A 57,671-nucleotide genomic window follows, 5' to 3' on the forward strand; every position below is an offset into this window, starting at 1 on the left:
CTATTTAGTATCTATTTAGTATAATAGTATAGGATCATTTCAAATCTATTTATCATAAATCAATCAATATCATTTATTTATAAATTATAAAGGGGGAGTTATTGAAATTATATGTTTTAGTTATTATTCGGCTTTTTATCGTCATTGATATTTAGATATAGAAGCTAAATAAGCTTCTTTATTATCCTATAAAATATCATGACTGTAGGGGTATGAGGATTTTGCGTATGAAATGATTTGGAGGGAGTGTGCGATGAAATGAAAAGCAAGGTTTATAGAGTTTTTTGAAGTAAGTCGCATGCACAATCGGCGGGTGGAATCGGTGCGAAAAGAATTCGGATTATTGATAGGCCAAATAGGGTAGAAATCTTTGTTTTTGAGAACGGAAAGGAAGTAAACCAATGAATTGGTAAAGCCATTCACATAAGTGGGGTGAGCCAATGGTGCTCTCTGAGAGAAATTGATCTATCAACAAGAAGGATGAATTTTGTCTTGTTAAGAGAAGGAGGGCAACAAAATTATAATTCACAAAGGGATATGAAGTAGAACATATTTTCGCTTTAGGTTGTTTGGGGAACGCTAGATGTATTTTAGCATTTAAAGATTAATTGTTTCAGTACAGGCGATCTCGTTTTGGGGGGTGATAATGCTATAACGTTGCAATTGACAGTGCCATTGATTTTGTAAGAGTTCAATGGCAAATAAGTTAAAGCCTGCGGGTGGCTTTTTATCACCAAAAGCTTGTGAGGCGGAAGGAACACCAATCGTAGGAATTTTTTTAATGGGTCCTTCAATCCACTTCAATGTGGGCAAATGCGTATGTCCGTGAAGAATAAGTTCGCAACCGTGATGTTTGATAACATCTAGAAAACGTTTTGTATCCCGTAGTTTTTTATGCCAAGATGTTGCCTTGGGAAAAGGGGGATGATGGATCATAACAACACGAAAAAGGTTGCGTTGTGCTGCTTCATTTAAAAGGTGGGGTAACGTTTGCGCTTGCATTTTACCAAAATAACCAGAAGCTTGAAAAGGGAGGGTCGCAATGGCTGAAGAAGCAGCTATGATGGCAACATCTTCGCGAATGCGCATATAAGGAAAAGGAAAGGCGCCTTTTTGAGGCACATCACCTGTAATCCAAGGTTTAAAGAGAGTACATGCTTTTTGGAAGGCTCCGCGAACATAGGCATCATGATTTCCAAATGTCAAAGAAATATCTTGAGGTTGTCCCAAGTTAAGGAGCCAACGGTGGGCTTGTTCAAATTCCTTATCGAGAGCAAGGTTCACGAGATCACCAGAGATCACAAGATGATCTGGCTTTTTTTTGTTTAAGGCATCGATTAAAATTTCGAGAACATTTGTTGCCATTTGACTCTTACGTTTTTTTTGCCAATTTAAGTAACCGGTAAGACGCTTTCCAGAAAGTTCAAAAAGGGAAGGTTTTGGGAGAGGGGAAAGATGTACATCCGATATATGGGCAAGATAAAACATAAAAGCTCATAGAGTATTAAAAACGATTAAAAAATAAACATAAGATAAGTTGGTGCTGAAAGGCAAGAAGGATTATAAAATGAAAAAGCGCTTGTTGAAAGTATGAGAAAATTGGGGGAAGAATTGATGCTGTATTGTATTTTTTATGAAAAAAGGACAGCATAATACAACAGGTCATTCCTAGCAATTGATATGTTTCTTCTGTATGGTGGGATCAGCTTTACAATAATGATCATAAAATTTAAAGGTGTTTAAACAGCTTTTATACGATCACCTATTATCATAAAAAAATCTAATCGCTCAGTATAAAATGTATTGTATTTATCAGGAATTTTTACAGTTTTACGCTGCCATATATCACTTCTAATGTGAGATGTTTTTTACAAAAAAACAGTACGCTTTAAGATGAATATCACAAATAAAATATCCCCCAATAAAATATTATTGTGTTATACATTCACATATTTTTTTGAAGAAATATTTCCTTATGCACTTGATTCTATATCACAAAAATTCTCAATGCTATGAAAAGTCTCGCTTATAAAGCTTATTATGCACGGCCATCTTTAGACTTATACAAAGTGCTAACCAAAGCCGTCATACGATCCCATCAAAACTTTATAAAAATTCTTGCTTTAAGAGGATTCATAAGAAACATTTTTTTCTTTTTCAATAGTTTTTATCCATACGACACTTCTTCTCATGATGTGCAAGAGAATGATTTTAGTTGATTCAATATGGGAAGGATTACAAATAAAGAAAATCCTCTTGGGAATAATAACGCAATATGAAAAAATGGTAAGTTACTCATTATAAGTCATTTTGTCTAAGTGTAAAAAAAACAAGTAAACACATAAAAAGATAAGCTTAAAACGACTCTTCGAAATCTTAAGATTTTTTAACGACCTTCACGATACCACATGCTGCACAACAGTAAAAGGCAAACAAGCAGTGCAACAAAACCAGAAAATATCGAAAAATAAAAAGTATTGATTAAACGAGTTTCTGTCGCTTCTTTCAAAATAATTGAATGTGCTGGGGAAGGGAACAGGCTTTTTTTTGATTGAACCAGTTTGAATGGAGGAAGATAAAAAATTTCTTTTCCCTCAGGGTATAAACGTCCAATGTATCCACCAGTATGCTTAATGATGGGGGCTAATTTTTCTTGTGTTGAAATTAAGTCAAACAATTCAAGATTATCGAGCATTCCTACAGAAGACAGTATTGTTAGATCGCCATTTTTGATAGTAAAAATCCCAGTTTCATCAGTGGCTACAGCTGCGGTGAAGAGACCTTCTTTCTCTTTAGTAAGGATGATCTTTTGTTTTTTTCCAGAAGGAAAAGTTATTTCAGCGGGTTCTGGATGATCTTTTAGAGTTTGACGGCGAATTGTTAAATGATGATGGCTGCTGGTCGCGTTTAATTTTTCTTCCTCAAGTTCTGGTTCTTTCATGAGCCAATGGGCAATTCGGCGATAAAGAGCTGCATAAGGACCACCACCTTCAAAACCTCGTGCCCAAAGCCAACTTTCATCGGAAAGTAACATGCCTACACGCCCTTTATCAACATGGGAAAGAAGTAAAAGTGGTTGTTCATCGGCGCCTTTCATGAGAGCAATTCCGTTGTTTATATTTTGAATAGCAATTTGTCGCAGCCAACGCCCCCATTGAGAAGCTGGAAGGTTAAGCGTTGCAAGATCCCTCGTGACAGGATGGCGCTCACCCTCTCTGGTTAATGCAGGACGAAAAGGTTTTTCAATAATAGCGCCATTAGGCAATGCTGGTAGAATACTTATTAAAGGTGTTTTCGCAAGTGAGTTTTTTTGGGTAAATTCAGGTCCTGTTACCATCAGCAATGCACCACCCTTTTGTACATATTGGGCGATATAATCATAATAGATTAAAGGTAAAACAGTAGAGTGCTGGTAACCATCAAGGATGATGAGATCAAAGTTATTAATCTCTTCAACAAAGAGTTTTCTTGTGGGAAAGACCACCAAGGATAATTGGCTTAAAGGCGTGTTATCTGCTTTGGTGGGGGGACGCAAAATCGTAAAGTGAACAAGGTCAATATTGGAGTCACCTTTTAAAAGATCACGCCATGTCCGTTCTCCATTATAAGGGGCACCTGAAATAAGAAGAACGCGTAAATTTTCTCTAATGCCTTCAATAGTTGTTATGGCGCGGTTGTTTTCAAAGCTTAGTTCACCTTTGTAAGGCTCAGTTGTTGCTTGGATAATATTTTTTTCAGCATGGGGAAGGGTAATTTCAGTTTGAAAAATAATCCCAGGCGTTACAGAATAATGGCCAACTTCTTGTCCATTAACGCTGAGTGTAATATCGGCTTTCTGGGGTATTTTTTCTTGGGGGGCTCCTTGATCTTTTACCAAAATGGAGAGCCTTTGTGGTTTATTGACAAGGGCAAAGCGTGGAGGAGAAATAAACTTGATTTGACGATCAAATTCATCTGAACGTCCTGTGATCAAAGCATTAAGAGGTGCCTCATGATGAAGATCTGATAGGTTAGGAATGTCATGCACTTGTCCATCAGTGATAAAAATGGTTCCTGCATAACGAGAGGGCGGTACATCAGAAAGTGCTTGTGTTAAAGCATCAAACAAATTTGTTGAGGGGGTATATTGATTATCAGCCAGTTTTCCAGCTTCAATAAAACGTGGTTCAAATTGTGGGTAATGTGCCAATGTTTTGATTAATTGCGCGCGCGCTTCATCACTGTCTTTTATTCGTGTTCCAAAAGTTTGGCTTTTGCTGCGGTCAATGACAATACCTACAGTGCTTTTTAGGGGTTCGCGTTGTTCTTTGATAAACATTGGATTGAGCAAAGCAAGAATGAGAGTGCTCAATGCCATCAGACGAAATAAAGATCCTTGACGCCGTGTAACAAGACCAACAATGACAAAAAGGATGGATATTCCGCTTAACAGCAGAATCCAAAAGAGGGGTAAAAAAGGCTGAAAAGTGAAAAATGGTATCATTGCCTTCTTTCTCTTTTAAAGCGTTCCAAGAGTGCTGGAACATGAACTTGGTCCGCTTTATAGTTTCCAGTAAGCACATAAAGGACAATATTGAGTCCTGCACGAAATGCCCATAGACGTTGCATGGGATCATTGGGAACAAGGGGATATTTCCATGTTCCTTTTTCATCAAGTGCCCATGCTCCAGCAAAGTTATTTGCAGTGATGAGCAGGGAACTTACATTATCGCCGCTGGCAAGGGAATTTTTATTTTTTTTGTTCGTTGATGAGGATTCAACCCATAAAGGTGAACCACGGTAGAGACCAGGAAAATCCGGCATAATATAAAAAGAACGCGCAACAACATGATCTGTTGATGCGGGCTCAATGGAGGGAATGTTCAATCCTTTTAAGATGGTTCGTAATCTTTGCGTTTCTGGAGTGGCATCTCCTTCAAGATTAAGATTGCTTTTTATCTGATCGCGCGTGTCAAATAAAATGGTTCCTCCATGCTTCATAAAGTTATTTATTTTTTCAAGACTTTTTGGAGTTAGTGTAGGGCTATTCACATCAATGGGCCAGTAAATAAGAGGATAAAAGGAGAGTTCATCTTTATCGAGATCAAGTGCTGTAACAGAGCCGGGGGTAAGCATTGTGCGTTCTGCGATAAATTGGCTTAAGGCTTCTAGACCACTTTTACTCGTTGTATCAATTTCATGATTGTTGGTTATAACGTAGGCAAGATGCGTTGCACCAGCGGCTTGTACACTATCATGATGATTTTCTGTTGTTTGTGCATGAAGCTTTGGATTATATGAAAACAGGGCAATCAAAATGATGAGAGGGAGGAAAAACATATTACGCCGTTTATTGAAAGAAAAAATACCTCCCATCCATAAAATGAGAAAATTATCAAAGGCAAATAATAAGAGAGCTAATCCTAAAAGAGGACCGATAAGATTTTGTTCTTTTGTATCGTAAGATAAAGGGCTCTTATTAAGAGAAGTTGGTAATGATGATTGTTTCATCAAGCGCGATGAATCCGTTAAGAGATTGAGTGCATAAAAATCGTTTTTAACACCATAAAGTCCTGGGGGCGTATGATAGGAAGGACGGGGTGGATGTTGAGCGTCAAGGATCAGTGGAATAACAGCAGAGGGTGGTACTTGTAATTGTCCGTCAATGGCTATGGTTCGCCAAGGGTTTTGTACCATTATTCTTTTTTCTCTATGTGTTAGGTTTGTGTTTTCATAAGATCCTAATGTGATTAGTTTTTGCAACATTTGTGCAAAAAAGCCAGAAAGAGGAAGATTAGACCATGTAGGGTCAGGGGCAATATGAATGAGAATGAGGGTTCCTTTACCACGTTTTGCGGCGGTAATAAGAGGGGTTCCATCCGAAAGGCTAAGCCATGTTTTTTCAAAAAGATCTGGGGTTGGTTCTGCCAAGATTTGGCGCGAGACAGTGATATCTTCTGGAAAAGGAAGATCAAAGAAAAAGCTATTTTTTGCAAAAGGGGCAAGCTTTTGTGGTTTCGTCCAAGACATAATACTTCCAAGGGAACGTTGCCCCTGACGAAGCGGTACCGGAAGGAGACTATCGTCATGTTCTGTACTACTGAGCTTTTCTCCTGCAAAGCGGATGAGTGTTCCCCCTTTATTCACAAAATCAGAAAGCTTTTTTTCTGCTTTTTCAGGAATATTAACCATGTCTCCCATAATGAAAACAGATGGATTTTGTTTCAGCAAATGATCAATATCTGTTGAAAGTTCTCTTCCAGTGGAAGTTATAAACTGTGTATGATCTCGTAATGCTTTGATAATATAATAAAATGGAGAAAGTAAAGGCTGTGCCATTTCATTGGTATCGGGGGAGAGAAGAGCAACACGGTTTACTTTGTTATGGCTGTCTACTAAAAAAGTTGCAGCAGCATGGTTTTGGTTATTGATTTTTATCCAAGCGATATCGTTGCGTAGTTCAAGGGGGACATCAAAAGGAACAAGTGCTGTTGTTTCACCTTCAGAGAATTTTTTTGTAAATTGACCAAGAAGTTGATTGTTTAAATCATAAAGGCTGAGTGTAGCAGGCGTTGTACCGTGTGTTGTTGAGCGAATAATACGCGCAACCATATTTCCATCGTTATTTTCTATGGATGTTATGCCAGTTAAATCGGAAATATCAGCCAAATACCATAAGAAATTTTTAGGCTTTAATTCTTCAAGCAGAGCAAAAGTTTGCTTATCTTCATTTGTTTGTAATCCATCACTTAAATAAGCAATATCAAGCGGTTTTCCTTTGGTTATTTCGCTGAGTTTTTTAAAGCTATGTATACGGTTGACAGGCCAAGGGCGCGGTTGCAAATGCATTAAATGCTTCTTTATAATCTTTGCTGGTTGGGGTTCCTCATTGAAGAGGTCACTTTCAGCCGTTGCAACAAGATAAATATTTTTTTGCTGTTTTTCTGCTTGTGCAAGGAGTTTTTCAGCAATAGAGATGCGTTTTTTCCATTCTTTTACAGATGCCCAACCATTATCAATAATGAGTGCAAGGGGGTGAGATCCAGGAAAGCTTATTGGTTTTTGATTCAAAGTGGGGCGGGCTAGAGCTATGATAACAAGTGCAGCGATGGTTAAACGCAACAAGAGCAGCCACCAAGGGGTCTGTTTTGCTTCTTTCTTCTGATGAGTTGGCTTGGGTAAGAAACGAAAAGGCGGAAAGAGCTCTTTACGCGGAGACGGAGGGGTTATCCGCAACAGCCACCAAATGATCGGTAGAAACAAGAGTCCTAATAACAGAAAGGGAGCAGCAAAACTCAAAGTGCCCTCCTTTTTTGCAATGAAGAGTCACTCATCGTATTTGCAAGATGTAAAATGGTTTCTGTTAAAGGTTTATCCGTTGTACTCACGTGATAAGACCAGCCTTGGCGTGCGCAAAAATTTACCAATTCTTGTCGCCGTGCTTGATATAGCTTACAATAGCTCTTACGAAGATTTTCTGCTTTTCCCAAAATGTGTTTTTCTTTCGTTTCAGGATCATAAAATTCTGTATGTCCTGTGTAGGGAAAGCTTTCTTCTGCGGGATCAGCGATTTCAATTAAATGAGCTGTCACCTGTTTTGTCGATAAAACGTTTAAATGTTGGATGATTTTTTCAGGATGGTCGAGAAAATCACTCATTATAATGGCATGTGAAAAGCGTGTAATCGTTGAAAAATCCGGAAATGGATTTTCATTTAAATGATTTTCTAAAGCGAAAGCTATTCGTTCTACGACATTGGAAGTTATTGTGGGGGGAATTAAGTTGGGGATAGCAATATGTTCGCCACTTTGTACCAGAAGTGATGCCAAGGCAAGGGTCAAAATGATAGCATGATTGCCTTTAGAGATTTTAGAAAAGCGCGAACAGTAATGCATCGATGCACTCTGATCAGGCCAAAGCCAAACGGTTTGTGTCATTTGCCATTCGTGCTCGCGTAGATACATATTTTCATCACGTGCTGAGCGACGCCAATCAATGCGGTTAATGGATTCTCCTTCCATATAGGGACGAAATTGCCAAAAATTTTCTCCATTACCGCGTTTGCGCTGCCCATGCCATCCGGTTATTAGTGTATTGGCAATATGACGTGCTTGTAAAAGGAGATGTGGCATTTTGCCAGTCTCCTTATACAACTCTTTTGCCAGCGACAATGGAGATTTTTGTAAAACTTTTTTGCCAAGTGCCATTTTAAAGAGCATCTTTCATAAGTTTATTGATAATATCTTTTACGGTTATATCTTCAGCACGAGCAGAAAAATTAAGAGCCATGCGGTGTTGTAATACAGGATAGGCCAATGCTTCAACATCATCAAGTGAGGGGGCTAAACGCCCATAGTAAAGAGCACGGGCGCGAACACAAAGTGAAAGAGCTTGTGATGCACGCGGACCAGGGCCCCAAGAAACATAAGTATTGGCGAGGTTATTGTCTTTATCAGGGCGGGCTGAGCGGACAATTTTTAAAATAGCTTCGATCACATTTTCTGAAAGAGGCATTTTGCGAACGATATTTTGAATTTTTTGCAACTTTTTGGCGGATAAAATTGCTTTTGCATTTGATTTTTTTTCTTTTGTTGTTTCTAAAATAATCCGCCGCTCTGTTGTAAGGTCAGGATAATCAATATCAATTTGCATCAAAAAGCGATCAAGTTGAGCTTCAGGAAGTGGATAAGTTCCTTCTTGTTCGAGGGGATTTTGTGTTGCAAGAACATGAAAAGGTTGTGGCAAATCATAACGAGTTCCTGCAACGGTTACATGATATTCCTGCATAGCTTGTAAAAGAGCTGACTGCGTGCGTGGAGAGGCACGGTTGATTTCATCGGCCATGAGAAGTTGTGTAAAAATGGGACCTTGAACGTAGCGAAAAGAACGTTTTCCCTCTTTATCGGAATCCATAATTTCAGAACCGATAATGTCTGATGGCATTAAGTCTGGGGTAAATTGGATACGTTTTTCATCAAGCCCTAAAACAGTTCCCAATGTTTCCACAAGACGTGTTTTTGCAAGCCCTGGAGCGCTGACAAGAAGAGCATGACCACCAGCAAAAATAGCCGTTAAAACATATTCAATGATATGACTTTGCCCAAAAATAACTTTGTCAATTTCTTGTTGTATAATATCTAATTCTTTATGTGCCGTATCAATATCCTCAATAATGACTTGGGCTTCATGTTTGGTATTAACCTTTTTCACAGAATTAGATGCTGGATCACGGTGACTCATATTTTTTCCTTAAGGCTTTTATCGCAAAATAGTAATTTTCTCTGCATGATAATGGACATCTTATTGTTTGTAACAGAAAATGAAATGAAAAGAAATGAAGCATCATAAGCCGTTTTTTTATATTCGTATAGATGAAGAGAAAAGTTTCTTTGAAAGAAAAAGGCGTATTTTTAAGGGATGTTTTAAAAACTTTGTTTTATGAAGAGAATTCTTTAAAGCAATAAAGACAACTTTTTTGAAAGGTTAAAGGGTGAACATAAGGAAGAACTTCAAACAGGTTGCATGGTTACAACAAAGTGATATCCAGACACTTCTTCATGTTTTATCTTTAAAGGGGGAAGAGGCGCGTATCGTGGGGGGAGCAGTGCGCAATCAACTATTAGGGCAGCCTATTAGTGATATTGATATTGCGACAACCTGCTTACCGCAACAGATTATTACGCGAGTAGAAGAAGCAGGATTTAAAGCTATTCCTACAGGGATTGCGTTTGGTACCATAACAGTGATTGCGCATTCATGTGCTTATGAGGTCACAACCCTTCGCAGCGATATTGAAACAGATGGTCGTCATGCAAAAGTGGCTTTTGGTCGTGATTGGAAAAAAGATGCTGAACGGCGTGATTTTACGATAAATGCTCTTTATTGTGATGCTGCTGGCAACCTTTATGATGATGTAGGAGGGTTGAGCGATATTGAGAGCCAAACAGTTCGTTTTATCGGTGTTGCAGAAAATCGTATTAGCGAAGATTATTTGCGTATTTTACGGTTTTTTCGCTTTTTTGCATGGTATGGAGCGGGGCGACCGGATGGGCAAGGATTGAAGGCATGTGTTCGTTTAAAACACGGTTTAAAAAAACTTTCTTCTGAGCGTATATGGGCAGAAATGAAAAAGCTTCTTTTAGCTTCTGATCCAACACGTGCTCTTTTATGGATGCGACAAAGTAGAATTTTGTCACTCATTTTTCCTGAAACAGAAAAATGGGGCATTGATGCAATTCACGCATTGGTGAAAACAGAGCAGACGCTTGGTTGGAAAGTTGACCCATTGTTACGGCTAGAAAGCCTTCTTCCTCCTGATCCTATACGTCTTCATAAAATGGCACAGCGCTTGCGTTTTTCCCATAAGGAAACAATACGGTTAAAGGAATGGGCAGAGTTAGAAATAATAACCCAAAACTGTTCTGATCATTTTGTGCAAAAACTGATTTATTTTCATGGGCGACAGCCGGTTTTAGATCAATTATCTTTGTCTGTCGCTGCATCACATGCCGATACTCTAGAAAAAGAGGATGCTTTGCAAAAAACAGAAGATTATCTCAAACTTTATCAGCTTGTTCAAAAATGGCAGATTCCAACTTTTCCCATTAATGGTAACGACTTAATAAAAAAAGGTTTCTCAAAAGGTATCCTTTTAGGAAAAAAGCTTAAAGAACTAGAAATGATATGGGTTGAAAGCGGATTTTTAATGGATCGTCACGCATTATTAGAAAAAATTGATTTATAACATAGGGGTATAAAAGCACAGTTGTTTTTACTTTTTAAATTAAAATAATAATCTATCGTTATTCATATGAAATAAGAGTGCTGAATATTGTAATGTTACCTTATACGTCACAAGCAAGGAAAATCATGTGAGGAAAAATGATGATAGGGAGAAAATTTTTTTGAACGGATAAAGAGAATAATAAGAATAGTTTGCATTTTGTATGAACATAAAAAGGGAGATGCTCAATGGACTTTATACGCGCATAAGAGGGGTGTTTATATCATTCACAGGTGATGGTATGCGGTGGATGTAACGAGCACGAGGAAATATTATATCAAGTGTATGAATGAGTAACACAATGGCATTTTGCGTTTTGTGAGAAAGTGATTTTAATTAAAGAGTTCTTCTTATTTTTGAGTAATATTATTTTATAGCTGTTTATTTTATCAGAATTTGATTATTGGGAAATGGCAGGTGTTATACGCTTTAATTGTTATTTATTTTCTAGCTTATGAGCTTTTAGAGGCTTTATTCAAAAATATCGTTACAAAATATGTGCTTTAAAGATTCATAAAATTCCTGAAAGATGAGCTTTTTCTACTTGTTTGAAAACCAGATTTATACACTTTGATCATTCTATTCAAGCTTTGATAAAATTGTCATGTTTTTATAGATTACAGTTTCCTTCATGATAACCAATTTGGCGTAGTGCTTCTCCTGTTGTGATGGCTACACTCATGGCGAGATTGAGAGAGCGTGCCTGTGGTTGCATGGGAATTTTCAATGTGTAATCAGCTGCTTCATGTACGTAATCGGGAACCCCAGCTGATTCACGACCAAAAAGTAAAACATCATTTTTTTGATAGCATATCTGTGTATAGCATGTTTTTGCTTTTGTACTTAAAAGCAACAGACGGCGATTAAAGTGTTTCATGGAGCTTATAAAATGTTGCCAATCAACGTGTCGTTCTAAGGAAGCATATTCGAGATAATCCAATCCTGCACGTTTGAGATTACGATCCGACAGATTAAAGCCTGCGGGTTCAATAATATGTACATGTAGACCAAAACAAGCACTAATACGTAAAATCGTTCCAGTATTACCAGCAATATCAGGTTGGAAAAGAGCTATATGAAGTGTCATGTTCTCTGTAATATAATTTTTTTCAACTTTGTAAAGAAACGCCATAATTTATTCGAAAAATATGCTTAAAAAATACATGGTTTTTACATTTAATTTTTATGCACTTAAAGTTTCAGAAAAAAGTTACGGATAAAGATTTTTTTTGAGATAAGAGAAAATCTCATGATTGGTGATTCCCTTTGATTAAGCCATACATGAAACGAATTGGCTTGCTATGGTAAGAAGTAAGAGAGTTAATGAGGTTGGATCATTCATTGTGTCTGAGATTTGACTATAGCAAAAAAGTTTTTCTTTTTATATTAGAGTGTTTATTGACATGCTTTCTCCATTTTTGTCAGGGCAAGGAAGGGTTTTGATTGATTGAATAGGAACAGAGATTTGCAATACAAGAAACTTACGGTATTTTGATTTCTATTCACTCTCTAAAGCGATATATTATCATTAAACGCATCTTTTGTGTCAATCATACAAATAGTAGAAGTTTTCTACAGGGGTATTTTATGGGTTAATACAACGGATTTATCAGGCATTGTACAATGGGTGAGGCTATGATAAAAGAGCATTTTAGCGAATAATTTCTTTAAGTTAAGGCAATGGGTGAGCAGACAAGACGGGATTTTCTGTTTTTGGTAACGGCTGTTGCAGGAGCAGTTGGAATGGGGGTGGTTGCGTGGCCTTTTATCCGTCAGTTGCGCCCAGATGAGGCTGTTTTAGCATCTTCTTCCATTGAGGTTGACCTTTCTGGTATTGAAGAGGGGATGTCGGTGACGGTAAAATGGCGAGGACAGCCTGTGGTTATTCGAAACCGTACGGAAAAAGAAATTGCTGATGCGCGTGCTACGGATTTGGGTCTTCTAAAAGATCGTCAAGCGCGTAATCCTAATCTTGAAGATGAAAAAGAAGCGACGGATTTTGCACGTTCAGCAGGTAAAGGGCGTGAAAATTGGCTTATCGTCATTAATCTTTGTACGCATTTAGGCTGTGTAACACTTGGACAATCGGGTAAGTTTGGGGGATGGCTGTGTCCGTGTCATGGATCTGTTTATGACACCGCTGGAAGAGTGCGCTCAGGCCCAGCAAACTATAATTTAGCTATCCCACCTTACCAATTTCTTTCTGATACTTTGCTCAAAATAGGATAAGGTCATGACAAGGTTTCCTCCCTATTGTCCTAAAAGTGCTCTTGCCTGTTGGTTTGATAAGCGTTTTCCTCTTCCTCGTTTTTTTTATAATGCATTTGTGATTTTTCCCGTTCCGCGTAATCTTAATTACTTTTATACATTTGGCGGTATTTTGACCATTATGCTTTTATCACAGCTTTTGACGGGTCTTGTTTTATCACTGCATTATGTTCCAGATGTTCATTTGGCTTTTGAAACGGGTGAACGATTTCGGCGTGAAGGGCAGTTTGGTTGGCTTTTTCGTCCATGGCATAGTGTGGGCTCTTCGTTTTTTTTTATTGCCGTTTATATCCATTTAGCACGTGGACTTTATTACGGTTCTTATAAAAATATGCGAGAAATGGTTTGGGTCACAGGGATTTTTATTTATATCATCATGATGGCAATCGCATTTTTTGGTTATGTGCTTGTTTGGGGGATGATGTCTATTTCAGCTGTTTCAGTGGTTGCAGGGCTTTTAAAAACGATACCTTTGGTGGGGGCATGGTTGCATGAGACTCTTCTTGGTGGTTATGGCGTAGGGCAACCAACATTGAATCGTTTTTATGTTTTCCATTATGTTTTATCATTTGTTTTGCTTCTTTTTGTGGGGCTTCATATTTGGGCAATTCACTGTGTTGGGCAAGGAAATCCAACGGGTCTTGTTATACAATCAGATAAGGAAACGGTACCATTTTCGCCTTATGCGCTTATAAAAGATATTTTTGCCATTACCGTTTTTCTGATCTTTTTTGCTTGGTTTTTATTTTATATGCCCGATTATATGGGGCAAGTTGAAAATTATAGCGGTGCTGATCCTTTAAAGGCACCTCTTCGTGTGGTTCCAGAATGGTATTTCTTGCCTTTTTATGCAATGCTGCGTGCTATAACTTTTGATATCGGTATTTTTTCTTCAACTTTTGTGGGCTTTTTTCTCTTCGTCAGTTCGATTATCGTTTTAATATTTGTTCCATGGTTAGACCGCTCTAAAATATGTTCAGCAAGATATCGACCTGTTTATAAAATTTTCTTTTGGGCGTTGGTTTTTGATGTTGTTTTTCTTGGTTGGTTGGGGTCCAGAGAAATAAGTGACAGAATTCTTTTATGGGCGCAATTGGCTACGATTTATTATTTTATATTCTTTTTGGTTATTTTACCAGTTTTGCCTATGTTTGAAAAAAGTCGTTCTCTTCCTTCTTCGATTATGCAAGATCTGAAACAGAAAAAAAAGAGACTATGGTAAATGTTCTTATTGGACTGATTGTTATTATTGCGATGAGCTTTTCTGCTCAGAGTTTGGCTAGTCACGCTTCTGATCGATCGGATCAAGAGGAGGAACCTATTTCTTTTCCTGTACGGATTCCTAAAAAACAAGATTGGAGTTTTTCAGGGCCATTTGGGTTTTATGATAAGGCGCAATTGCGGCGTGGGTTAAAGGTTTATAAACAAGTTTGCTCCAGCTGCCATGGGCTAAAATATGTGGCTTTTCGCCATTTAAAAGATCTTGGGTATGATCAAGAACAGATTAAAGCTTTGGCGGCACAATATGAAGTGCGCGATGGCCCCAATCGAGAAGGAAAATTTTTTAAACGTGCTGGGGTTGCAACAGATTATTTTCCTTCTCCCTTTATGAATGAAGAAGAAGCAAGGTTTGTTTTAAATGGTGCTTATCCTCCAGATTTGTCATTAATAGCACGTGCACGTGGCGTTTCTTTGCCGTTTCCTGCTTTAATTACTGATGTCTTGACTCATTATGATACGGCTGGTCCTGATTATATTACAGCTCTTTTAACAGGATATCAGGAGACGCCGAAGAAGATAAAAATTGCTGATGGTTATTGGTATAATCCTTATTTTATTGCCAATAATTCTTTAACGATGGCGCCTCCTTTAAGTGATGGTATGATTGTTTATGAAGATGGAACGCCCCAAACCGTTGAGTATTATGCGCGTGATGTTGCTGCTTTTTTGATGTGGGCTGCCGATCCTCATATGGAAATTCGTAAAAAAACCGGTTTTCGTGTTATTTTATTTTTAATCATTTTTGCAGGGCTTATTTATATTTTAAAAAATCGTATTTGGTGTGGTTTAGAGGAAGAAACAAAAGACTAAATAGAGAGAAAAGGATAAATTAATTACTCTTGAAAGAATGGAGAGCATAAAGAATATAAGGAACAATTCTGTTTATGATGCATTGAGGCTTTATAAAGTAAAAGCAAAGTAAAAATGGAGATGTTAAAATGAAAAAAATTACATGTACTGCTCTTATGTCAATTTTGATGGTTTCTAGTACTTATGCTCAGTCTTTTGAAGTGCCTTCTAAACCTGAAATAATTTCTTCGACAGGTATTGTACAGGTGGGGATCGATAAGTCTATGCGTTATGTAACCCCTTTGGCAACGGATTTTGTTGCTTCCAGCCTTATAGGTGCCAATGTTTATAATATAGAAGATGAAAATATTGGTGAAGTAAAAGATATTATTTTACGTGACAATAATATTGCGGGATTTGTTGTTGCTGTTGGTGGTTTCCTTGGCATAGGAGAGAGTTATGTGGTCGTTTCTCCAGAAACAATTCAGATGACAAATGATTATGGTAAGTGGAAACTTATTACAAATGCGACCAAGGATTCTTTGAAGAACGCTCCAACATTTAAATACGAAGGACGTTGGACACGCTAATTTTATATTTCCATTCTTTAATGGATAAAACTGTTGCTATCATAATAATAGAGTAGCAACAGTTTTTTATTCTGAAGACTTTTGAGAGCTTTTGCCACAAGCTTTCATGAGCTTATTAGAAAATTTTAAGATACAATATTAAGGAAGAGTGAAAATTAGGTATTATGTTTAAATAACATGATATCGCCATCTTGCACAATGTATTCTTTCCCTTCATCGCGGGCTTTGCCTGCTTCTTTTGCACCGCTTTCTCCCCCCAGAGTAATATAGTCATTGTAGCTGATGGTTTGAGCACGAATGAAGCCGCGTTCAAAATCTGAGTGAATAACACCAGCTGCTTGGGGGGCTTTTGTACCACGTGTAATTGTCCATGCTCGTGTTTCTTTAGGCCCACAGGTGAAGTAAGTAATGAGATCAAGTAAATGATAACCAGCACGAATAAGGCGATTTAAACTTGGTTCAAAGAGCCTTAGAGCATCAAGATACTCTGCTGCTTCGGCTTCACTCAGTTGTGTAATTTCCGCTTCGATAGAAGCAGAAATGATAATGCTTTGCGCATTTTGCTCTGTTGCCATTTTTTCAACTGTTTGTGTAAAGCTATTTCCATGAGCGGCGTCATTTTCGCTTACGTTGCAAACATAAAGTACAGGCTTGGAAGTGAGAAGATTTAAACTCTTCAGAATGTGGTGTTCATCGGAAGAGATATCCATGAGTAATAACCGGACTGGATTTCCCTGTTGCAGGATATTTAATGCTTTTTCCATAACAGGTAGAATTGTGAGAGCTTCTTTGTCTTTTCCGGTCGCGCGTTTACGGATTTGTATGATTCGTCTCTCAAGACTTTCGAGATCCGCAAGCATAAGCTCAGTTTCAACTGTTGTTGCATCAGAAATAGGATCAATACGTCCTTCTACGTGGGTAATATCGTCATTTTGAAAACAGCGTAAAACGTGGATAATAGCATCGACTTCGCGAATATTAGCTAAAAATTTGTTCCCTAAACCTTCTCCTTTTGAAGCACCTCGTACAAGCCCTGCAATATCAACGAAATTAATGCGTGTAGGAATAATTTCTTTTGAACCGGCAATCGAGGCAACTTTTTCCATTCGTAAATCTGGAACAGCAACTTCACCAGTATTAGGTTCAATGGTACAAAAAGGATAATTGGCAGCCTGTGCAGTGGCTGTTTTTGTTAATGCATTAAAGAGAGTTGATTTCCCAACATTAGGTAATCCGACAATACCGCATTTAAAGCCCATGAGAGTCTTTCTTTTCTATTAATTTATGGTCAAGATAAAGCCTCTTTTTTATAACATATTTTCAAAAGAGTTATAGTCTTTGTCTTGCGATAAGTGAGAAAAAAGTCTACAGCGGCAAATAATCTGCTTTTTTTATTTTTTAAAGTTTTTTTATCTTAATAATTTAAGAAAACTTCGAGTTAATGTTAATAGTGTGCTAAGTTTTTCATGATACGCAAATCCGCATAAATAATTAACTCGGAGAAAATAAAAGAGTGTTATCTCGTTGTGCTTTTTTAATTGCAGCACTTTTAGCTTTAGCTGGATGTGCTACACATCAGTCAGATATGCCATCGGCTTCTTTTCAACAAGCTCGATACATTTCACCAGAAATACAGGCTTTGTATGGTCCTGTAACGAATGAAATTTATCCGTTACCTGCTATTGATCTTGCGACAATTGATCCAAAATATTGGCGACAAGAAGTGATTTATTATACATCTTATCCTCCTGGAACATTGGTTATCGATACGCAAGAATGTTTTCTTTACCTTATTGGTGAAAATGGAAAAGCTTTGCGTTATGGGATTGGGGTCGGTAAAGAAGGTCTCGCATTTGAAGGTGAGGGGGTTGTACAGCGCAAGCGCCGGTGGCCAAATTGGGCTCCTACTGCCGCAATGATGGCTCGAGAACCAGAACGTTATGGTCATTTGGGGCAAGGAATGCCTCCTGGACCTGATAATCCATTGGGCGCGCGCGCGCTTTATCTTTTCAAAAATGGGAAAGATACACTTTTCCGTATTCATGGCTCACATGAATCGTGGTCAATTGGGCGTTCTATTTCAAGTGGGTGTATCCGTTTGCTTAATCAAGATATTATTGATCTTTATGATCGTGTTCCCGTTGGTTCGCGTGTTGTGGTATTGGAAAATAAGAGGAGTGAACCTACAGTTTATAGTCAACAATTAAATAGCTATGATCCGCTACAATCAACCATTCAGGCAAATGACTTTTAATTCTAGGGAGAAGATTGGAGAGAGCCATTGGAGTATTTTGGTTTGCTGTTCAATCTTCTTTTCTCCAAAAAGAAGACATAAATCTCTTTTGTTCAAAAGGTATGTAGAAATATCATTATTCTATTTACTAGGCGTATAATGCTATCAACAGTTTTTTCCTTTGAGAAGGTTCATAAGGGGCATTTTTCTTTCGTTTTTCGAGAGTTTTTATCCGTATACCTCTCCAATTTGTGCGGTGTCGGCTAATGGTTTTGATTGTTTTATTGTCAATAGATTTGGAATAAATCTATGATATCTAACATTTTTATTCAGTTTATAAATCAATATGTTACATATAAAGATCTATAGAGAAGAGGTGATTTTTTGGCGATGACAGAAATAAGTGATTAGGATAAGTTCTTGTTTTTTATCGTTTGTGAAACTTCATTCATAAAGAGAGATTTGTCCTCTTTTATGAGGAGAGCAATGTTTTTTGCAATTGTCTCTAGGAGAGGGGATAACCATTCTTGATCAGATTTGGTAAAATTTCCTAGAACATGCTGATGAACAAGTTCTTTGCTTCCAGGGTGACCAATTCCTATACGCATACGACAATAGTCAGTGCCACAATGAGCGTCAATAGATTTAATACCATTATGTCCATTATTCCCTCCTCCGATTTTGATACGAACTTTTCCAGGTGACAGGTCTAACTCATCATAAATGATGATCAAATTCTTTAAATCTAATTTATAAAATCGCAAAGCTTCACCAATAGCTTGACCCGAGAGGTTCATGAAAGTTTGCGGTTTTATAAGAAAAACTTTCTCATTATTGATGAAACCATTGGAGATTTCTGCTTGAAACTTCTTCGACCATGGAGAAAAAGAAAAGGACTGATAAATAGCATCAACAGCCATAAAACCAATATTATGGCGGTTATTTTGATAGTGTGAACCAGGATTGCCAAGACCACCAATAAGCCACATGTGTACCTTCAGTCAAGGTGTGAGAGAGGGGAATGTTTCATAAATTAAGGCGGGAAAAATTCCCGCCTGTTGAGTTTTATGAAGTTTGCGTTTCGTTGTCATCCTTTTCTTGTTCAGAAGTTTCATCATTGACATCCAAGCTAGCAGGAGCTGCAATGGTTGCAATGGTAAAGTCCCGATCTTGAATGATGGGTGTCACATCTTTTGGTAGTTGCACAGCTGAAATGTGAATAGAATCACCAATAGAGTAGCTGGAGAGATCAATTTCAATGGCTTCAGGAATAGCATTTGCTGGAGCCGTACATTCAATTTCGTGGCGAACAATATTAAGGACACCACCCTTTTTAAGTCCAGGTGCTGTATCTTCATTGAGAAAGTGAACAGGAATATTCACTTCTACAACTGATTTTGCTGAAATCCGTAAGAAATCGACATGCAAGGGAAAGTCACGCACAGGATCTAATTGATAATCTTTTGGCAAGACCATAATTTTTTGCTTGTCGAGAATAATCGTTGCAATGGTGGTACGAAAGCCACCGGCATGGATTTTGTAGAAAATTTCTTTATAGGGAACTGTTATTGCCAAAGGAGGTTGTTTTTCACCATAAATGACAGCAGGAATAAGACCGTTGCGGCGAAGTTCACGGGAGGACCCCTTACCAACCCGCTCGCGTTTTTCGGCCTTAAGAGTATAGCTTTTGCTCATAATTTTAAGTCCTTTTTATATGATTGGAGATCCTTCAAAAACAATAACAGTTTTTGCATGGATATGAAGATATGCGCTGATAAGCAGCGATTGCTCCATTCTACGTTGCCTCCAAGGGTGTCTACGTAGAAGACAGTTCTATAATTCAAACTATTCACAGATGCAAGAGTTGTGGGAAAAATCGATGATTTCTACCGTTAAAAAAGAGGAAATGTTACAAACTGCGGTGCGGATGGAGAATCAACCAATAGACGCTGATATATTAAAATCAAACACTGGAGATGTTATGAAGGTTGAAATTACCTTGGGTGAGATGTCAGAGAGTCGTGCTTTGCATAAATCGATGCCGGCACTTCTTGATTTGGAAGAATTATTGGCGACACGTCTTCTTGTACAAGGTAATTCCGGTTCCGGAAAATCACATCTTTTACGCCGTCTTTTGGAACAAAGTGCTAAGTGGGTGCAGCACTGTGTGATTGATCCAGAAGGCGATTTTATAACTTTGGCGGATAAATTTGGTCATGTTATTGTAGAGGCTCAACGGAGCGAATTAGAGTTAACGCGTATTGCCCATCGCATTCGGCAACATCGGGTTTCGGTGGTATTTAATCTTGAAGGGTTGGAGATTGAACAACAGATGCGTGCTGTGGGGGCTTTCCTTGGGGCCTTGTTTGATGTGGAGCGTGATTATTGGTATCCTATGCTTATCGTTGTCGATGAAGCACAATTGTTTGCTCCAACTGCGGCAGGAGAAGTTTCCGATGAAGCGCGTAAAATTTCTTTGAGCGCTATGACCAATCTTATGTGTCGAGGACGTAAACGTGGTCTTGCTGGTGTTATTGCAACACAACGTTTGGCTAAGCTTGCCAAAAATGTTGCTGCTGAAGCTTCAAATTTTTTAATAGGGCGGACTTTTTTAGATATTGACATGGTACGTGCGGCTGATCTTTTGGGAATGGAGCGTCGTCAAGCGGAAATGTTTAGAGATCTTGAGCGGGGACATTTTATTGCTTTAGGCCCTGCTTTGTCACGACGCCCCTTACCAATTATCATTGGTTCTGTTGAAACTTTAGCACGCTCTTCTAGCCCTAAATTAATGCCCCTTCCAACAGAACGGGATGATGTAAAAGAACTCGTTTTACGGCATCACCAGAGGAAGTTTTAATGCCATTTAAACAAACACGAGAGCCAGTGAGAGAAAAATCAATGCATGAGATGTTAGAGGAGGTTGTGCATAAAAAACAAGAGGCGTTGGAAGAACCTCTAAGTTTATTTCCTGAACTTTCTGAAGTTGAGCTTAATCGTCAAGCAGAACATGTTATTCGAGAAACTCTTGAGGATCCTGAGGCTTTTTATCGTTCAACAGCGGTGCTTTATCAAGATTTTTCGGTTCGTTGCCGTATCCATGGTATGTCACAGGTTCCTTTTAATCTTTCACAATTTCGGCGTAAGTTGGCGATTGCTCAAGCTTTTGTTGATGAACAAACAGCTGTGAGTGAACACTGGAAACATATTTTGCAGATATCAGAAAGTTTAGAAGATGATGTTCAAGGAGTCTTCTTGAATGTGGCACAGGCCGCATTGAGCGGAAAACCATGCCCATCCGATGCATTTTTAGCCCGTCTTTATGGAACGCATTCTTTAAGCCGTGCCCGCCGGCTTTTAACCTATTTTGAAGAGCGCGGACTCATTGTTATTCATTCGCATTTTAATGGTCAACGCATTGTTGCATTTCCTGATCTTGGTGTCGAAACGGCACCAGGAGATCCCAAAGAACCACTTTAACCAAATAAGCTTGAGACAGATTGTTCTGCTGCTGTTCTGGCTATGGCTTCTCCAATGAGATCAGCAATGGGCAAAACACGAATATTATAGGCTTTCTCAATGGCTTCTGTTGGCATAATTGAATCTGTAATAACCAATTCTTTCATTTCTGAATTGGTAATGCGTTCAATCGCACTACCAGAAAGAACACCGTGCGTGATATAAGCTGTGACACTATTGGCACCGTGTTTCAGCAGAGCACTGGCAGCATTGCACAAAGTTCCACCGGAATCAACAATATCATCCAGCAAAAGACAATCTTTTCCAGAGACATCACCAATAATATTCATAACTTCTGATTCACCGGGACGTTCACGACGTTTATCTACAATAGCAAGCAAACTGTTCAAACGCTTGGCGAGCGAGCGAGCGCGAACCACCCCACCCACATCTGGTGAAACAACAATAACATTTTCAAGAGAATAATGCACTTTGACATCGCGAGAAATGACGGGAACAGCATAGAGATTATCCGTAGGGATATCAAAAAAACCCTGAATTTGTCCGGCATGAAGATCCAACGTTAAAACGCGATGGGCGCCTGCTTCAGTAATCAGATTGGCAACAAGTTTTGCAGAAATGGGAGTCCGTGGTCCAGGTTTTCTATCTTGGCGGGCGTAGCCAAAATAGGGTATTACTGCTGTAATACGACGCGCAGAAGAACGACGAAGAGCATCAATCATGATGAGCAATTCCATCAAATGATCATTGGCGGGATAAGATGTAGATTGCAAGACAAAAACATCTTGTCCCCGTACATTTTCATGCAATTCTACGAAAATTTCTTGATCAGCAAAGCGTTTTACAGTTGCCTTGCCTAAGGGTATGTTCAAATAGTTTGTAACATCTTCAGCTAGGCGTGGATTAGAATTTCCGCAGAAAAGTTTCATAGTAGAACCTCTGAATAATCATGGTAGGAATGCGACACGGGTTTTAATTTCTTTTTATTAAATTGCAAGAAAACAATTACAAAAGCCTTACAATTTTATTGATTATTGTTAAAGAGCTGTGCGGTATGTTTTCTTTTTTTCCAAAATTTTTGTTCCTTTTAGAGTTAATTATTGAAATTGTTAAGAAAAAACAAAAGTTGCGGTTTATTTGTACGGGGTGATCTGTGACAGAGAAAGATTTATTCATGTTATTTGTTGTGATCATTGATGGGTAAGACTGCTTAAAGAGCTTTATTACTAATAGGTATACTCTTTATATTTTTGGTATTTCTAGATGTTTTAAAAAATTGATCTGTCATTGTTTGTAGAAAGAGTGAAGGCAGTGAAGATATTTTTAAATATCCAATTTAGCTTTTTCTTTAATTGCTTGATTTAGAAAACATCTTTAATGCTATTTTATGTTTAAATAATTATTTGTTAAAGGTCATTTAAGCAAACGTTGAAAAGAAGGGCTCATTTTATTTTTCATCGCTATAGTTCTTGTGTTTTGTAAAGCCAATAAGAATTTTTATGAAAAAAGTATAGTAGACAGAATCTTACTTATTTTGTTTGCGGTTTTGATCTTTTTGTGATGCAATAAATATTTATTTCAACATAATAGCGGAAATTTGCCGCCCATAATCAGGTTCGTTGCGCTGTATTGCACGTCGATAAGAAAAAAAATGCTGTTCATTTTGATAGGTACAAAGCTCTACACAAAAAGCATGAACACCGGCTTCTTTGAGTTTATTGATAATAAATGACCATAGATTAAAATGAAAGTGATTGACTTTTTCTGTTTTTGAAAAATATTTTTGAAATTTGCTATCACGCTCAATAAATTGGTTGTAAAATTCACTTGTCACTTCGTAATGGTGTGGGCCAATACAAGGTCCAAGGGCTGCTATTATGGACTGTCTTTTAGCTCCCTGCTTTTCCATAACAGCAATTGTTTTCTCGATAATTCCATTTAGGCTTCCACGCCAGCCAGCATGCGTTGCGGCGATGACCCCAGCTTGTGGATCAGCAAACAGAATGGGTCCACAGTCTGCTGTAAGAACCCCAATAACGAGACCTGGTGTGGTCGTAACAAGAGCATCAGCCTTAGGAGGAGCACCGATAATTGCTTGATGAGCTACGACAACGTTACAGGAGTGTATTTGATTGACCGTGACGAGATTTTTTATCTCAATCGAAAAATAATCAGCAATCAAAAGACAGTTCTGTACAATATGTTCAGGTTGATCATTTGAACTTTTTCCAACATTAAGGCTATAATAAAGGCTTTTTGAAATACCTCCTTGACGTGTAAAAAATCCATGTTTTATCCCATGGCTGTGTAAAGGAGAAAGATTTTTTGCAAGAATAGGGTGTGGGATAGATTTCATAAAAGTTCCTTATGGAGATGATTTGAAGTGAGGTTTGAGATGTTTGTATTTGTCAAATGAACATTTCAGAGAGTGATATACTTGTTAACAAAATTATTGATCATCAAAATTGGGGAGGTATGGATATATTTTTATCACTGAAATGTAAAACTTTAAATAATTTTCCCATTTGATCTTGACCAGAGAGCCGTTTGATATCTTGTTGAATTTTGTCTTGCAAGGAAGCGCTTTTGCCCACTCCAAGTTGTTTTGCACGCTCCAATAGTCCCATTTTAAAAAGAAAATCTCCTTGCTCGAAGACTTCAGCAAAACAGCCTTGTTCAAGAGCGATGTTTTTTAAAAAAGAAAAATTTACATGGGATGTTAAATCATGTTCACCAGGAGCATCAAAAACATCACGAAATCTGTGTTTTGAGAGTGCTTGCAGCGTATCGCCAAAGGCAAGATCATCAGCACCATAGTCGATAAGCAAAGCAGAACCTGTTACTTTTACTAAATGGTGGCTGATTTGTTGCATGAATTGATGTCGCAAGGGGGCATGTTCAAAAATTGTTCCGTTAGGGACTTCAGAACAATAGGTTTGTAGACAAGAAGAGGGAAATTCATGCGGGGCAGCAATAAAGATGAAATCTCCATCTTGATTGATTGTAATGCAACGTTCTTTCCATTCTCCATTGACTCTAATATATTGGTTGATAGGGAGTGTATCGAGGAATTCATTGCCAATGAAGAAGAGAGGTTTTGAAGGAATTTGATTAAAACTTTCAATGCTATGGATTTGTTTTTTATAAGAGCAAAGGCGCTTTTTTTGTTCTTTTGCGAGTTTTTTATTTATTTCGATCAGAAAAATTTCAGCAGCATTAAAGGCTGTTGTAGAAAGTTTTTGGATGGTTCGTAAAATGTCATCCATCAAAGTTCCTCGTCCTGGACCTATCTCAGCAAGAACAAAAGGCTGAGGACAACCTTGAGCTTTCCAGCTCGCGAGAGCCCAAATGCCAATCATCTCGCCAAATAATTGGCTTATTTCAGGGGCTGTAATGAAATCACCAGCACGCCCAAAAGGTGTTTGTATTTGATAATAGCCAAATTGAGGGTCTGTGAGCGCCAATGTCATATATTGGCTGACAGTAATGGGACCATGAGATACAATAATTTCTTTAATTTTTTCTTTGAGGGATGCCATTTTCAGTAGGTTTGTCTTTAAATGCTTGAAGGAGGAGATAAAACCCTAAAAGAAGCATGGGAAGGGATAAAGCCATGCCATAGGTAAAACCTGTGGAATGGAAAAGAGTAGAAAACCATTCGGGATCTTCTTGAGGAGAACGATAAACTTCTGAGATACTGCGTGCGATTGTATAACCTATAATAAATATTCCTGATACAGTCCCACAGCGTTTGAATGCTTTGAAAACAAAAATAAGAACGAATAAGATGATGAAGAGAATAAATCCTTCCGTGAATGCTTCGTAAAGTTGGCTTGGATGGCGCGGTAAATAGTAAGGATCTAGAGGAAAACAAACTGCCCAAGGTTGTGTGGTAACGTTACCCCATAATTCTTGATTGATGAAATTGCAGATTCGTACAATGCCGATACCGATAGGCGCACCGGCAGCAATGATATCAAACATAGCTCGTATGTTGATATTATTTTTACGGGCAAACCAGATCATTGCAATGATAATGCCAATGAGTCCGCCATGAAAGGACATTCCTCCGTCCCATACGGCGATGATGGCACTTGGATGGTTAAAATAGTAAATGGGATCCCATACAAGGATTTGTCCTAAACGCCCACCGACAACAACACTAATCGCAGACCAGACAACAAAATCTCCGATCTTCTCTTTAGTCATAGGAGGGTAGTTTTTATGCCATAGAGATGGTTTTTTTAATAATTTTTGCGCGTACCACCAAGCAAAAAGAATACCCACAACGTAACCAAGCCCATACCAATGAAGTGCTATGGGGCCTAGCTGGATAATGACAGGATCAAGAAAAGACGGAAAAGCAATAGCTGGACAGACAAGATTGTTCATGAATTAAGCACTTTACATTATGTGAGATGGATATGAAGTGACTCTGATAGTCAGAAATGACAGATGAATGCAAAACGGTCAAGTCAGGAAGGGGGCAAGCCAGACAAGGGGAATAGATTTCCACTAGTTTATCGTGGTAAAAAATTATGGTGATAAAAGGAATATAAAAAATTTAAACAAAATCGTCATGAAAAATCGGCACAAGAGGATGAAAAGAGATAAAAGGAACAAATTACAGTATCTAAATGTTATGAGAATACGCTATAATGCGTGCGTCAATAATTAAAATTTAAGGAAAAATGTTATGCGTAATGGATCAAACCGTATTCTTGATGAATTAGCAAAATTAGCAACAGATGCCGCTGATGTCGCGCAAGGTATACGACGTGAGGCTGGAACAGCTTTTCGTATGCAGGCTGAAAAAATAGCTAACAGACTTGATCTTGTTTCACGCGAAGAATTTGAGACCTTTAAGGAGATGGTGCTGAAAGTTCATGCTGATAATGCTGATTTGAAAAGGCGTCTTGATGACTTAGAAAAAGATAATTTAGAAAAAAAGAAGACACGAAAAAAGTAAAATAGTTTCTCTAAAAAAGAATCTTCAAAAAATATCCCCAATTTTTTAATACAATGCGTGAAGCTAAAAAATGCTTAATCTTGAGTCTGTTAGAGTGGAGTGTTTATTTATTTTTAATTTTTTTGGGAGGGTAAAATGCATTTTTTTGAATCAGGGGGGCTGGCACTATGAAATTGTATCAATACACTGAAAAGACTTGATGATTCGTTTTATGATCATCGGTTGTCCTAAAGAGCGCGATTGTGTTCGGGGGGATGTGTAGTATCGATGTTTTTAATGTGTATTTGTTTGGTGTAAAGGTTCTGATTGTAACAAAATATTGTTACGATTTAAGCCGTTTATATTCTGTTGACAATGTTTTAAAATAATTGAGGGTCGTGATGAGGCTTGCATTTTGCGCCACAGAAAGAAAAGAGCATCCTGTTGACTTTATCGAACAGATTGCCTGTGAATATGATTGGTCGTTTGAGCGGGATGCACAAGATGAAATTAGCGTTTGTGTGGAAGGAAAACGGGCGAATTATCATCTTGCTTTTTCATGGATGGAAGAGCATGAAGCACTTCATTTAGCTTGTTCATTTGATCTTTCTATTGAAAATGCGCGAACAGACGAAATACAACGTTTATTGTTAGCGATTAATGAAAAGTTGTTGTTGGGACATTTTGATTATTGGCAAAGGAATAGTTCGGTTATTTATCGGCAAGGTCTTCTTTTAGCCGGTGGCGTGCATCCCTCCCATATCCAGGTTGAAACATTGTTGACACACGCACTTAAAGCCTGTGAAAGCCATTATGTTGCCTTTCAGATGGTGGCTTTATCAGGAGAAAGCGCTTACAAGGCACTGCAATACACTTTGTTTGAAACGATAGGGAATGCTTAAAATATCAAGTCTGTTATTTTTTGCAGGCTTTTTTTGAAAGATTGTTCATAGGGGGATATCAAGAATAGCGCGTAATCCCCCCAGAGGGCTCTTATCTAATTGTATGTTACCCCCATGTCTGCGTGCTATGTCTTGGGCAATAGAAAGACCAAGTCCTGTTCCACTTGCATCTTGATTTCGTGCTTTATCAATTCTGAAAAAAGGTTTAAAAACTTCTGTACGCATGTTTTTATGAATTCCAGGTCCATCATCGTCGATAATTAATATAAAAGATTCTTGTTGAGAGTTGGCTGTTAATTTAACGCTCGTGCCGTAACAAAATGCATTTGAGACAAGATTGCTAACCAAACGTGTGAAAGCACGGGGGCGTACTTGTATTTGTGTCGGGCCTTCAATAGTGTAAGAAAATTGACGTTTGTGAAGATGAGCATCGGCGGAGAATTTTTGCATAAGAGTATTTAAATCAAAGGTCTTGACATTTTCACTTCCTTCGCCACGGGCAAAAGAAAGATAATCTTCTAACATATTTTGCATATCATTGACATCTTGCTCAAGCGGTTTAATATCAAAATCAGTATTTACTAATGCTAGCTGAAGTTTAAACCGTGTAAGAATAGTTCTTAAATCATGACTTACACCTGAGAGCATCATGGTGCGTTGTTCTATTTGCCGCTCAATACGTTTGCGCATGCGTAAAAAAGCAATGCCAGCACGACGAACCTCATCGGCTCCTTGTGGTTGAAATCCTTTTGGTAAAGGACGACCTCGTCCAAAACTTTCAGCCGCTTCGGCGAGTTGTTGAATAGGTTTAATTTGGTTGCGCAAGAAATAAATTGCTATCAGCAATAAAACAAGGGCTGTTCCTACCATCCAGCTTAAAAAAATAGCGGTATTAGAAGCATAAGCTTGGCTGCGTGGAGCAAAAACGCGCAAGATGTTGTGACCAAGATGGATACGGATTTCAACCAGATCAGAATCCCCTACGGTATCAATCCAGAAGGGACGATTGATTTGGCGGGTGATTTCTTCACTGAGAAAATAATCAAGAATTGCAAAAAATGGTTTAGGTCCTGGAGGAGGTAAGGGGGCAGGAGAGAGAATAGAAATGTTTAACCCCATACGTTGTTGTGCAATACGTTTGATATCTTCATAGTTATCTTGCTGCGGATATGTTTCAATAATATCAATAATGGCTGAAATATCATGTACGACAGCCGTTGAAAGACGCTCAGTTACTATTTGCCAATGACGTTCCATAAAGACGTAAGCAATGACCGTTTGCAGAAGGACCATGAGAGCGATAATAATGATCAAAGAGCGGGCATAAAGCCGTTTAGGCATCTTTTTCGTTAACCATCGAAAAAAAAATCTTAAAGCTTTGATCATTCTTATGCCTATTCAATTGAGAGTTTATACCCTATTCCTCGCACGGTTTGAAGCCATATAGGCAGTGCTGGATTTTTTTCTATTTTACGACGAAGGCGGTTAATTTGTACATCAATAGCACGTTCCCCGATCGTATTGTCATCCATTGCAAATTGATGACGTGGGATGATACCCCCTGCATTTTCGGCAAAAATAACCATCATTTTTTGTTCTTTATCGGTTAATTTAATAATTTCTCCTCCCCTTTTGAGTTCGCGTCGTGAAATCGAAAATATATAAGGTCCAAAAACGATTTGCTCAATTTTGGGTTGGCTAAGGGACAAACCTCGTCGTAAAATGGCGTTGATGCGAAGGAGAAGTTCACGAGGATCAAATGGTTTAGCCAGATAATCATCTGCGCCTGCTTCTAGTCCACGGATACGATTGTCTGTTTCTGATAAAGCCGTTAGCATGAGGATAGGAACCTCTTTTGTTTGTCGGAGTGAATGGGTAAGGCTGATACCGTTTTCGCCAGGCATCATGACATCAACGATAAGGAGATCAAAATCTAAACGTGCCAACAGTCGTCTTGCTTCATTGGCATTGGCTGAAACTGAAACACGAAATCCATTTTTAATGAGAAACTGAAATAAAAGATTGCGAATACGTGTATCATCATCAATCACAAGAAGGTGAGGGGCATCGTCACACAAAACTTGAACGTGATTGGTCATTTTTCAAAACCTTTAAATTATTTTTTCAAAAAATTTAACTTTACATAAGTTGCATAGAGCTGTCGAGCAGGCTATCCTATAGAAGAAAGGAAATATTCCTTGTAAGCTTGCAGAAAGTAAGCGTGAAAAGATTTGCTTTTAAAAAGGATTTCATGAGTCATTTTCGTGTACATATTATTCCGGTTACGCCTTTTCAGCAAAATTGTACTCTGCTTTTTGATAAAGAACAAAAAGTAGGGGTTTTAGTGGATCCTGGTGGAGATTGGCTTCGAATTCAAGACGTCATTAAAAAAGAGGGTATTATCGTTGAAGCGATTTGGGTAACCCATGGTCATTTTGATCATGTGGGGGCGGCAATGCAAGCAAAAGAAGCCCTTGGCGTTAAAATTATCGGTTCACATTGCGATGATAAGCCTGTAATGGATGCTGTGGTTGAGAGTGCAAGAAGCTATGGTATCACGGATGCTTCTGTTTGTATTCCTGATCAATGGTTGGAAGATGGTGATAGTGTCCATTTTTCTGAACACGTATTTAGGGTTTTTCATACACCGGGGCATTCTCCTGGTCATGTTATTTATTTTAATGAAAAAGAACGTTTTGCTTTACTGGGGGATGTTCTCTTTCGTGGTTCTATTGGACGTACAGATTTCCCTTTTTGTTCTCGTGCAAAATTGATGAGATCACTTCGAGAAAAGGTTTTACCTTTAGGAGATGACGTTCGTTTTATTTGTGGGCACGGCCCTGGAAGTCATCTAGGCTATGAGCGTCAGAGGAATCCTTTTCTTCAAGAGCTTAATACATGACCCAAAAACGCTTTAAAGCGTTTTTGGGTCACTTAAAGTCTTTTTAGCAAAGCAAAAATATTAGTTCAATGGAGCATGACAAAAGTGATCTTGTCCATCATAGCCTCGAAAAGTACCTGTTTTGGGATTAAATGAACGGTATCTTTTCTGGCAATATTGAAACCAGCCACGAGTCCATGGTTGCTGGAGCGGTTGGTATGAGGCCGTTGACTGGGTTTCATAAACGATTTGGGTTTGAGGAGCTTGTTGATACACCACTTGCGGAACCTCTTGATACACGACCTGCCTTTGTGGCATGGGTTGGTAGATAATTTGTGGCTGCTCTGGTTTTTTGAAAACATTGCCAAGCACTGCTCCAGCTGCAAGACCAAGAATACCTGCTGCTAAAGCATCTCCTGAGTTATTGGGCGTTACATGATGCTGATGTATATGATGATGTGTTGTTTTTTTGTGCTCTACATAACGATATGTTTTCCGTTCAACACGATGATGATGTTGTTCTCGCCTTTTATGGTCAACATGGCGGTGAGGATGAGAATGAGAAGAATGATGTCTTTCAACAGTAGAGCGGCTGCTAGAACTATAAGAAGGGAAATGCGGATTTATTCCTTTCTTCAAATTTTCTATGTGCCTATCTACACTGCTTTTCATATCATTCATTTGCTTCTCAATATAATTTCCACTATGCATCCATTGGCTATTTGCAAGCGCTGTACTTATTGGCGCCAAAATAGTTGCTACTGATACCGCTGATAATACCGCTAATTTACTAGATTCTCTCATAGCGACACTCCTTAACTTAAATTCACATTCTTTTACATCATACATGTGACAAACTGAATATAACCTGAACGACTTTTGATTTTATTTTGACACAACGCATACAGAATGATCTGGTTGACAAAAAATGATAAAATAAACAACAAATAAAAATCACTTTTCATAAAAGAAATACTCTAATTGATGTTAGTTGACTAAAACTACTTTATAAAATCTCATTTTTTATAAGAGTAACAAAACTTTTTGTTGAATAGATAGTTCTTGCATTAATTAATTCCAACTTAAAAAACAAAATATTATTATATGCTATTATAAACCTATCCTATTATAATAAGGAGATATGGTATTTTTTTGACAAGATAAATCTTTTCGGTAGACGTGTAAAAAAATTAATGTGCAATGCGTTTTTCTTTAGAAATTTGCGATTTTTTGCAGCAAAGAGCAAATGGTTATCGTAAAGATTTTTATAATGAGGTTTTCGTATCTATTTTACTGCGATATTATTTATATATTTTCTAAATTTTTTTGTTGTTTTCATGAATAGAGAGCTGGTAGAAAAAGAAATGCTTTGGAGAAAAAATTTAAGAATCCTATTGTTTATTTTTGTGGATTTATTCCTCAAATTTTTAAATATATTAAACGAGTATATTTTTTGGTTTATAAAAATAATACCCTATGGAGGTATAAAAATAAAAAATAGCTTCCATCTTGAGTGTGCTTTTAAAATTTGGCTTTACGGTTTTCAAAAGCATTTACGTGCAATTTTTTTAATGAAATATTATATATTGCTTTAAGCTATTGTTCTATAGTTTTTTCAAGGATATGTTTTTATGTAAAATAAATTGTGAATTCGCGCACTGATTAAAAAATATTCTTTGTTTTTCCCAAACTTATTTCGGGATATTACTTGTGAATAGTATGCAGCATCATCTTTACACTTAATAAAGAGACAATGGTGATGACATCATTATATTTTATGAGCTCTTCATTTTGCTATCAATCTTGGCATTGAGATAGTTTAGAAGGGATGAAAACTTTTTTAATGAGTTTTATCTCAATGCACGTTATTTTTATCAGGTGTCGGGCGTTTTTTTATTTTATTATAAACAGATTTGAAATGAGAAAATCTTACAGTGCTTTTGGTTCTTATACACGATGAAAAACCGTATTAATTTGTTATTTTTGATTGAGAGTTTAGAAGTGTGGTTAGAAAAGCTTATAGCTTTTCAGTATAATATATTAAAAAAATTATCTAAAAAGATTCATATTTGAAGTTTTTTAAAGTATTCTTTTTTCATTATATGAGACATTTTTATTGAGGGGTATCGTATATTTTTGTTTATGCGTATTTCGTATGGGTTTTCAGAAATTCAAAGGTTTATTTGAGAGCCTTTGGGGTTTTTAGATTATTTGTTGGGCAAAATTTTTCTTTTTTTATTTGTTAAAATATTGCTATCTATGGATGAACCTTCGTGATCAAGATTTTGTTACGTAAGAGTTAATGGGATTATGGGCAGAGTGTTTCCTATGCTATTTTAAGGGGGCATCTACGATTGCGAGTTCTATTTTCTGGAGTTGTTTTATTTCATCACGAAGTCGTGCTGCTTCTTCAAAATTAAGATCTTCAGCTGCTTTACGCATTGATTTTTCCAGAGATTGAATATGGTTTGCTAAATTGTTCCGATCCATATTATTTTGTATGATAAAATTGGGAATATTTGTAAGAGTTTGATGATTTTCGCTTCCTGCATTGAGAATATCGTCGATATTTTTTTTGATACTGGTTGGTGTAATATTGTGCTCTTTATTGTAGGTTATTTGTTTTTGTCGACGTCTTTGTGTTTCTTGTAAAGCACGTTCTATAGAGCCTGTAATTATATCCGCATAAAGAATAACGCGACCATCTACATTGCGTGCGGCACGACCGATGGTTTGTACGAGCGAGGTTTCTGAGCGCAAAAACCCTTCTTTATCGGCATCTAGTATGGCAACAAAACCGCATTCTGGAATATCCAAACCTTCTCGAAGGAGGTTGATCCCAATGAGAACATCAAAGGTACCAAGCCGCAGATCACGAAGAATTTCAATACGTTCTAATGTATCAATATCGGAATGCATATAGCGTACGCGAATACCTTGTTCGTGGAGATATTCCGTTAAATCTTCGGCCATACGCTTGGTAAGGACTGTGACCAATGTACGGTAGCCTTTTTGAATTGTTTTACGAATTTCATTGACAACATCATCGACTTGAGTGCGTGCTGGACGAATTTCTGTTTCTGGATCAACAAGCCCTGTTGGGCGAATAATTTGTTCAGCAAAAATACCATGGGATTGTTCTATTTCCCAGCGTCCAGGTGTTGCGGAGACAGCAATTGTTTGTGGGCGCATAGCATCCCATTCTTCAAAGCGCAAAGGACGATTATCCATACAGGAAGGGAGGCGAAAACCATATTCTGCTAGAGTGGCTTTTCTGCGAAAGTCACCGCGATACATGCCACCAATTTGGGGAATCGTTACATGGCTTTCATCGATAAAAACAAGAGCATTGAGGGGAATATATTCGAATAAGGTTGGCGGTGGTTCACCAGGATTTCGTCCTGTTAAATAACGTGAATAATTTTCAATTCCCGGACATGAACCCGTTGTTTCTAACATTTCTAAATCAAATATTGTACGCTGTTCTAAGCGTTGTGCTTCTAAAAGACGTCCAGCAGCATTCAATTCATCAAGACGTTGAACGAGCTCTTTTTTGATGGCTTTCATTGCTTGATTTAATGTTGGTCGTGGTATTACATAGTGTGAATTGGCGTAAATCTTAATAGATTGAAGATCTCCTGTTTTTTGTCCCGTTAGAGGATCAAATTCGGTAATTTTTTCTACTTCATCGCCAAAGAGCGAGATACGCCAAGCACGATCTTCAAGGTGAACAGGAAAAATTTCAATGGTATCTCCTCGCACACGAAAGGAACCACGAGTGAAGTTTATATCTTGTCGATAATACTGTTGAGAGACTAAATCAGCCAAGAGTTTTCGTTGATTGAGTTTTTCCCCTTTTTCTATTTGGAAGGTCATGGCCGTATAGGTTTCTACGGAACCAATTCCGTAGATACAGGAGACAGATGCGACGATGATAACGTCATCACGCTCTAAGACGGCACGTGTTGCAGCATGGCGCATCCGATCGATTTGTTCATTAATAGAAGATTCTTTTTCAATGTAAGTGTCAGAGCGTGCAACATAGGCTTCTGGTTGATAATAATCGTAATAAGAAACAAAATATTCAACAGCATTGTGCGGAAAAAAGTTTTTAAATTCCCCATAAAGCTGGGCTGCTAAAGTTTTATTGGGGGCTAAAATGAGAGCTGGACGTTGTGTTTTTTCAATGACTTTCGCCATCGTATAGGTTTTTCCTGAGCCAGTAACTCCTAAAAGCACTTGTGTGCGTTCATTTTTTTCAATTCCCTCCACCAGAGTTTTAATGGCTTGAGGCTGATCTCCCGCCGGTTTAAAGGGTGTTTCGAGCTGAAATGGAATACCACCTTCAGATTTTTCAGGAGGAATAGGGCGGTGAGGTGTCCATAATGCACCATTCTTAAAAAGAGGATTACCTGAAGCAATGAGAGCAGAAAGAGCTTCTACGGTTGCAGTAACACCATTTTTCATTGTTATATCCTTTGCTAGAAAAGTGCTCATAATTTTAAAGGGAATACGAATTTTTACAACTTCATTACGATAACAGCAAAACGTTATTGAACAGGTTCTTTTTTAGCTTACTGGAGTTTTCATGAAAATATTGATCAAGTTTTTTCTATGAGACGAATTCTCCGAAATGTTTCTTTGGAGGAGGCATATTTATAGTTATTCGTGGATACTATTACATTCTTGCCATGATGATATTCAAGGGGGGTATAATGGCTGTTATGAGTTATATGTGGTATGTTTTGGAACTAAAGACTATGATTTTGGAACTAAAGACATTGTATATGTATGATAAAGATCACTTCCATCTTTAAATGAAAGATAACGAGATGACACCCAACCTATTTGAGCGTTATATCGGATATGGCACCAATTTCCTTCACAATTTTTAACAAAAACCAATTCTCCAGCAGAGATTAAGCCACAAACTGCATACTGAGTACTGGGCCCTGTTCTAAAATTAAGATCTGTTGTCACAAAGGCATCTGCCGCCCTAGATAGTGTTGTGGCTAAAAAGAAAAGGCACAACATAAAAAAAATGACGAAAATTTTCATTTTTCTGCAAAGAAATTCTTTAGAAATTATCCTTCTCTCTTCGTATCTCATATGATTTTTTTGCTAGACTATGATAAAATAAACAAAATTACAATTCTTTCTTCTTTATGCGACTTTAAGGAGGAGAGTGAAGTTTAACGTTTTAAACACCAAAATGAGATGTTTTAAACACTATTAGTGCATGTTTTGTTTCCTTTATTTATTTTTAGATGGAAAAGAAGGGCACTGTACTATATAATAGGAAAGATCGTAGTTTTCGGATTCCAAAAGTAATTTTGGAAGCCGTTTTTTGTATTTTTATTAAACCTTCCGTGTAATAGAAAGGGACGGATTATGGAAAAAGTTCCGATGACTACAGCGGGTTTTGAAAGTCTTAAAGAAGAGTTGCGTTGGCGTCAACAACAGGAACGTCCACGAATTATTGAGGCAATTTCTGAGGCGCGTGCACATGGTGATTTGTCGGAAAACGCCGAGTATCACGCTGCTAAAGAAGCACAAAGTCATAATGAGGGGCGTATAAATGAGCTTGAAGATTATATCGCACGGGCAGAAGTTATAGATGTCTCTCGTCTTTCAGGCGACAAAATCAAGTTTGGAGCAACCATTAAACTCTTGGATGAGGATACTGAAGAAAAAAAGGTGTATCAGATTGTAGGGGATCAAGAAGCTGATGTGAAAATTGGTAAAATCTCTATTTCTTCACCGATTGCTCGTGCACTCATTGGCAAGCAAGAGGGGGATGTGATTGAAGTGAATGCGCCTGGTGGTGCGCATAATTACGAAATCATTAAGGTTCAGTACATCTAAATATCTAAAGTGTTATATGCGAGTGTCTTTGAAAAAAACTGAGATTATTGCGCCTCACTTTAAAAGGCGTTTATCGGGAGTGACATCTACGATTGTTCAGCTTATTCCATTGATGCGCGAACAGGGGGTGCATATATCTACTCTGGGGGTTGGATTACCCAAAACATTGCCGGCTCTTGCTTTTAGGGACCTTTTCGGACTTTGGAAAAGTCCGAAAGGGAAGCCGTTTCGTATTTGGCATGCAAGGCGCAATATCGAGATGCTTTGTGGGGTCTTTTTGCGCGATATCTTGAAAATGAAGCTGAAACTTATCTTTACATCGGCTTCACAACGCCATCATAAGCCTTTTACTAAATGGTTGATTCGCCGTATGGATAGGGTTATTGCTACCAGTACACATACGGGCGCTTATCTAGAAGTTCCTCATAAAGTTATTATGCATGGGGTGGATGTACGGCGTTTTACGCCACCACAGACTCTTGATGATTACTTTTCTTCGACAGGATTTCCAGGGAAATATGCCGTTGGGTGTTTTGGGCGTGTGTGCAGCTCAAAGGGAACAGATTTATTCGTTGATTCTATGATAGCATTATTGCCCCACTATCCTGAGTGGACAGCACTTATTGCAGGTCGTACGACAAAACAACATTATCATTTTGAAAAAGAATTACGACAAAAAATTGCTAAGGCTGGTCTAGATGATCGCATTATTTTTCTTGGTGAGATTCTGGACACCCCTTTGTGGTATCGTCGCCTGTCGCTTTATGTAACACCTTCGCGTTTGGAAGGTTTTGGTTTGACACCCTTGGAGGCAATGGCATCGCAGGTTGCAGTTGTAACAAGTGATGTAGGAATTTTTAAAGAGTTGGTGGTGGAGGGAACGGGAACAGTTGTAAAAGTAGGAGATGGTTTGGCTTTAACAGCAGCCATTGAACCTTATTTTGCTGATGTAGAAAAAACATTGGAAGCCGGAAAGAAAGCTTTAATCCACGTGCATACGCATTTTCCTTTGGAAAAAGAGGCAAGCGAGATTGAAAGTGTTTACAAAGAACTGTTTGCGGAAAAAGCACTTTAAATATTATATCAAAAATCTTCTTGAGGAATGATAAAAAGTGCTTCCTTTAAAGCTTATTTCGTAATCATCAAGAAAATAATWCGATGATATAAATGTTATTTTACAAAATTGTTTTTTCTTTCATAGAATGCTATCAGCAATCCTCAAAATTTTGGATAAAAATTTAAAAATGTATACGCTTGAGAGCGATATGTGGCTTATGATAAAGCATACGAGGAAAGAGAAAAGCTATTTTTATTCTAGTGAAATAAGAAAATAGTGCTTTAACTCAAGTCTAGAGATTTATGCACTATCTTAACGGTATTGTGTTGATATTGTTACGTTTTATAAGATTTAAATAGATAGCAAAAAATGTTTTCTTATCTTAAAAAAGAAAATGATGGTATTATCCATAGATGAAATAGTCATCCATATTTTCAATCAATTCATAATAAGATGGAAACAAGGTCAATGTATTGATTTATATAGATAATTTATCTTTTAAATTTGAATAAGAGCTTTGAATATCGTAAGATTTTCTCATGTCAAATCTGTTGATATTAAATTCAATGAAAGCTATCCTCTTGCACATCACAATTGGAAGGAGGTATGTGCTGGATAAAAACGATTTAAGACAAGAATTAAAGGGGCTTCTTATAAATTATCTGCAATACAGGCTGTTACAACATAACAGAAAAAATAGTAGGGTAGTGCTAATTTATATCTTATTTTGTGGTATCAACGCCAGCTTATTCTTGAAATCAAAGTGATAATGTCCATTTTAGAACGTTCATAAGAACTGTCGTGAAATGGGAGAGATGAGTATTATGAGATTTTTTTTAACAAGTCTGTGAGTTTATAATAAATAGTATTTTGTTGTTTATAAAGACATAATTTATTAGAAAAAAATGTGTTTATCAGCAAATATTCACGTTTTTTGCATGGGAGATTATTCATGAAAAAGGATGTTCTATCGATCCATTTTTATTTGATAAAGAATCCCAACACTGTAATGTAAAGTGTTATATGTTATGGCTTTGAAAGCTATTAACACTTGATTGTTTTTTCCGAAATATCCTTATGTCAATCATTTATAAGATGATTTATTTGAAATTAAAAAAACTTCAGTTGACTGATTGAAGATTGTTCCGCATATTGTGCACATCTTTTTATCTTGTCAATTTTTTATCATGGTAGAATAAAAAGCTCTCTACATTAAAATTGTTCACGCCAGAAAGCGGGAATAAAAAGGACGGATATTGTTATGATTTCAAGGCGTCCAGCTAACATGAGAAAACTTAAAATCCATAAAGCATTATCGTTTATTGTAGAGAAATTACCAACGGGACCAATAATGTCTCCAAAGCCTGGGCCAACATTTGAAAGTGCTGTTAAAACTCCCGTAAAGGCAGAGGTAAAGTCAAGACCGGTTGTAAGTAAAAGTGCAGTGCCAATAACAAGGCAGAACACATAAAGACAGATAAAAAACAAAACGGCTTGAGCAACATCGTTTGATATATTTGAGTGATCGTAGCGCGCTTTTACAATGACATTAGGAGAAAGAAGTTTTTCTATATTTGTTTGTGTAATACGCCAAAGAATAATGAGGCGATTGATTTTCATACCACCAGAAGTAGAACCAGCACATCCGCCCGTAAAAGAAACAATGAAGAAAATTCCAAGCGCAAACGGTCCCCAAAGTTGATAATCTTCAGCGCTATAACCTGTGGTGCTAATAATGGATGAAAGATGAAAAATGGCATCAAGAAAAATCAAATGGAAAGCGCGATGATCATGAAACCGTAGCCATGCTGCTAGAGCAAAGCTGAAAAGGAGAACGATATGGAGAAAAACAATCACTTGTGGATCAAGGAAGCGTTTGGAGTGTCCAGGAAGGAGTAATTTAACATAAAGTACGAAGGGTAAAGCAGAAAGCAGCATGAAGATTGTTGAAATAATTAAGATGGCTGGTGTATCAGAAAAATAGCCAAAAGAAGCATCATGCGTTGAAAAACCAGCTGTTGCTACTGTACTCATTGCATGGTTAATGGCATCAAATAAATTCATGCCAGCAGCAAAATAAGAAAGCATACAAGCCAACGTGAGTCCAACATAAGCAATGATAATTCCGTTAGCAATTTGGTTGATGCGAGGCAATATTTTTTCAGATTTATCAGATGATTCCATATGAAAAAGCCGCACACCACCTACACGCAGTGAAGGCAAAAGCAAGAGGGCTAAACCGATAAAACCAATGCCTCCAATCCAGCATATAATAGAGCGCCATAATAAAATACTGCGCGATAAATGATCAAGCCCAGAAAGGACAGTGGAACCTGTTGTTGTAATTCCAGAAACAGATTCAAAAATGGCTCCTGCTAGAGAAATGGGAAGAGGGGAAAGATAAAGAGGTAAGGCACCTACGATACTTCCTGTAAGCCAAAGACAAACAGTGAGCATAAAGCCAAGCCGTGCTGAAAAGCGACAAGTAGCGCCCTTTGTTGCTAAAAGAATCAGTGTTGCTAACATAGTAGTTATGGCACAAGAATAGAGAAAGTTTATCCAATTACGGTTATTGTCGTGCAAACCCACAAAAATTGGCAAAAGCATTGCTCCTCCCATAATTAACGCAAAACGTGCACAAACATTAATAATAAACTGAAAAATGACCGTTTCCTATCTTTGATCTTTTTTTATTGTGGTTTTGTGCTCATAAGAATTTACGTTTTTCTCTTTATAGGATAAAGATTAATTTTTAACATGAACATGCTTTGATGAATTGGCAATCAGACCTTTTCATAAAACTTAAAAAGAAGTACATACGTATAACATAATTGGAGCTCTTGAAAAAGATTTTTTAAAAGGCTTCATTCCTTTGTCATTTATAAAATAATAATTAAGTTGTAAAAAGTGAAGGGGATTTAATGGTAAAATTGCATATTCGTCTGCTGATTATTGGCTCAGGTCCGGCTGGTTATACAGCGGCGATCTACGCAGCAAGAGCAATGATCCAGCCGGTTTTAGTGACAGGCTTGCAGCAGGGTGGACAATTAACAATTACAACGGATGTTGAAAATTATCCAGGTTTTGCTTCTCCCATTCAAGGACCATGGTTGATGGAACAAATGGCAAAACAAGCTGAGAATATGGGGACAAAAATTGTCTATGATACGATTACAAAGGCAGATTTATTGCAGTATCCTTTTGTTTTATATGGGGATTCAGGAACACAATATTCTTGTGATGCACTGATTATTGCAACAGGGGCTAAAGCGCGCTGGCTTGGTTTAGAAAGTGAACAGACCTTTATGGGCGGTGGTGTTTCTGCTTGTGCTACATGTGATGGCTTTTTTTATCGGGATAAGGATGTGATTGTGGTAGGAGGAGGAAATACGGCCGTTGAAGAAGCTCTTTATTTATCGCATATAGCAAAAAGTGTAAGCGTGGTTCATCGGCGAGAACAGTTTCGGGCAGAGAAAATTTTACAAGATAGGTTGTTTGCGTGTAATAATGTACGTGTTCTTTGGGATCATGTGGTTGAAGAAATTGTGGGGCTTCCAGCTCAGGGGGCAAAAGGAGCTGTTGTAACAGGGGCACGTTTGAAAAATGTTAAAACAGGTTACGAGATGAAAGTGGAGGCAGAGGGAATATTTATTGCCATTGGGCATGATCCTGCTGTTTCTCTATTTGAAGGACAACTGAAACAAAAACAAAGCGGTTATTTATGGACAGCACCGGATTCAACAGCAACAAGCATTGCTGGTGTTTTTGCTGCAGGAGATGTAACGGATGAAACATTCCGCCAAGCTGTAACTGCTGCAGGAAGGGGATGTATGGCAGCATTGGAAGCAGAACGGTTTTTAGATTTATCTAAGCGTTAATAATTCATTGAGAACAGAGAGAATCTAGAGGTAGAATTAATTGTGGCGCCATCGTTGGATTGGGATAAGTTAAGGGTTTTTCACGCTGCAGCAGAAGCGGGATCTTTTACGCATGCTGCTCAAAAGCTCCATTTATCCCAATCAGCAGTTTCACGACAGGTTTCAGCTTTAGAACAAGAAGTTGGGGTATTGTTATTCCAGCGTCATGCGCGTGGTTTGATTCTTACAAAACAGGGAGAAACTCTTTATCGTACAGCTCATGATGTTTTGATGAAGCTTGAAAATGTACGTTTGCAATTGAGTGAAAGCTATGCAAAACCAACGGGGCATTTGCGTGTGACCTCGACCTTTGGAATGGGGGCAGGGTGGATTGCAGAGCGTATGCCTGAATTTCTTAGTCTTTATCCAGATATGCAGGTTCAGCTTTTGCTTTCCGATGAAGAACTTGATTTAACAATGTGTCATGCAGATTGTGCTGTTCGCCTCCATCAACCTCAACAACCCGATCTTATACAAAGAAAATTATTTACCATTCATATGCATGTTTATGCTTCGGAAAAATATATTGCAAATTATGGAAAACCTGAAAAATTATCTGAGCTCGATGAGCATCGTATTATTTCGTTTGGTGAACCTGTTCCGCCTTATTTGTCTGGTTTGAATTGGTTGGAAAAAGCTGGTAGAAGTGATGGATCATTGCGCGTTTCAGTTCTACAAATAAACAATATTATTTCAATAAAGAATGCGCTTATGCGTGATCTTGGGATTGCTGTTCTGCCTGATTATATTGTCCATAATAATGAACATTTGGTACGTCTTTTTCCGGATATGGTTGATATCCCTTCTTTTGATACTTTTTTTTGTTATCCTTATAATTTAAAGAATTTGGCAAGGTTGAATGCTTTTCGAGATTATATTTTCTTAAAAGCGCGTCAGTGGTCTTTTTAATATTCAAGCCTTCATTTTATGCGGAAGAATTGATTATTTTGTATCTTGACACTCTCGTAATATTCTTTCGTTTTAAATTTTCCCATATTGAATCAGTTAAAATCATTCATTGCATGACGTTGTAAGTATACAACTTATTAATTTATAATAATATATCATTATTCAACTTGAATGAGAAGCTTCCCTCATTCTGAGCCTGTTTATATTGAAGCAACCAAAATTACTTGCTTGCACGTCACAAGTGGGGAAACATATGGATAAAAATTGTACAAGAAAGGTATGCCTCTTTTGAACCGCCTCAAGTGCCAAGGGTTGTCGAAGCATTTTAGAGCGGGAAGAGCTGTGTGATGTGCTGGCTTACTCTTTTATTAAGTATAAAGATGGAGGGAAAAATGGTTTTATCGTTATAATATTCATAAGGAACCATTGCGAGATGGGGGGTGCCTTGAGAGAGATATCTCTTTTTAAAACGAGCGCGTGAGTATGCAACTGGGCGGCAATCTGTTCTACGTGAAAGGTGAAGGTTGTGACTCTATTGAAGAACGCGATAAACAAAAGCGTAAGGTAATAAGCGATCTCTATTATTTAAAGGATATTTTTCTAAAGACTTTTGCAAGTTTAAAAGCTGAACTAAAAGGTGATGATAAAGATGGAAGTTGATCTTTTACCTTTAAAACTTCATATTTTGCCTAAATTAGGCGGCCTCCCCTTTTCAGAAATTACACAGAACAGAAATACATTCACTTCCATCTAGCCTATAAAAGCTAATACAGCTTGTAAGGCTCTGAACTATCTTAATATTTGTCTCACATATGCTGTGGCGTTAGATTGGGATGTTGTTTGACGAGCAGTAAAACAAGCACGAATTTTCTTAGGGATAAAACATTATAAAACAAAAATATGTCGGCAATGGATTGGAGAGATATTTCGATTTTTTACAAAATAATTTTTCACATAACAGCCCTAACACAACAGACTTTGCATTTGCTTATTCTTACAGGGGGTATTCTTTTCCCTTATGTCACACGCGTAAAAATTAGGTTGAGGGTGATATCCTGACCGTCCTTGGTTTGAAAATATGCAAGGTCATCTGATACTATAAACAGAATTTTGCGTGTCTTTATCACTAGAGGTATTAGAAATTTTGAAACAAGCGCGTTTGCTGTTTCACAATGATTTTTTGTGAGAGATCATGGCTATTTTGCTAATAGTTGTATGTCAAAGTGTATAAAAAAATAAACTTGACGCTTGTACGCATGGGGCTCACTCTAGTTTATGGGACTGCCTCGCTGAAACAACCGATGATCCTTATGAGATTACCAAAATCATTTTACACATGATGAAAGCCATTTGTGTGGATAAGCATTTTTGCAGAAAGGGATAAAATGTCTTTTATGAATGCTCTCAAATGTGAAGGTTATTATAACATTGAAAATTGGACAATCGTATGAGACTGATTTCTTTCTATTTAATTAAAAAGAGAGGTCCAAGATTGAGGGGAAATTAAAGCTATGTGTTTATTGCATAGCAGATACGCTTAAGTCTTCATTGTGCTTCTGCTTATAAAATGACATAAAATGCTATCTCTTGATTATGTTGCCTCCCATTGCATTTTCTTGAGTGTTCCCTTACGAAGGTCTTTCAGATTGATTTTATCTCTGAGGATTTTCCAGATTTGCCGGACATTTGTCCGGCTTTTTTTATTCCTAAAAGAATGCCTAGAAATTTTTCCAAGTATAATAAAGTTCAACGAGGAATTTGAGAGATCTTTATTCTATTATACCATAAAAGCACTGCCTTTAGGGACGAGATGTAAAGCATATAAAATTTTAATAGATTGAAGTATTTTTTATGAGAGTATGAGGTGAATATTGAGGTCTTTCTTAGTGTTATAAATTGGATAGAAAAGGCGAATTTTATCAATTCGGGTGCTTTTTTAGGAAATATTTTTCAGTGTGCTTAAGCTTTCTGATATCTGTGAATAGTATCACGTAAAAGTTTTGAAAAAATGATATAAGATTTGCTGTACAATTATTTTTACATTCATGAAAAAGCAGGTTAAGCATTATCATTTTTTATCAGCTTTCAATAATTGCGTAGTCTTTGCATTTGAGAGAGGGAGGTATTTTTCTCCTTTTTTTGAGTGTTTTATCAAGACATCAACTCTGCTTGTGATATGTAAGAAAATGCTATTGAGGGGCTTCAGATAGGCAGATTTAAAATAAGAGAATCTTATAAGGGGATAATTCAATTTAAGAATCAATGAATTATTATAAATCAATATTCTTCTATATATCATTTATTATAACTTAACGTGACGATACAACAGAATATGATTTGTATTTCACTTAGAAAAAATAAAGAGATACAAAATTAAAATCAGTTCATTTCTATAGGAGGGTAAAAGACCTCTATAGATTTTCAAATTTTTGGGGGGAAATATTATACAATGTACACTTTGCGTGAGAGGCTTTGGTTTATAATCTCTTATAGGAGACATACATTCAAAAACGATAAAAACAGCTAAATTTTTTAAAGTATAAAGATATCTCTTTTCTAGAAATCTCTCTGATATGAAAAAACATTGATTATAATTTACCTAAAATTCGCGAGAAGAATGCTCTTGACTATAAATTAAGACAAAATAAGACATAAACATTTTATGTGAAACGCCGTTTTTTATCCTATATTTACAACAATAAATACATTGCCCTTTCTTAAGTAAAGAGAGGACTAATAAAGCAATTTCTTAATTTAAATTTTTCTATTAACCTTTAAATTTATATTTCCAATAGAGAAAAAAAGTTTTCATCTCTCATAACGATAGACTGATTCATCTATTTGATGCTGGTTTTTTTGATCTTTATAGGAAGCCTCTATTTTTTTGTTATGTTTATTTATGAATATTTTTACTGAATTGATAGGCTTTGTCCTCACATCTTTTGATATTTTGTCAGATAAATTGACATTTTGCAAAAAACAATCACAAGAGATGATGTTAAAAATTTTAAATTAAGCTGTTGCAAAAGCGCTGGATACGGGTGCAAGCTTCTTCAAGTAATTTTTCTGATGTTGCATAAGAAATACGAAAAGCTGATCCAAGTCCAAAAGCAGACCCTTGGACAACAGCAACAGCTTCTGTTTCTAAAAGTGCTATAGCAAAGTCTTCATCATTTCTAATGTATTGGCCGTTTGGTGCTTTTTTGCCAATAAGTCCTGCGCAAGAAGGATAAACATAAAAAGCACCTTCAGGTGTTGGACAATGAATGCCAGGAGTTTGATTTAGCATGGAGACAACAAGATCACGGCGCGCTTGAAAAATACTTTTATTTTTAGCGATAAAGTCTTGAGGCCCATTGAGTGCTTCAACAGCAGCCCATTGTGAAATAACACTTGTGCCAGATGTTTGCTGACCTTGAATGGTATCCATAGCTTTAATAAGTTCTTGTGGACCACCTGCATAACCAATTCTCCAACCCGTCATTGCATAGGCTTTGGAAACGCCATTCATTGTGAGTGTACGCTCATAAAGCACTGGTTCTACTTGAGCAGGGGTCACGAAGGTAAAATCTTCATACGTGAGATGTTCATATATATCATCGGAAAGGATATAGACATGAGGAAATCTTACCAAAACATCCGTGAGTTTTTTCAATTCATTATATGTATAAGCAGCCCCCGATGGGTTTGAAGGAGAGTTAAAGATAAACCATTTGGTTTTTGGGGTAATAGCAGCTTCTAGCTCTTGTGGTTGGAGTTTATAAGAAAATTCAGCTTTTGTTTCTAAAAAGACAGGCGTACCCTCGTTAAGTGCGACCATTTCTGGATAACTCACCCAATAAGGGGATGGAATGATGACTTCATCTCCTTTGTTCAAAGTTGCCATCAATGCATTAAAGAGAATTTGTTTTCCACCGGTACCAACAATAATTTGTTCTGGTTGGTAAAGAAGGTTATTTTCTCTTTTAAATTTTGCAGAAATTGCTTGGCGCAATTCTGGAATTCCAGATATAGGGGGGTATTTTGTTTCTCCCCTTCGAATGGCTTCAATGGCTGCGTTTTTGATGTTGTCTGGTGTATCAAAATTTGGTTCTCCAGCACTTAAAGCAATAACATCTCGCCCTAATGTTTTTAAGTGACGGGCCTTTTGAGAAGCAGCAATTGTTGCAGAGGGTTTAATACGAGACAGTTTGTCGGCAATAAAAGCCATAATTTAAAATCCTTATAGTATATCAACAAATAATTATTGCTTTAAGGGCATTCTATAAGAGATTATATTGTATGCAATAAAAAAGTTTTAAAACACTTTGACACAGATTTTAATAGTGTTGTTTTTTGAGAATTTTAACAAGGAATTTTTTTCTTAAAGATTATAAAATTTTTAGAGGAAGGATCGGGAATACCTTTATAAATTGTGGTAAAATAAATAAGCAATATTTTCTCTTATCCAGGTCAATTTTGCTTTCTACAAAATAAAAAAATCTCCGTCGTTATAGACGAAGATTTTTAAATGAAATATTGCAGAATTTAAACTTTAAAGAGCTGCAAGGTTTCCAGCGGCAAATTTTCCTGAACGACGATCTTGAAGAACATCATAAGAAATTTTTTGCCCTTCATTAAGATTGCTTAAACCAGAACGCTCAACAGCGGAAATATGTACAAATACATCTGCACTGCCATCACTAGGCTGAATGAAGCCGAAACCTTTTGTTGTATTAAACCACTTAACTGTTCCTGTAGACATAGGAAACTCCTTAGATATATAATTATATTGTATACTGAAGCTATAATTCTTCAATACGATTGTAGATCGAAATTAGGTGGAGAGGTTTCGTCAAAAGTGCAGAACGCACAGGAAAGAAAGTCACATAACCGAAAATTCGATAGGAGCTATATAAAAACTTTTGGAATAAAAAGCAAGCTCTAATTACTATTAAATCTTGCTTTTTATACAAAGGAGAAATCGAAAAAGCATATGCTTTTGTGCCTAGCAAAAAATTCAACTGAAATAACTTTGCAGAGAACGTACTTCAAGGCGCTTACTTTTGAGTGCTTTGATTGCTTCTACGACGGCTTCGGTACCCGCTATTGTTGTATAATAGGGGACATTTTGCATAAGTGCGGCATAGCGTAATGATTTGGAGTCTGAGATGGCACTGGCTGTACTGGTTGTATTAAAAATCAATTGAATTTGGCGATTACGAATAGCATCTTCAATATGCGGGTGTCCTTCTAAAACTTTGTTGATTTTTTTTGCTTCAACATGATGTTCGGTGAGAAACTTTTGTGTTCCACTTGTTGCAACAACAGAAAAGCCAAGCTCTGTTAAACGTTTTACAGGATTTAAGATACGTTTTTTGTCTTCATCTCTTACAGAAACGAATAAAGTTCCCTCCTTAGGGAGTTTGACACCAGCTCCAAGTTGCGCTTTAGCAAAAGCAAGCGCAAATTCATAGTCAAGTCCCATAACTTCACCGGTTGAGCGCATTTCTGGACCAAGCAGTGTATCAACACCTGAAAAACGGGCAAAAGGAAACACGGCTTCTTTGACGGCAATATGTTGTTTTTTCTGCGAAGAAGGTAATCCACCATAAGCTTGGAGAACATTGTGCAGCGTTTCTCCTGCCATAATACGTGCAGCCATCTTAGCAATAGGGCGACCAATTGTTTTTGCAACAAATGGAACCGTCCGCGAAGCACGGGGATTGACTTCTAAGACATAAATGGTGTCATCTTTAATGGCATATTGTACATTCATTAAGCCACGAACATGAAGTGCTTGTGCTAATGCTTTGGTTTGGCGCTCTAATTCAGCGACGATGCTATGTGAGAGCGTATGGACTGGTAAAGAACATGCTGAATCACCAGAGTGGATTCCTGCTTCTTCAATATGTTCCATAATTCCTACGATCAGAGTTTCTTCACCATCACACAGACAATCAATGTCTACTTCAATGGCTTCTGTTAGATAGGTGTCAAAGAGAAGTGGATTTTTACCAAGCAATATATTGATTTGGCCTGTTTTGTCGTTGGGATAACGTGCTTTGATATCTTCTGGAATTAATTCAGGAACACTTTCAAGTAAATAATTTTGCAAGCTTCGTTCATCACGGATAATTTGCATAGCACGCCCTCCTAAAACATAAGAGGGACGTACAACGAGTGGGAATCCTAGTTCATGGGCGATGAGGCGCGCTTGTTCGATGGAGTGAGCAATACCATTTTGAGGTTGTGTTAAGTTAAGTTTAAATAATAGCTTTTGAAAGCGATCTCTATCTTCTGCTAGATCGATAGCATCAGGTGAAGTCCCTAAGATGGGAATGTTGTGTTTTTCAAGAGTGCTTGCCAATTTCAATGGCGTTTGTCCGCCAAATTGAACGATGACTCCAACGAGTTCGCCTTTTTCCTGTTCTGCTTCTAAAATAGCGATAACATCTTCTGTTGTTAAAGATTCAAAGTAAAGACGATCAGAGGTATCATAGTCAGTTGAAACGGTTTCAGGGTTGCAGTTAATCATAATCGCTTCAAAACCTGCATCATGCAGGGCAAAAGCCGCATGGCAGCAACAGTAATCAAATTCGATCCCTTGCCCAATGCGGTTTGGACCACCACCTAGAATAGCAATTTTTTTGCGTTCAGAAACGTGTGTTTCTGAGTGTTGGACACCGGCAAAGGGAACTTCATATGTTGAATACATATAGGCTGTAGGAGAAGAGAATTCAGCGGCACAAGTGTCAATCCGTTTGAAGACTTGTTTAACATCCAGTGATTTGCGCAAAGCGGCGATATCATTGGGGTTTTGTCCGGTAAGAGTGGCTAATCGCGCATCTGAGAATCCCATAGCTTTTAACATACGTAAGTTATCTGCGTCTTGGGGTAACCCATGGACGCGGATACGCTGTTCCATTTCAATGATGGAGACGATTTGTTCTAAAAACCATGGGTCAATTTTACTGATTTGGTGAATTTCATTTAAGGGCAAACCCGCACGCATGGCTTGAGCAATATAGCGCAGACGGTCAGGGCTTGGTATGGCAATAGCTGAACGTATAGAATTTTTTTCATCCCCTTCAGCATGTTCTGGAATGACAATTTCATCAAGACCAGTAAGTCCTGTTTCAAGTCCACGGAGTGCTTTTTGTAATGACTCTTGAAAAGTGCGTCCAATAGCCATGACCTCTCCTACAGATTTCATAGCAGTCGTCAGAATAGGTGATGCCCCAGGAAACTTTTCGAAAGCAAAACGAGGAATTTTTGTCACGATATAGTCAATAGAAGGCTCAAATGATGCTGGTATTGCACCACCTGTGATATCATTTTTTAATTCATCAAGTGTATAGCCAACGGCAAGTTTTGCTGCTATCTTAGCAATAGGAAAACCCGTTGCTTTTGAGGCAAGCGCTGAAGAGCGAGAAACACGCGGATTCATTTCAATAACAATGAGACGCCCATTTTCGGGATTGACAGCAAACTGTACATTGGACCCTCCCGTTTCAACACCAATTTCACGCAAGACAGCAATCGAAGCATTGCGCATACATTGATATTCTTTATCGGTTAAGGTGAGAGCAGGGGCTACAGTGATCGAATCACCGGTATGAATCCCCATCGGATCAATGTTTTCAATAGAACAAACAATGATACAGTTGTCGTTCTTATCACGAACAACTTCCATCTCATATTCTTTCCACCCTAAAACACTTTCTTCAATGAGAACTTCTGTTGTAGGAGAAGCTTCAAGCCCCCGTTCAATAATTTCATAAAATTCAGAGCGATTATACGCAATTCCACCTCCAGTTCCACCAAGGGTAAATGAAGGACGAATAATAGCTGGAAGCCCAACAACATCAAGCGCTTGAACTGCTTTTGCTGTTGCATGGGCGATATAATGTTGTTTGCGATCAGCTTCGGTATGCCGCCAGTTGCGTTCAAGTTCTTCGAGGGCTTTTTCAAGGGCTGCACCAGAAAGCTTTTCTTTAAGTTCAGCACGCGTTTTTGCGTGTTGTTGACGATTTTCTTCTTTTAGTTCTGTTGCATTGGCTAACATAGACCGTGGTGTTTCCAAATCAATTTTTGCCATCGCTTGGCGGAATAAGGCACGATCTTCCGCTTTATCAATAGCTTCGGCATTGGCCCCTATCATTTCAACATGATAGCGGTCTAAAATACCCATACGCTTTAGTGATAAAGCGGTATTGAGAGCTGTTTGCCCTCCCATGGTGGGCAAAAGGGCATCGGGGCGTTCATGGGCAATAATTTCGGCAACGATTTCAGGCGTAATGGGCTCTATATACGTTGCATCAGCGAGATCTGGATCTGTCATAATCGTGGCGGGATTAGAATTAACCAAAATAATTCTGTATCCTTCTTCTTTTAATGCTTTACAAGCTTGCGTGCCTGAATAGTCAAATTCACATGCCTGACCAATGATAATAGGTCCTGCTCCGATGATAAGAATGGATTTTATATCTGTGCGTTTGGGCATGGCTTTTTCCTATGACAAATATCCGTGCGCGATTATGGCAAGAAAAATATTTAAGTTTTAAGGCTACAGTTATTTTATAAGTTAAGTGACAAAGAAAGTAAGCACTAAAATACCTTTTCCATGCTTTTTTTCATAAAATTGAAGATAAATTTCGTTGTTTGTTGAGTGACCTTATCAGTATATCAAAAGGATAACCTTTGATGAGAAAATAAGTGTGCGCTGAAGAATGAGAATATTCAAGCATTTGTGGGGAATAAAATATGAAACATTATGCTTTGATGAGGCTTCATAAAATGAAATGGAAAACATATTGTGTTATTCCGTAAAATATTGCTGTTTAGAGGGCGATATAGGGCATGAAAATGATATACGAAGTATTTTTTGTTAGAGTATGTGATAAAATTCAATTGAGGACTTATCAGGAGAATTTATGAAGCGAACCATATTGAAGTGGTTAGGGTTGGAGACTGTGAGAGAAGAAGCTAGATTGTTGATAGATCGGCGCTAGTCGAAGTCTTGGTTCTCTACGGTGGGAAGAAAGTTAATCTCTATCTGTTTCCTTCTATAAAACAGTGGGAGTGTATTTTAGTACAATAACGAAGAAGATAATTTCAGGGTAATCATGTTTGGTTTTAAAAGATAGTTAATACTCCCCCTTTATTTTATAGATAATGTTCAAAACTTTTTACAATATAGAGAAAGTTAAGATGTTGAACATTTCCCAAAAAAGAATATTTTGTCTGAAAGATGTATCCATAGGAAAGCTTTTGGTGGGAAAATCTCAAAAAGGGATTTTTCATATCGCCTTAGGAGATACGGCAGAGCAATTGTTCCAGGAGTTCATGGTACGCTTTGGTGATGCACAACAAGTTGTGGGTGACAATGTATTTAAGAGAGAAGTTGCTCATATTATAGCCATGATAGAAACGCCTAAGTTGGTAAAGCAATATAATTTTCCCTTAGATATAAGTGGTACCGTTTTCCAGCGGCAAGTATGGACAGCATTATGCGATATACCGTGTGGTGAAACAATTTCATATAAGGAATTAGCATGCCGTTTAGGGATGCCAAATGCTTTTCGTGCTGTTGCGCATGCGTGTGCACGTAATGAATTGGCTGTCATCATTCCTTGTCATCGTGTTGTGCGTAAAAACGGTTTTATCTCAGGGTATCGTTGGGGGAGGAAACGGAAACAAATTCTGCTACAACGGGAACAAAATGGCTGAATTAAAAACAAACTTAACTTTGCGTGATGGGCATTATAATCGTGACCGTTGTTCCTTTCATTTCTTTTGAAGTAATTTCAAGTTTTCCTTTATGGAGTTCTAACAAGGAGCGTGAAATAGCTAATCCAAGACCCGATCCCGTATGCGATTTAGTAAGCTGATTTTCAACTTGTTCAAAAGGTTGGCCCAGTTTTTTGATGGCTGATTGTGGAATTCCAACACCTGTATCTGTAATTTTAAAAATAAGGTTATTTTTTTTCTTGAAAGCGCAGACATCAATATTTCCACCAGAAGGCGTAAATTTAACGGCATTAGAGATGAGATTAAGGAAAATCTGTTTCATTGCACGTCCATCAACTTCAGCATGAAGCTCTGAGGTGATATTTGTTGTAACAGCAATATTTTTTTCTTGAGCTTGAGGCGTTAGTGTTCGTACTGCTTCACTAATGATGGGTTCAAGATTGGTATTTTTACAATCAAGTGTAAATCTTCCAGCTTCGATTTTTGACATATCAAGGATATCATTGATAAGGGTTAAAAGATGGGTCCCGGAATTGTAAATATCATGCATATATTCCTTATAGCGTTTTGAACCAAGGGGACCAAAAGTTGATTGTAACATGATATCTGAAAAGCCGAGAATAGCATTCAATGGAGTACGTAATTCATGAGACATATTGGCTAAAAATTCTGATTTAGCCTTATTGGCACTTTCGGCACGTTCTTTTTCTTCTTTCAGACTTTTATTAAGTTTTTCAACTTCTGTTGCACGTTGTTGAGCACTCCCTCTCGTGCGTTTAAGTTCTTGAATGAAAGAAAAAAGACGCCTTTCACTGTCTTCAAATTTTTCCTGTTGTTGTTTAAGCTCAGAAATGTCAGTACCAATACAAACCAATCCTCCATCTTGAGTTCGCCGTTCATTAATTTTAAGCCAATAACCATTTGCCGTTTGGCGAATACTGGTTAAGTTTCCGGTACCATCATCTTTAAGAGGATATTCACTGAGTGCAGGGCGGGCCATGGCTTCAACGGTTGCACGTTGGATTCCTGATTGTAGAATTTGTTTAGGAATAGCGGCATATTCACAAAATTTGCTGTTGGACATGACTAAACGTCCCTCAGCATCCCACAAGACAAAAGATTCTGAAATGTTTTCAATTGCATCACGGATACGAAGGTCGGCTTGCGCTGTTTGTTCAGCCAGTTGTTGCTGTTCACTAATGTCGAAAGAAATACCAACCAAATGGGGTTCTTCTTCTTCAGTAACTTCAGCGCGAAGTCGCATCCATACATAATGACCATCAGCATGACGCATGGGAACATTGATATCAATATGCTTTTTTTTGCCTCCCATTAATTCTTGAGCAAGGTCAAAAAAATTGGCATCATTTGGATTGATAATGGCGCTAATTTGAGAAATTGAAAGCAATGCATCTTGAGGGATATAGCCAAGCATTTCGTACATTGCTCGTGACCAATAAACGCGCCCCCTCGCCATATTCCAATCCCATAATCCACAACGCCCACGCATCATTGCCATATCAATGCGGTTTTGAATTTTTTCTGAAACAAGATCTGTTTTACGCGCTCGTAAAAGTTGATTATAATAAGCATAAAGAAGAACAAGAATAATACCGCTTGTTCCGATGAAGAGGGTTATATTAAGCGAAAAAAATTTGCGCCATTCCATAGCGCTATCTTGCGTCTTCTCACTAATAAATACGCCATATTGCCCGTTTTCTGTTTGGTGAAATGAAGCAAGAGCAGGGGTATCTTTGCCTATTGTGATTTTCATAATTCCAGCATCTTGTCCAAGAGATTGTAAAGCAATGCTATCAGAGATAAAATCTTGCAAAGGTTTTTCTAAGATGATCTCTGAACTGGATGAAGCCAAGACATTGCCTTTTTGATCAACAATAGCGATCAGAGTGCTGGGATTAATAAAATCGTGATTGCGAAAAGTGGTGAGAATATTTTGTAAGTGACTATGAGAAAGGGCAGAGCCTTTTCCTCTCTGAGAAACAGCCAATAAATCACGATCAATAGTGTTGGTAATATGAGAAGCTAAGAGAGTGAGGGTAGAGCGCGTGCTTTTATCAATTGTATTGCGCCAATCATAGACTGATACAAAACGAATTACTACAAGGACAATAAGAAATGCGACAATGACAAATGGAAGTGAACGTCTTAACCAAGGTTCAATAAAGAAAAGCTTTTGATAGGCAGAGCCAGACAGCAGATAAACAGGTTTTGTCTGCGCTTTATGACTTTGAGCGCTTGATTTTGAATCAGCATATATTTCGGTTGGCGCATTATATGCGTCCAATTTAGCCATCTCTTGTTCCTTTAATTCCGGAATAATGTGATTTAAAACTGCTTTGATCTTTATGAGTAAACCCCATGAGAGTGCAGTGAATCAAAACAGGAGTCTTCTGTCCAGTCTTTTTTTAAAAAAAAGTATTTTACTTTTATGAATGTGGAATATGCAAAGGAAAAGGCATTTGAAACACGACCAATAAACAGGCCTGGAGTGCCTGTTTATTGGTTTAATGATGATCGAGGTGTTTATAAAATTTATTTCAAAAAATATTTTAACATATTGATTTAAAAAATTTTTTTATTTAAGTAAGCAGACGATTGATGATATCAGCGACATCGCTTGATAATTTTGGTGCAGCAGCAATTGTTTTTAATTTCGTTTCAAGTTTTTGTTGCCGAATGGGTTCTAATTGTCGCCAAGAGTGCATCATTGTTAATAATCGTGAAGAAAGCTGTGGATTTTTTTTGTCAATTTCCAAAATGATTTGGCAAAGAAAATGATAAGATGCTCCATCTATCCTATTGAAGCCTGTGGGGTTATGAGATGCAAAGACACCAATCAGGGACCGTACACGATTAGGATTATCCTTTGAAAACAGCGGATGTTGCATGAGCTTTTGAACATTCTCGAGTGTTTCTGCGCCAGCAACCATTGCTTGAATAGAAAACCATTTATCCATGACCAAAGGGTCATGCCGATAGCGGTTTTCAAAATCATTTAAGGCATTTTGTGTCTGCTCACTTTTATTAAAACGCTTTACGAGAACAGCAATACTTGCCATACGGTCAGTCATATTATCAGCTGTTGCATATTGTGTTGCAGCACGATTTGGATTGTTTTCAGCAATGGAAAGATAATCCAGTATGATATTTTTTAATGCTCGCTTTCCAGTTTGTACAGTGTTTGGTGAATAGGGCTCTTGAGTTTGCATTTGCCTATAAAATTTTGTTAAGAGCTCTTGGTGGGTTTGTGCAAGTGAAGCTAAAAACTGATTGCGGATATAATGAATACGATCTGGATCAATATTTGTACCGATTGTATGAGCAAGCTCCACTTCACTAGGTAAATTTAAACAGAAGGCACGAAATTCAGGTTCTAAGTTTTCATCTATTATAATCGTTTCAATCAGCTTTAGCAAAGCAGAAGGGAGTGTTGCTTTTGTCAGTGTTTTATCTTGAATGCTTTGAATCAAAACTTGCGTCATTAATTGATTAAGAGATTGCCAGCGATTGATATGATTGTCATCATGTTGTGCAAGAAAAATAAGTTCGTTTTCATTGAATGGTGTCTGTAGAATGATTGGCGCAGAAAAATCTCGCAGCAGTGATAAAACGGGTTTTTCGCGGAGTCCCTTTAATGTAAAGGTTTGGCTTTCCTTGGACAACAGCATAGCGTCTGATTGAATATCTGTTTCCGCTTCATAAGGAAGGTTTTCTCCATTAGATCCTAACAAGCCAAATACGATAGGGATAAGCATGGGCTTTTTTGTATTTTGTTGTGGGGTTGCAGGAATATGTTGCTTTGCATGAATTGTTAAAACACCATCACTATAATGACTATCGATTTCTACGTTGGGAGTTCCAGCTTGTTCATACCACAGCATGAATTGAGAGAAGTTTCGACCAGAAATTTCAGCAAAACAGGCGATAAAATCTTCAATTGTACAGGCTTGTCCATCATGACGTTGAAAATACAGATCAGTACCTTTACGAAACAGAGAGGGACCTAAAATAGTCCGTATCATGCGAACAACTTCAGCACCTTTTTCATAAACCGTTGTGGTATAAAAATTATTAATTTGGCTATATTGACGAGGACGAACAGGATGAGCAAGAGGTCCGGCATCTTCGGCAAATTGCGTCGTTTTTAATGTTTTTACATCTTCAATTCGCTGTAGGCTGCGTATATTTTGATCTGATGAAAATTCCTGATCACGATAAACAGTAAATCCTTCTTTTAAACAGAGTTGAAACCAATCGCGACAGGTAATACGATTACCGCTCCAATTATGGAAATATTCATGGGCAATGACGCGTTCAACATTTCTATAGTCTTGATCGGTTGCTGTTTCGGGGTCGACAAGAACATATTTATCATTAAAAACGTTAAGTCCTTTGTTTTCCATTGCCCCCATGTTAAAGTCTGAAACAGCAACAATATTGAAAACATCAAGATCATATTCGCGCCCGAAACATTGTTCATCCCAACGCATGGAACGTTTGAGAGCATCCATTGCATAGGTTGCGCGTTTAGTTTTTCCTTTTTCCATATAGATACCAAGCTCGATACGTCGTCCAGATACAGTTGTAAAATGGTCTTCTAACTTATCAAGATCACCACCTACTAAAGCAAACAGATAAGATGGTTTAGGATAAGGATCTTCCCAAATGGCAAAATGGCGATTATTCTCTAAAGTTCCTGTTTTCACAAGATTACCGTTTGAAAGCAAGATTGGGATTGTTTGGGAGTCTGCTTCAATTTTCACTTTATAGGTAGAAAGAACATCTGGACGGTCGTAGAAATAAGTCATACGACGAAATCCTTCCGATTCGCATTGTGTGCAATAAACACCATTTGAAAGATAAAGCCCCATAAGTTGGCGGTTGCTTTCAGGATTCACTTCTGTAACCAATTTTAATGTAAAAGGAACTGTTGGTGGCGTTATAATTTCTAAACGTGAAGGCGTAACTTTATAAGCGTTTGGGGCTAATGTCTCATCATTAATTGCAACAGAAATTAAAGTAAGATCATCTCCAGAAAGTACAAGAGGTGTTAATTCTTTTGTATCGTGACGGGGCTCAATAGACAATAAGGCTGTAACATAGGTTTTTGTTGGTTCCAATTGGAAAGAAAGTTGTGTTTTGGGGATAGCGTAAGGGGTTGGCTGGTAGTCTTCCAAACTATAAATAGGTGTTGTTAGCTGTTCCATAGTTTCTCCCATTCATATTTTAAGAGTTAAAGAAGGTATTTAATTTTAGAGCCAAAGAAGATTAAAGAATTACAAAAGGCTATCGAGGCGATTTTTTACTTCTAAGAAGTCTATCCATGTAAGCTTCTTTTGACTAGGGGTTCTAAGAAGGTAAGCAGGATGGAAAGTTGGCATAACAGGTATTTTTATATTATCCTCGCTTTCATAAATATGCCATTTGCCTCGTGTTCGGATAATCCCACTTTGAGATCCGGTCAAAAACTGTGCAGCAACGCCTCCTAGCGCTATAAGCACACGAGGGCGTGCTAAATAAATGTGGCGTTCAATAAAAGGGCGGCACAAGGCAACTTCTCTTGGTGTTGGTGTACGATTTCCTGGTGGACGCCAAGGAATAGTGTTGGCGATGTACACATTATTTCTTGTTAAGCCAATTGATGAGAGAATTTTATTCAGTAACATCCCTGCTTTTCCTACAAAAGGAATTCCTTGTATATCCTCTTCTCGTCCAGGGGCTTCACCTATGAGCATCAAGGGGCTTCCTGCTGTTCCATCTGAAAAACAGGTATTTTTTGCTGTCAATTTTAATGAACAGCCATTAAATGCAAGGAGAGCAGCCTTTAATTCATCAAGTGTTTTTGCACTTCTTGCAATCTCTACAGCTGTAGGTTCATTTTGTATAATCCTAGAGTTATGCAGCGGATGATGATCTAATTTTACGGTTGGAGATGTCTTGGAGGATGTTTGTTGATGATGAGAAGCATTAACAACAGGCGTTGATTTCTTCTCTGAAGAAGCAGATTGCTTAAAACGATCAATCGGTAAATCAGTT

At 37.7% G+C, this 57,671-nt stretch carries 40 protein-coding genes and 1 pseudogene (1 of these 41 running past the window's edge); 16 read left to right on the forward strand and 25 right to left on the reverse strand.

The features are described from left to right. Positions 1-597 precede the first annotated feature (597 nt). The 5 genes from CEV08_RS01030 to CEV08_RS01050 all read right to left on the reverse strand — a co-directional run bounded on the left by CEV08_RS01030 (position 598) and on the right by CEV08_RS01050 (position 9,219). A complete protein-coding gene (locus CEV08_RS01030) occupies positions 598-1,488 on the reverse strand; it encodes a metallophosphoesterase family protein (protein ID WP_100129939.1) in 891 nt (296 codons plus the stop codon). Positions 1,489-2,386: 898 nt separating this feature from the next. Then, a complete protein-coding gene (locus tag CEV08_RS01035) occupies positions 2,387-4,483 on the reverse strand; it encodes a glutamine amidotransferase (protein WP_100129940.1) in 2,097 nt (698 codons plus the stop codon). Beyond that, the gene (locus CEV08_RS01040) at positions 4,480-7,278 is read right to left on the reverse strand and encodes a DUF4159 domain-containing protein (RefSeq protein WP_100129941.1); all 2,799 of its coding nucleotides are present in this window, start codon (positions 7,276-7,278) and stop codon (positions 4,480-4,482) included. The genes CEV08_RS01035 and CEV08_RS01040 overlap by 4 nt, the downstream gene beginning before the upstream one ends. Continuing rightward, positions 7,275-8,186 carry a DUF58 domain-containing protein gene (locus tag CEV08_RS01045; protein ID WP_100129942.1) on the reverse strand — a complete coding sequence of 304 codons (912 nt, stop codon included), beginning with the start codon at positions 8,184-8,186 and terminating at the stop codon, positions 7,275-7,277. The genes CEV08_RS01040 and CEV08_RS01045 overlap by 4 nt, the downstream gene beginning before the upstream one ends. Position 8,187: 1 nt before the next feature. Beyond that, positions 8,188-9,219: an AAA family ATPase gene (locus tag CEV08_RS01050; RefSeq protein ID WP_100129943.1), complete on the reverse strand. Its 1,032-nt coding sequence runs from the start codon at positions 9,217-9,219 to the stop codon at positions 8,188-8,190. Between the two features lie 250 nt (positions 9,220-9,469). On the opposite strand from CEV08_RS01050, the gene CEV08_RS01055 reads away from it, so the two are divergent. Then, on the forward strand, positions 9,470-10,723 hold the full coding sequence (locus tag CEV08_RS01055) for a CCA tRNA nucleotidyltransferase (protein WP_100129944.1): 1,254 nt from the start codon (positions 9,470-9,472) through the stop codon (positions 10,721-10,723). Positions 10,724-11,372: 649 nt separating this feature from the next. On the opposite strand, the gene CEV08_RS01060 is transcribed toward CEV08_RS01055, so the two are convergent. Then, positions 11,373-11,849, reverse strand: coding sequence for a tRNA (cytidine(34)-2'-O)-methyltransferase (locus CEV08_RS01060; RefSeq protein ID WP_100130083.1), 477 nt, complete (start codon positions 11,847-11,849; stop codon positions 11,373-11,375). 593 nt (positions 11,850-12,442) lie between these two features. Between CEV08_RS01060 and petA the strand changes: the two genes are divergently transcribed. The 4 genes from petA to CEV08_RS01080 all read left to right on the forward strand — a co-directional run bounded on the left by petA (position 12,443) and on the right by CEV08_RS01080 (position 15,690). After that, a complete protein-coding gene (petA, locus tag CEV08_RS01065) occupies positions 12,443-12,991 on the forward strand; it encodes a ubiquinol-cytochrome c reductase iron-sulfur subunit (protein ID WP_100129945.1) in 549 nt (182 codons plus the stop codon). Between the two features lie 4 nt (positions 12,992-12,995). Then, positions 12,996-14,252, forward strand: a complete 1,257-nt coding sequence (locus CEV08_RS01070; protein ID WP_100129946.1) for a cytochrome b — start codon at positions 12,996-12,998, stop codon at positions 14,250-14,252. Further along, the gene (locus CEV08_RS01075) at positions 14,246-15,121 is read left to right on the forward strand and encodes a cytochrome c1 (protein WP_100129947.1); all 876 of its coding nucleotides are present in this window, start codon (positions 14,246-14,248) and stop codon (positions 15,119-15,121) included. Before CEV08_RS01070 ends, CEV08_RS01075 begins: the two co-directional genes overlap by 7 nt. A gap of 128 nt (positions 15,122-15,249) precedes the next feature. After that, positions 15,250-15,690 (forward strand): PRC-barrel domain-containing protein, encoded by a 441-nt coding sequence (locus tag CEV08_RS01080; RefSeq protein WP_100129948.1) that lies wholly within the window; start codon positions 15,250-15,252, stop codon positions 15,688-15,690. Positions 15,691-15,845: 155 nt separating this feature from the next. Here CEV08_RS01080 and ychF read toward each other — a convergent pair whose 3' ends face one another. Continuing rightward, positions 15,846-16,949: a redox-regulated ATPase YchF gene (gene ychF, locus CEV08_RS01085; RefSeq protein ID WP_100129949.1), complete on the reverse strand. Its 1,104-nt coding sequence runs from the start codon at positions 16,947-16,949 to the stop codon at positions 15,846-15,848. 254 nt (positions 16,950-17,203) lie between these two features. Here ychF and CEV08_RS01090 point away from each other — a divergent pair, with 254 nt between their 5' ends. Next, positions 17,204-17,944, forward strand: a complete 741-nt coding sequence (locus CEV08_RS01090; RefSeq protein ID WP_100129950.1) for a L,D-transpeptidase — start codon at positions 17,204-17,206, stop codon at positions 17,942-17,944. A gap of 386 nt (positions 17,945-18,330) precedes the next feature. Here CEV08_RS01090 and pth read toward each other — a convergent pair whose 3' ends face one another. Continuing rightward, positions 18,331-18,912 carry an aminoacyl-tRNA hydrolase gene (pth, locus tag CEV08_RS01095; RefSeq protein ID WP_100129951.1) on the reverse strand — a complete coding sequence of 194 codons (582 nt, stop codon included), beginning with the start codon at positions 18,910-18,912 and terminating at the stop codon, positions 18,331-18,333. A gap of 76 nt (positions 18,913-18,988) precedes the next feature. Further along, entirely contained in the window at positions 18,989-19,618 is a 630-nt protein-coding gene (locus CEV08_RS01100) for a 50S ribosomal protein L25/general stress protein Ctc (protein ID WP_100129952.1), read from the reverse strand. 286 nt (positions 19,619-19,904) lie between these two features. Here CEV08_RS01100 and CEV08_RS01105 point away from each other — a divergent pair. Further along, positions 19,905-21,403 (forward strand): annotated as a pseudogene (locus CEV08_RS01105) (helicase HerA domain-containing protein). On the opposite strand, the gene CEV08_RS01110 reads toward CEV08_RS01105, so the two are convergent. The 4 genes from CEV08_RS01110 to lgt all read right to left on the reverse strand — a co-directional run bounded on the left by CEV08_RS01110 (position 21,400) and on the right by lgt (position 25,795). Beyond that, positions 21,400-22,332 (reverse strand): ribose-phosphate pyrophosphokinase, encoded by a 933-nt coding sequence (locus CEV08_RS01110; protein WP_100129953.1) that lies wholly within the window; start codon positions 22,330-22,332, stop codon positions 21,400-21,402. The pseudogene CEV08_RS01105 and the gene CEV08_RS01110 sit on opposite strands and share 4 nt — an antisense overlap. Before the next feature lie 644 nt (positions 22,333-22,976). Further along, positions 22,977-23,759 carry a peptidoglycan editing factor PgeF gene (gene pgeF, locus CEV08_RS01115; RefSeq protein ID WP_100129954.1) on the reverse strand — a complete coding sequence of 261 codons (783 nt, stop codon included), beginning with the start codon at positions 23,757-23,759 and terminating at the stop codon, positions 22,977-22,979. Between the two features lie 103 nt (positions 23,760-23,862). Beyond that, complete coding sequence (locus CEV08_RS01120) at positions 23,863-24,942, reverse strand: class I SAM-dependent methyltransferase (protein WP_100129955.1); 1,080 nt, start codon at positions 24,940-24,942, stop codon at positions 23,863-23,865. Then, entirely contained in the window at positions 24,917-25,795 is an 879-nt protein-coding gene (gene lgt, locus CEV08_RS01125) for a prolipoprotein diacylglyceryl transferase (RefSeq protein ID WP_100129956.1), read from the reverse strand. The genes CEV08_RS01120 and lgt overlap by 26 nt, the downstream gene beginning before the upstream one ends. Positions 25,796-26,099: 304 nt before the next feature. Between lgt and CEV08_RS01130 the strand changes: the two genes are divergently transcribed. Next, positions 26,100-26,372, forward strand: coding sequence for an accessory factor UbiK family protein (locus tag CEV08_RS01130; RefSeq protein WP_100129957.1), 273 nt, complete (start codon positions 26,100-26,102; stop codon positions 26,370-26,372). A 380-nt stretch (positions 26,373-26,752) separates the two neighbouring features. Next, positions 26,753-27,253, forward strand: a complete 501-nt coding sequence (locus CEV08_RS01135; RefSeq protein WP_100129958.1) for a YbjN domain-containing protein — start codon at positions 26,753-26,755, stop codon at positions 27,251-27,253. 45 nt (positions 27,254-27,298) lie between these two features. On the opposite strand, the gene CEV08_RS01140 is transcribed toward CEV08_RS01135, so the two are convergent. Both CEV08_RS01140 and CEV08_RS01145 read right to left on the reverse strand, forming a co-directional pair. Continuing rightward, entirely contained in the window at positions 27,299-28,639 is a 1,341-nt protein-coding gene (locus tag CEV08_RS01140; protein ID WP_100129959.1) for an ATP-binding protein, read from the reverse strand. A gap of 8 nt (positions 28,640-28,647) precedes the next feature. Next, entirely contained in the window at positions 28,648-29,352 is a 705-nt protein-coding gene (locus CEV08_RS01145) for a response regulator (protein WP_100129960.1), read from the reverse strand. Between the two features lie 152 nt (positions 29,353-29,504). Here CEV08_RS01145 and CEV08_RS01150 point away from each other — a divergent pair, with 152 nt between their 5' ends. After that, complete coding sequence (locus CEV08_RS01150) at positions 29,505-30,155, forward strand: MBL fold metallo-hydrolase (protein ID WP_100130084.1); 651 nt, start codon at positions 29,505-29,507, stop codon at positions 30,153-30,155. 60 nt (positions 30,156-30,215) lie between these two features. Here CEV08_RS01150 and CEV08_RS01155 read toward each other — a convergent pair whose 3' ends face one another. From CEV08_RS01155 to CEV08_RS01170, 3 genes are all read right to left on the reverse strand, one after another. After that, positions 30,216-30,938 carry a BA14K family protein gene (locus CEV08_RS01155; protein WP_100129961.1) on the reverse strand — a complete coding sequence of 241 codons (723 nt, stop codon included), beginning with the start codon at positions 30,936-30,938 and terminating at the stop codon, positions 30,216-30,218. 1,527 nt (positions 30,939-32,465) lie between these two features. Beyond that, positions 32,466-34,601 (reverse strand): excinuclease ABC subunit UvrB, encoded by a 2,136-nt coding sequence (gene uvrB / locus CEV08_RS01165; protein WP_100129963.1) that lies wholly within the window; start codon positions 34,599-34,601, stop codon positions 32,466-32,468. 291 nt (positions 34,602-34,892) lie between these two features. Further along, positions 34,893-35,192, reverse strand: coding sequence for an SH3 domain-containing protein (locus CEV08_RS01170; RefSeq protein WP_100129964.1), 300 nt, complete (start codon positions 35,190-35,192; stop codon positions 34,893-34,895). Between the two features lie 333 nt (positions 35,193-35,525). On the opposite strand from CEV08_RS01170, the gene greA reads away from it, so the two are divergent. Both greA and CEV08_RS01180 read left to right on the forward strand, forming a co-directional pair. After that, entirely contained in the window at positions 35,526-35,999 is a 474-nt protein-coding gene (greA, locus tag CEV08_RS01175; RefSeq protein ID WP_005773808.1) for a transcription elongation factor GreA, read from the forward strand. 16 nt (positions 36,000-36,015) lie between these two features. Further along, positions 36,016-37,074, forward strand: coding sequence for a glycosyltransferase family 4 protein (locus tag CEV08_RS01180; protein WP_100129965.1), 1,059 nt, complete (start codon positions 36,016-36,018; stop codon positions 37,072-37,074). A 1,194-nt stretch (positions 37,075-38,268) separates the two neighbouring features. On the opposite strand, the gene CEV08_RS01185 is transcribed toward CEV08_RS01180, so the two are convergent. After that, a complete protein-coding gene (locus CEV08_RS01185) occupies positions 38,269-39,663 on the reverse strand; it encodes a TrkH family potassium uptake protein (protein ID WP_100129966.1) in 1,395 nt (464 codons plus the stop codon). Between the two features lie 314 nt (positions 39,664-39,977). Between CEV08_RS01185 and trxB the strand changes: the two genes are divergently transcribed. From trxB to CEV08_RS09765, 3 genes are all read left to right on the forward strand, one after another. Then, positions 39,978-40,934 (forward strand): thioredoxin-disulfide reductase, encoded by a 957-nt coding sequence (gene trxB, locus CEV08_RS01190; protein WP_100129967.1) that lies wholly within the window; start codon positions 39,978-39,980, stop codon positions 40,932-40,934. Between the two features lie 42 nt (positions 40,935-40,976). Beyond that, complete coding sequence (locus tag CEV08_RS01195) at positions 40,977-41,882, forward strand: LysR family transcriptional regulator (RefSeq protein ID WP_100129968.1); 906 nt, start codon at positions 40,977-40,979, stop codon at positions 41,880-41,882. A gap of 510 nt (positions 41,883-42,392) precedes the next feature. Continuing rightward, positions 42,393-42,542 (forward strand): hypothetical protein, encoded by a 150-nt coding sequence (locus CEV08_RS09765; protein WP_245407011.1) that lies wholly within the window; start codon positions 42,393-42,395, stop codon positions 42,540-42,542. A gap of 2,347 nt (positions 42,543-44,889) precedes the next feature. Here the strand turns inward: CEV08_RS09765 and CEV08_RS01205 are convergent. The 3 genes from CEV08_RS01205 to carB form a co-directional block, all read right to left on the reverse strand. Next, entirely contained in the window at positions 44,890-46,092 is a 1,203-nt protein-coding gene (locus CEV08_RS01205; protein ID WP_100129969.1) for a pyridoxal phosphate-dependent aminotransferase, read from the reverse strand. 324 nt (positions 46,093-46,416) lie between these two features. After that, positions 46,417-46,626: a cold-shock protein gene (locus CEV08_RS01210; RefSeq protein WP_100128310.1), complete on the reverse strand. Its 210-nt coding sequence runs from the start codon at positions 46,624-46,626 to the stop codon at positions 46,417-46,419. Between the two features lie 255 nt (positions 46,627-46,881). After that, positions 46,882-50,367: a carbamoyl-phosphate synthase large subunit gene (gene carB / locus CEV08_RS01215; protein ID WP_100129970.1), complete on the reverse strand. Its 3,486-nt coding sequence runs from the start codon at positions 50,365-50,367 to the stop codon at positions 46,882-46,884. 707 nt (positions 50,368-51,074) lie between these two features. Here carB and CEV08_RS01220 point away from each other — a divergent pair. Then, entirely contained in the window at positions 51,075-51,593 is a 519-nt protein-coding gene (locus CEV08_RS01220; RefSeq protein ID WP_100129971.1) for a methylated-DNA--[protein]-cysteine S-methyltransferase, read from the forward strand. 13 nt (positions 51,594-51,606) lie between these two features. Here CEV08_RS01220 and CEV08_RS01225 read toward each other — a convergent pair whose 3' ends face one another. The 3 genes from CEV08_RS01225 to CEV08_RS01235 form a co-directional block, all read right to left on the reverse strand. Continuing rightward, positions 51,607-53,928: a sensor histidine kinase gene (locus CEV08_RS01225; protein ID WP_100129972.1), complete on the reverse strand. Its 2,322-nt coding sequence runs from the start codon at positions 53,926-53,928 to the stop codon at positions 51,607-51,609. Positions 53,929-54,214: 286 nt separating this feature from the next. Beyond that, on the reverse strand, positions 54,215-56,842 hold the full coding sequence (gene pepN / locus CEV08_RS01230; protein ID WP_100129973.1) for an aminopeptidase N: 2,628 nt from the start codon (positions 56,840-56,842) through the stop codon (positions 54,215-54,217). 69 nt (positions 56,843-56,911) lie between these two features. Next, on the reverse strand, positions 56,912-57,671 hold the 3' portion of the coding sequence (locus CEV08_RS01235; protein WP_100129974.1) for a uracil-DNA glycosylase. Its footprint extends 80 nt past the window's final position; 760 of the gene's 840 nt are visible here — the last part of the coding sequence; the start codon falls outside the window, past its right edge; its stop codon occupies positions 56,912-56,914.

It is taken from the genome of Bartonella tribocorum (assembly GCF_002778015.1).
GTDB lineage: Bacteria > Pseudomonadota > Alphaproteobacteria > Rhizobiales > Rhizobiaceae > Bartonella > Bartonella tribocorum_B.

What these genes read in the sequence shown, in the direction of transcription:
- CEV08_RS01155 (WP_100129961.1), bottom strand. Translation starts at nt 30,938, where the DNA reads ATGAGAGAATCTAGTAAATTAGCGGTATTATCAGCGGTATCAGTAGCA.
- CEV08_RS01205 (WP_100129969.1), bottom strand. Translation starts at nt 46,092, where the DNA reads ATGGCTTTTATTGCCGACAAACTGTCTCGTATTAAACCCTCTGCAACA.
- CEV08_RS01185 (WP_100129966.1), bottom strand. Translation starts at nt 39,663, where the DNA reads ATGCTTTTGCCAATTTTTGTGGGTTTGCACGACAATAACCGTAATTGG.
- CEV08_RS01060 (WP_100130083.1), bottom strand. Translation starts at nt 11,849, where the DNA reads ATGACACTTCATATAGCTCTTTTCCAACCTGATATTGCTGGTAATACT.
- CEV08_RS01220 (WP_100129971.1), top strand. Translation starts at nt 51,075, where the DNA reads ATGTTGAACATTTCCCAAAAAAGAATATTTTGTCTGAAAGATGTATCC.
- CEV08_RS01080 (WP_100129948.1), top strand. Translation starts at nt 15,250, where the DNA reads ATGAAAAAAATTACATGTACTGCTCTTATGTCAATTTTGATGGTTTCT.
- trxB (WP_100129967.1), top strand. Translation starts at nt 39,978, where the DNA reads ATGGTAAAATTGCATATTCGTCTGCTGATTATTGGCTCAGGTCCGGCT.
- CEV08_RS01210 (WP_100128310.1), bottom strand. Translation starts at nt 46,626, where the DNA reads ATGTCTACAGGAACAGTTAAGTGGTTTAATACAACAAAAGGTTTCGGC.
- CEV08_RS01135 (WP_100129958.1), top strand. Translation starts at nt 26,753, where the DNA reads ATGAGGCTTGCATTTTGCGCCACAGAAAGAAAAGAGCATCCTGTTGAC.
- greA (WP_005773808.1), top strand. Translation starts at nt 35,526, where the DNA reads ATGGAAAAAGTTCCGATGACTACAGCGGGTTTTGAAAGTCTTAAAGAA.
- CEV08_RS01225 (WP_100129972.1), bottom strand. Translation starts at nt 53,928, where the DNA reads ATGGCTAAATTGGACGCATATAATGCGCCAACCGAAATATATGCTGAT.
- CEV08_RS01120 (WP_100129955.1), bottom strand. Translation starts at nt 24,942, where the DNA reads ATGGCATCCCTCAAAGAAAAAATTAAAGAAATTATTGTATCTCATGGT.
- uvrB (WP_100129963.1), bottom strand. Translation starts at nt 34,601, where the DNA reads ATGAAAAATGGTGTTACTGCAACCGTAGAAGCTCTTTCTGCTCTCATT.
- ychF (WP_100129949.1), bottom strand. Translation starts at nt 16,949, where the DNA reads ATGGGCTTTAAATGCGGTATTGTCGGATTACCTAATGTTGGGAAATCA.
- CEV08_RS01140 (WP_100129959.1), bottom strand. Translation starts at nt 28,639, where the DNA reads ATGATCAAAGCTTTAAGATTTTTTTTTCGATGGTTAACGAAAAAGATG.
- pth (WP_100129951.1), bottom strand. Translation starts at nt 18,912, where the DNA reads ATGTGGCTTATTGGTGGTCTTGGCAATCCTGGTTCACACTATCAAAAT.
- CEV08_RS01150 (WP_100130084.1), top strand. Translation starts at nt 29,505, where the DNA reads ATGAGTCATTTTCGTGTACATATTATTCCGGTTACGCCTTTTCAGCAA.
- CEV08_RS01130 (WP_100129957.1), top strand. Translation starts at nt 26,100, where the DNA reads ATGCGTAATGGATCAAACCGTATTCTTGATGAATTAGCAAAATTAGCA.
- petA (WP_100129945.1), top strand. Translation starts at nt 12,443, where the DNA reads ATGGGTGAGCAGACAAGACGGGATTTTCTGTTTTTGGTAACGGCTGTT.
- carB (WP_100129970.1), bottom strand. Translation starts at nt 50,367, where the DNA reads ATGCCCAAACGCACAGATATAAAATCCATTCTTATCATCGGAGCAGGA.
- CEV08_RS01170 (WP_100129964.1), bottom strand. Translation starts at nt 35,192, where the DNA reads ATGAAAATTTTCGTCATTTTTTTTATGTTGTGCCTTTTCTTTTTAGCC.
- CEV08_RS01075 (WP_100129947.1), top strand. Translation starts at nt 14,246, where the DNA reads ATGGTAAATGTTCTTATTGGACTGATTGTTATTATTGCGATGAGCTTT.
- lgt (WP_100129956.1), bottom strand. Translation starts at nt 25,795, where the DNA reads ATGAACAATCTTGTCTGTCCAGCTATTGCTTTTCCGTCTTTTCTTGAT.
- pepN (WP_100129973.1), bottom strand. Translation starts at nt 56,842, where the DNA reads ATGGAACAGCTAACAACACCTATTTATAGTTTGGAAGACTACCAGCCA.
- CEV08_RS01070 (WP_100129946.1), top strand. Translation starts at nt 12,996, where the DNA reads ATGACAAGGTTTCCTCCCTATTGTCCTAAAAGTGCTCTTGCCTGTTGG.
- CEV08_RS01045 (WP_100129942.1), bottom strand. Translation starts at nt 8,186, where the DNA reads ATGGCACTTGGCAAAAAAGTTTTACAAAAATCTCCATTGTCGCTGGCA.
- CEV08_RS01050 (WP_100129943.1), bottom strand. Translation starts at nt 9,219, where the DNA reads ATGAGTCACCGTGATCCAGCATCTAATTCTGTGAAAAAGGTTAATACC.
- CEV08_RS01180 (WP_100129965.1), top strand. Translation starts at nt 36,016, where the DNA reads ATGCGAGTGTCTTTGAAAAAAACTGAGATTATTGCGCCTCACTTTAAA.
- CEV08_RS01035 (WP_100129940.1), bottom strand. Translation starts at nt 4,483, where the DNA reads ATGATACCATTTTTCACTTTTCAGCCTTTTTTACCCCTCTTTTGGATT.
- CEV08_RS01110 (WP_100129953.1), bottom strand. Translation starts at nt 22,332, where the DNA reads ATGAAACTTTTCTGCGGAAATTCTAATCCACGCCTAGCTGAAGATGTT.
- CEV08_RS01030 (WP_100129939.1), bottom strand. Translation starts at nt 1,488, where the DNA reads ATGTTTTATCTTGCCCATATATCGGATGTACATCTTTCCCCTCTCCCA.
- pgeF (WP_100129954.1), bottom strand. Translation starts at nt 23,759, where the DNA reads ATGAAATCTATCCCACACCCTATTCTTGCAAAAAATCTTTCTCCTTTA.
- CEV08_RS01100 (WP_100129952.1), bottom strand. Translation starts at nt 19,618, where the DNA reads ATGAGCAAAAGCTATACTCTTAAGGCCGAAAAACGCGAGCGGGTTGGT.
- CEV08_RS01145 (WP_100129960.1), bottom strand. Translation starts at nt 29,352, where the DNA reads ATGACCAATCACGTTCAAGTTTTGTGTGACGATGCCCCTCACCTTCTT.